The organism is Aquidulcibacter paucihalophilus, from assembly GCF_002105465.1.
In the GTDB taxonomy this organism is placed as follows: domain Bacteria; phylum Pseudomonadota; class Alphaproteobacteria; order Caulobacterales; family Aquidulcibacteraceae; genus Aquidulcibacter; species Aquidulcibacter paucihalophilus.
This window is the reverse complement of the sequence record NZ_NCSQ01000051.1, coordinates 1-49,950: the sequence shown is the minus strand read 5'-3', so window position 1 is coordinate 49,950 and position 49,950 is coordinate 1. Positions and strand designations below refer to the sequence as shown.

Sequence of the window (49,950 nt, the reverse complement as noted above, 5' to 3'; positions counted from 1 at the left end):
CTAACTGATTTGGGAATCCACTTTGTCCACACGGCCTAGTAACCATATTGGTAGCAAGGGCTAAGCACGTTAGAATTGTGCCTGCACAATTGGTGAGATGGCTACTTGAGGTGGGGTGCGTAATGAGCAAACGTTGGATTAAAGTAGCTGGTGCAGCGTTAGTATTGGGACTGGTTTCGGCCTGTGGCGGTGGCGGCGGTTCATCTGACTCGGGCGGAGGTGGCAGTGTTGTTGTGCCCCCTAGGCCGACAGCGGCAGAGACCTCGCGCTTCTTAATCCAATCGACGTTTGGTCCAACAGAAGCTGAAATTGAGGCAACTCGGAACACAACTTTCGCCGCATGGATCACAGCGCAGCAAGCACTCCCTGTTGGTCCGCTCGCCCTTGACTACCTCAACACGCGGCGGGATCAATTGCGGAACCCACCTGCTCCGGCTATGCCAAATCCATCGGCCGATGTGAGCTCAACGCATTTTTATGAGTATTTTTGGCGCGAAGCGGTTACTGCGCCAGATCAGCTGCGGCAGCGAACAAAGTTCGCACTGTCACAGATCTTTGTGATCTCATTTGCAGATCCGCAGATGAACGTCCGGGGTCTTGGTTCATACTATGATATGCTCGGCCGAAATGCCTTCGGTAACTTCCGCCAACTTCTGGAAGATGTGACGCTTCACCCTATGATGGGTGTTTATCTGACCCATATCGCAAACCAGAAAGAGGACCCTGCTACAGGCCGTTCGCCGGACGAAAACTTCGCACGCGAAGTCATGCAGTTAATGTCCATCGGCTTGTTTGAACTCAATAATGATGGAACCCAAAAGCTCGATAGTTCGGGTAATCCGATTCCGACTTATACGGCCGCGGATATTTCAAATCTCGCGAAGGTTTTCACTGGCTTTAGTTGGTATGCCGCAACGCCGACCAACTCGACCTTTGCGGGCGGTGGACGCAACGATGCATCCTTTGTGACCCCTATGATCGCCTATCCGAATTTCCATTCAACCTCGGAAAAGCGCTTTCTGGGCACGGTGATCCCGGCTTCGGCGACGTCAGACCCAGCTGGTGATCTGAAGATCGCTTTGGACACCATTTTCAACCATCCTAACGTTGGCCCCTTCATTGGGAAACAAATGATCCAGCGTTTGGTGACCTCTAATCCAAGTCCAGCTTATGTAAACCGGGTGGCAAACGTCTTCAATAACAACGGTTCTGGGGTGCGTGGCGATATGGCTGCCGTAGTCCGTGCGGTTTTGTTGGATAGCGAGGCGCGCAATATGTCAGCCGGGGTGGACGCAAACTTTGGCAAGCTTCGCGAACCGATCATTCGAATGACTGGTCTGATGCGCGCTTTGAACGCGACCTCCACAAATGGACTGTGGCCTGTTGGTTCGACCAGCGCATCCACGTCACTCGGTCAATCGCCAATGGCATCGCCATCGGTCTTCAACTTCTTCCGGCCTGGCTATACGCCGCCAAACACGAAGACCGGTTCGCTGGGGTTAGTGGCCCCTGAAATGCAGATTGTCGATGAAGTCACTGTAGCTGGTTATATGAATACCATGCAGACTACCGTTAATACTGGCATCGGCACCAGTAGTGACGTCAAGCTCTCCTATACCAAAGAAATGGCTGTTGCCGCCGATCCTGCCGCCTTGGTAGATCGCGTCGATTACCTTTTGACCTATGGCAACATGACCTCAGCGCGTCGTCAGCAGATCATCGATGCCGTGACCGCAATTACTATTCCGTCAGGCGGCACAACCACCCAAGCGCAAATTGATGCAGCTTTGCTGAACCGATCAAAACTTGCGGTATATCTGACCGTCGTTTCTCCAGATTATATCTTGCAGCGCTAAGGGGGCGGCCATGAAAGATCTACGTCATACACGTCGCCAATTTATGGCAACAACCGGTGCAGTTGGCATTGCAGCGCCTGTGGCAACTGCCTTTGGCATGCAACTTGCCGCGTTTAATTCGGCCGCCAGTCAAACCGCGGGTGGCTACAAGGCCCTAGTTTGTATCTTCCAATTGGGTGGCAACGACTCTAACAATACAGTCCTTGCATCTGATACAGATTCTTGGAGCCGATACTGGGCGGCGCGAAACACTGGCTCGGACCCAATTGCGCTAATGCCTGTGGGCACAGCAGCAGCGACGGTCGGCTCAACTTCGCCAGTGACCGGCCGTACGGTAGGAGCCGGTACGCCAGAGGCATGGGGTGGCATCTTGCCATTCACCCCCAAAACCCCTCAGGCTATTCCAGCCGGTACGAATGCAACAACTCGCACCTTTGGCTTCCACCCGATGCTTGCCCCCCTTTTGCCTATCTACTCAGCAGGACGATTGGCGGTCATCGCAAATGTCGGTTCACTTGTGGAGCCGGTTACCAAAGCTCAATACCAAGCTCGAACTAAAAAGCTCCCTGCAAACCTATTCTCGCATAATGATCAGCAAGCCGTTTGGCAGGCCGGCCTTACTGAAGGAGTTCGTACCGGATGGGGTGGTCAGTTTGGCGACTTGATGGCTTCCAGCAATGGTGCCAACAGCTTGTACACGGCGATGTCTACTGCCGGGAATACAGTCTTCCTTTCAGGGCGGACGGTCGTGCAGTATCAAGTTTCAACCGGTGCAACACCCGCGGTTGTTGTGAATGCGGTCGGCGGTACGACACTATTTGGCTCAAACCAAGGTCCTGCAAAGATGCGGGAGATCATCCGTGATACCGGTTTTGTCGCGAACATGGGATCTGATCATGCCACGATTGTTGGCCGCTCGCTTGATGCCTCGGTCACGCTGAATTCAGCTGCTACTGGACCCTTGGTTGCAGCGATTCCGACGCCACCGATTTATCGCAATCCAATCACCAACAATGTCGAAACCAATTCTTTGTCGGTCCAATTACAGACTGTAGCTCGTATGATTGCTGCAGCACCTGCCCTTGGCCTTCGCAGACAAGTCTTTTTTGTGGCCGTTGGCGGTCACGATAGTCACGACTTCCAAAACACGGCTCAGCCAAATAATCTGAGCAAACTGGCGAATGCTATGGCAACTTTTGATGCGACTTTAGCCAATATTGGTGGCGTTGATATGCGCAGCTCAGTAACGACGTTCACGGGATCAGATTTCTCGCGGACTTTCAATACAAATGGCGATGGTACTGATCACGCTTGGGGCGGGCACCATTTGGTGATGGGTGGTGCGGTGAATGGTGGCGACATGTATGGCCAGTTCCCAACCGTTGGGAGCGACTTGGGTACTTTCCGGAATCCCGACCAAGCTGGCAATGCCCACATTCCTACCACATCAGTTGATCAATACGCCGCAACTTTGGGAACATGGTTTGGTGTTTCGAATACAGACTTGGCTGTCATTTTCCCGAATCTAAAGAATTTCTCCAGGCCAAATCTCGGATTTATGACCTGATCTTGGGGCGCCGAAATCCTTCTAAGGGGCCGCTTCTTGATGTCGAGAGGCGGCCTTTTAGTTGGTCTTCTCCTGACGCAATTGTGTCCAACGGCTTTCGCCGCCATTTAGCATCGCTTTGAGATAGGCGGCGTTTTCCGAAGCTACCGCTGGCGGCAAATCACGGGTCGCCAAGCGCTCACTTTCCTCAAAGCGGCCTTGTAGTCCTACGACCAAGGCTAGGTTTTGTCGGGCTTGTGGGGGGGCTAGTGGACTATGATTAGCCCGCCTCAGCATCTCTTCTGCGCTTTTCAGGTCGCCGGTCATTGCAATCGACAAGCCATAATTGCTGAGGATCGTAGCGTCTTCTGGCGACAACTTAAGGCCTGCCTCATAGGCTGTGGCCGCAAGGTCAGGTCGTTCTAAACGGTCATAGACGACACCCAATGCAGATTGCAGGCTCGCATCCTTTGGACTTAGGGAGATGGCTTTTTGTAAAGCCTGGAGCGCGGGCTCGTTCTCACCGCCCGCAACAAGGCCAAGGGCCAAGGCGCTCCATAACTGTGGGCTCTCGCCTTTGACTTGCAGACCCATAGCTGCCAATTGCACGGCGCGCTCCGCAGAACCAATCTTCCGTAGCGCAACCGAACCCTCTAGTGCAGCTTCTGCATCAGCTGGATTTTTTTGAAGTTCGCCCATCCAAAAGCTTGCTTGATTTATCAGGTCGAGGCTGCGTGCTGCCTGCCTTTCTTTGGCGGACGCTGGTTTTGCCGCGGCAATTTCCTGTGCAGTTGTTGCCTTTACTGCAGCGGTACCAGTTACAGCATTCTTGATGCCTGGGCTTACCGGTGCTCCATTAGCCGTCGGCGTCTTTGCACTGGCTTCAGATTTTTTGCCGAACAAGGGGAAGGCTTGAGCAGGCGAAATGCCAAGAAAAATCAATCCAAAACTTGCCCCGATCAGGGCCGCGGGTAGGCGATGAGCGCAAATGTGGAACGACATGGTGAAAGCCTCACGAATCACTGGAGCTAAGCATTGGTCAATCTTTGTTAACAAACCCTCAAGTGACCCAATTGGCCATCGGAACTAAGCGCTTTTCAGGAATTGAAGATCAGCCTAAAGAAGCGCCATGCATCCAAATATTGCCTCTCAAGACGCCCCCTTCATCCCCATTTATACTATCTCGTCTTCAGAGTGGCCGACTTATCTCGAAGGCAAGTCTAGCTCGCAGGCTGCTCTTGCAGCATGCCATGAGTTTCGGGCGCAAGCGGGGCGAGTGCTTCTTGTTCCGGCTCCGGATGGCTCTTTGGAGCGGGTGCTCTTTGGGCTTGGTGCGAGCCTCGATGCAGGGGTCTTTGGGGCTTTGGCTAGTAAACTGCCTGCAGGTGACTATCGGATAGTCTCGCCGATTCCAAAAGATCAAGGCCACGCGATTTTGGTCGCTTTTTTGTTGGGGACTTATGTCTTTGATCGCTATAAGCGCAAGGATCATAGGCCAGCCCGCCTGATCCCGCCGGCGGGGGCTGATATTGACGCCGCGAGCCTGACCGTCAGTGCGGTCAAACTGGGGCGCGACCTTGTCAATACGCCGCCAAACGATATGGGGCCTGACGCTTTGGAGGCTGTGGCGATCTCATTGGGCGAAAGCCATGGGGCAGAGATTGAAGTGATCCGAGGCGAGGCACTGATCGCGCAGAATTATCCCCTTATACACACGGTGGGGCGAGGGGCAGCCCAAGAGCCGCGCCTAGTGATTCTGCGGATAGGCAGGAAAGATGCTTATCCTCTCGCCCTAGTCGGAAAAGGGGTGACGTTTGATACCGGCGGGTTAAATCTGAAGCCCTCTTCCGGCATGGCACTAATGAAGAAAGATATGGGCGGCGCTGCTTGTGTTTTGGCTCTCTTTTCTTCGCTGGCAAGTTCCCGTCTTGATATACGTTTATCGGTCTATATCCCGATAGTTGAGAACTCAATGGATGGTAGATCGTTTCGGCCCAGCGACGTGATTCGTGCCCGAAATGGCTTAAGTGTTGAGATTGACAATACGGATGCTGAAGGCCGACTTATCTTGGCAGACGCTGTGACGCGTGCAAGCGAAGATGGCAATGCGATGATTTTGGATATGGCGACCCTTACTGGTGCCGCGCGTGTGGCCTTGGGGCCAGAATTGCCGCCGTTCTTCACGGAGGATGACGAGTTAGCCGCATCGCTGAACGAAGCAGCGGCACTTACAGGCGATCATTTGTGGCGCATGCCCTTGTGGCGGCCCTATGAAGACGATTTAGATAGCTCAATTGCCGATCTGAAGAATTCGGGTGGGCCTTTTGCAGGGGCGATCAATGGTGCGTTGTTCATCTCAAAATTCGTCGCCGTGAACGAGCACAAACCTATCTGGGCACATTTCGACGTCTATTGTTGGAACCCCAAGGAAAAGCCAGGTCGGCCGCAAGGCGGCGAAGTTCATGCAGTGCGAACGATTGAAGCGATGTTACGGAAAAGATTCGGTTAAATTCAGAATTTCAGTTTCGTCGTTAGTCTGACAAGCAATTGAGTTCAAGGGGACTCTTTCCACAAAATGCAAATCGATTCACCTAAAGGCGTCGATAGCACAGTTGCGTTCAGACACGGCCTTAGGGGTAGAAGTTGGATCAGTTTCCTCGACTCAATAAGCAAGCGCTTGGCTTGTGGTTGGACGTCACCTGCCGATCGGTACAATCTGATGGGCCTGATCTGACCGCCCGTCAGACGGCCCTCATGCTGACGGTCTATCTTGAGCCGGGGCCCCATACCGTTCGTGCTCTAGCCCAGGGGCTTAACGTGGGGAAACCGGCGATTGTGCGGGCGATCGATACGCTACAGGAGGCAGGCTATGTTGAGCGCCGACCAGATCCGGATGACCGGCGCAATGTCTTTGTGGTTGGAACGAGAGCAGGCGCAGAGCGTTTGTCGACATATGCAGCCGCCATCGCCCGTGGTATCGCTGAAATCACCCAAGTTAGCCGGACAGGATCGGCAGATCACATTAGCCATCAAAACGCCCAGCCAAAAATGGCATGATGAGCAACGTTTATGCTTGACCCCAATCTGAATCCCTATCGAAGTGACCTGGCAGCCTCGAAACTCAAAGGTATTGTCGAATCTGCTCGCTATGTTGACCCGATTCCACATCAAGTGAGTGCCGGTGTCGCGCCATTGCGCAAAGTTCCAGAGCCAGATGGCGAACAATTGAGCCAAGCACTTCATGGTGATGTCGTTGATGTCTACGAAGAACGAGGGGGTTTTGGATGGGGCCAAATGCGGAGCGATGGCTATGTTGGCTGGTTTGATATGGCTGCTCTGTCCGCGCCAGTTTTGGTAACGTCCCATAAGGTTAATGTGTTGCGTACCTATGCCTTTTCAGCGCCGACTGCTCGGGCAGCTCCACATTTCCTTTTGAGCCTCGGCGCACAGGTGACCATCAAAGCTGAGCATGAAAATGGCTTTGTTGCAGTTGAGCGCGCGGGCTGGATATATCAGGCTCACTTAGCGCCACTGTCGCAGGTTGCCACAGATCCCGTGGCGATTGCAGAGCAGTTCCTTCATGCGCCGTATCAATGGGGTGGCGTTGAGAGCTTGGGCCTTGATTGCTCAGGTCTGATTCAGACTGCTTTCAGGGCAGCAGGCATCGCGTTGCCGCGTGATTCCTACATGCAGCGCGAAGTTGGCAAAGCGGTCCGTTTTGATGAAAGCCTAACGGGCCTTCAGCGGGGCGATATTGTTTGCTGGAAGGGGCATGTCGCCTTGATGACAGACGAGACCCACATACTGCATGCTAATGGCTATCATATGGCAGTAACGCATGAGCCCTTGGCAGCGGCGGTTGACCGGATCGGCGAAAGCTATGGTTCAATTCTAACCATCCGTCGTTTGGGCAATTAGGCACAAAAAAGGCCAGCGCTAAGCTGGCCTTTCTGGTTCGATGCCGGCTATCGCCTTAGAGGTGATAGGCGCGTTCTCCATGCTCAGCGATGTCGAGGCCTTCCTCTTGATCATCCACAGAGGCTTTAAGGCCGATCGTGTATTTGATGATGAAGAAGACGATTGCCGAAGCAACTCCCGACCAAGCAACCGTGACCAGTACGCCTTTCAACTGATTCATAACTTGCTGGCCCATATCATATGGCAGCGCAGGGCACACAGCGAGGATTTTGCCGGCCTCATCGAAACATTTGGTGTAGTCGACAATGCCTGCGCCACCCAAGGCTGGGGAAACCACAATACCTGTTCCGATTGCACCAATAATGCCGCCAATGCCGTGAATGCCGAAAGCGTCCAAGCTATCATCATACTTTAGCGCCGACTTCACGACCGAGCAGAAGAAGATACAGGCTGGCGAGACTACTAGGCCAAGGATCAGTGCACCCATGGGGCCAGCAAAACCAGCAGCTGGGGTTACAGCCACAAGGCCTGCAACGATCCCCGACGCTAAGCCAAGCATGGATGGGCGTTTGCGTGTCACCCATTCATAGATAACCCAACTGAAGCCGGCGGCTGCGGTGGCAATAAAAGTATTAGCCATTGCCAAGACGGCATAATAGTTGGACTCGAGGTTCGAGCCTGCGTTGAAGCCAAACCAGCCAACCCAGAGAAGGCCCGCCCCGATAAAGGTCATGACCAGAGAGTGAGGTGGCATCGGCTCATTCCGATAGCCTGCACGGGCACCCAGAATGATACAACCAACCAAAGCTGCGATCCCAGCATTGATGTGCACGACAGTACCACCAGCAAAATCGAGGGCTCCAAAGCTCCAGATCAATCCTGATGTATAGCTGTCACCTTGCGCTGAAGCAGCTGCCAGGCCGTCTGGACCGGGCCACCACCAAACCATGTGTGCCATTGGATAATACGAAAGAAGAGGCCAAAGAACGGCGAAAACCACAACAGCTGCGAATTTCATCCGCTCAGCTACACCACCCAAAACAAGAGCCGCAGTAATGGCCGCGAAAGTCATTTGGAAAACAACGAACACCAATTCAGGGATATATACACCCGTAGAGAAGGTGGCGACGAGAACTGGGTTGCCATCCGCGTCGAGGCCAGCGCCATTGAGGAATAAGCGGTCAAACCCTCCGACGAAGCTGTCGATTTCACCGCCCGATGTGAATGCGAGACTATAGCCCCAAAGCATCCAGGTAATCATGCCAATTACCATTACGGTGGACACCTGCATCAGCATAGACAGCATGTTTTTGGCGCGAACTAAGCCGCCATAAAACAGGGCCAAACCCGGAATAATCATCAGTAGAACAAGCAGCGTTGAGACCATCATCCACGTGATGTCGGCCTTGTCGACAACCTTTTCTGGCAAAGTTGCTACGAGTTTGGCCGCAGCAGGGGCCGCTTCGGCGGCCGGTGCTGCAGCAGCGGCGACTGCATTGGCTGCGTCTTGCGCGTGGGCTGGTGAAACTAAGCCACTTCCCATTACAAAAATCAGTGCTGCTAGGGCTGCAAGCCCAGCTCTTACCAGCGCTTCGAAGCCAAGCTCCGGTCGTGTGCGTGTTGCGATACGTGTCACGTTCGTCGTGCTCCCCACAAGGTTTGCGATCTTGAGCTCAGAATTAGCCCAGTCTCCATCCAAGCCGCAGCGTTAGAAATCGGGCACTTCTGGGCAAGTGTCGGCCTGCCGCTTCCGCGCAATCGAACAGATTAGCTCAAAATTTGAGCATAGAACTGGAGACGTGCTCGCAAACAGGGCAGAGTGCGCTGTGCAGAAATTAGGCGAACATGCAAGTAAGGACACTCTCAGGCGCTACTCTGACCGCTTGTCCCAAATTCAGGCACGAGGGTGGGCATTTGAAAACACGGCAATCATATGGCTCGGGTCGACCTCCATGTAGCGTTGGGTTGTCGACAAGGAAGCGTGGCCCAAAAGTTCCTGAATGGCGCGCAAATCACCACCCGATTGCAGCAAGTGAGTCGCAAAAGCATGGCGTAAAGCATGTGGCGTAGCAGAATCGGGTAACCCGAGCTGCCTGCGTAACTTTGCCATGCTCGCTTGGACAAGCCGAGCGCGAAGCGGACCACCTCGCGCACCCAAGAATAATGGTCCTTCTGATAGGATTGGATACGGGCATAATCTCACGTAAGCAGCGACCGCGTCGCGCGCGACCGGTAGTGTAGGCACAAGTCTCGTCTTCTGACCCTTGCCCACAATGCGTAGTGTTGAAGATAGGGGCAACTCCCCTCCACGCAGCCCAATGGCTTCTGATATGCGAAGGCCGCAGCCGTAGAGTAGGGTCAATACCGCCGTATCCCGAGCGCCAATCCAAGCTGCGTCGACGTTTTCAGCCAAATCGATCAACTCGAAGGCCGCGTCACTGCTTACTGGACGTGGGGGTGAGGGTTTGATCTTCGGGCCCCGTACAGAGCTTATGCTTGTATTAGCCATGCCCAATCGCCTGTCCAGAAAGGAAAAATAGGACCGGATCCCTGCAAGAGCCCGAGCCACTGACCGGTCACCAAGAGGGGTATTGGCCTGTCGTCGTCGCGCCAAATAAGCTCGCAAGTCCGAGGCCAATAATTCTGACAGGCTAGCCAAATTTAAACCTTCGCCGCGATGCTGTGCCAAAAAGGTGAAGAAGGCATCGACGTCGCGTTGATAGGCTTCAAGCGTATTTCCTGCGAGCCGGCGTTCGTGTTTCAGCCAGTGCAACCACGCAAGGCGAGCTTGACTTAGGGCCTCGCCCTCATCAGGAAATTCTTCGGCTCGACGAGGGCCTTCGCTCACAGCAATCCGTCAGCTGCGAAGCGCGTTAGAACGCGCTCCAGCACACGGGCAAAGAAGGTAACGAGCTCGCCGCCATGGTCAGGCCTGAATGCATCGGGGTCACGGCTGGCAATAGCCAAGATTGCCAAACGGCGCGTCGGTCCAAATTCCAATCGAGCCAGCGCCTCCGAGTTTACCAACTCGCTGCGATCCCCGTAAAGCCAAGTACGTGACCGCTCGACCGGACCTAGGATTGTCGGTTGATGGGTTGGTACCAAGCGTTCAATTGCGGAGCCCACTTTATCAAGAGCTTGGCTGGCGGCGTTGGAGTCGGAGACAGCCAAAACACAGACGTCGGCCGCAAGAGCGAACGCCACGTGGCCCGAAAGACGCTCATTCAGATCTTCGGGATCTTGGCTATCCAGTACTGCCAAAATAGCCTCTTGAACACGGATTTGGGCTTCATAATTTGCACGTGCGGTTTCAACAATGGCGGCGAACCGTGAGCGGGCTGCTCGGGTCTCCCGTAACATGCGCTCGCGAGCCAAATCGGCAATTGCAATCACATTTCCGGTGCTCGGCTCAGCCGCGATGCGGTTCAATAACTCTGTGTCTTCGCGCACAAAGCTTGGATTTTGCATCAAGAAATCGCGGATCAGATCCAAATCGAGTTCTGGTTCGGCAATGAGAGCGGCGTCTTGGTAGGCCATAAGTGGGCAGGATCCGGGACAGGGTTACGTATGCGAAGAGTTTGACGTGAACAAGGTGAACACGCGGTTACGGAAATCGCACAATTGCACATATTTCTGCACATTGTGCAGTAACCTTGGTCCTAAACCAAGCTTTCCTTGTCCGATCGACTATAGGCCTTTTGACTCCAGCCAGTCGCAAATGTCTGCGGTCACGACCGCAGTTTTGGGCTCATCGATAATCCAGTGGGCTGCCCCATCATATTCACGGTAATCCCCGCCAATCCGGGCGTATTTTTGGGCCACTTTGCGCACAGCTTGAATCACTGTTGCGCGATCCTGAACTGCACCAATGGTTAGGATCGGGCATTCGATCGCGTGCTCGTTGATGACGGCCACCCGATGTGGGTCTGTCGTCGGCTTCCCTAAGTGCTGATAAACAAGGCCGGAGTCGTATAGCGCAGATGCATAGATCTCATCATGACGCTCTGGTGCGACCATATTGAGTACACCCCAGCGAAAGCCAGTTTTCCAGACTTTATAGGATAGCTTTGGATCGCCCCTTAGGACCACATTAGCAAAGGTGAATAAGACGCGCAGATCCTGAACTTGACAGTCGACTGGTTGTGCTGGTGTGATCAAAATCGCAGCTTTTCCAATGCCTTGTTCTGCCATTTTCTGAACAATCAGGCCACCCATTGAGTGGCCCATTAAGATCGGTTCTTCGCCCGTCGCGCGTTCAATGGCCATTGCTTCGGCTTTTGCAGCCTCAACATAATCATGCAAGCCAAGTGTGGAGAGCTGACCCGTAGGATTTTCTTTGACCCGGAATTGGGGGTAAAGCGTGGGGGCATAAGGTGTCCAGCCTTTAGCCCGCAGGAGGGGAGACATAGCGGACCAAGCGTCACCTCCGCATCCAACCCCGTGAATCATCAGAATTGGCTTTTCCACCTGCAATCTCCGACCGTTTCGACCAAAAGGTCATGCCACAAAAAGCTAGGCGGCAGCAAGGTGGCCAAAGTCCTGCACTATCCGATTGTAAACCTCTCGCTTAAACGGCACGACGAGATCTGGAAGCGCTTCCAAGCGCTCCCAACGCCACGCATCAAACTCAACTTGTTTGTGCGCGTTCAGTTTTACATCGCGGTCAGAGCCCAAAAAACGAAGCGCATACCAAATTTGCGCCTGCCCTTTGTTGCGGCGAAACTTCCCGCGTTGCATTTCTGGTGGGAAGTCATAGGTCAGCCACTCGGTTGTATGGCCGATAATCGACACAAGATTCGGACCAATGCCAGTTTCTTCGCCCAGTTCCCGAAGCGCTGCAGTTTCAACATCCTCGTTGCGGTCAATTCCGCCTTGTGGGGCTTGCCATGCATGTTGGCCGTTAAAGCCACGCCGCTTGCCGACCCATACCAACCCCCGCATGTCAAACAACAAAATGCCGACATTCGGCCGATAGCCTTCTGGTGGAGCAGGGATCGTTTCTATACTCATGATGTAACCGCGGATGCTGGCGCTAGGATAAGCCCCCGTCGGGCTGCATCTTTCGCCCACCGCGCAATTTGGTCAATGGTTACACTATAGGCAACCCCAAAGCCGAGGGCCGCCCCCCTTTGAGTCGCCATGGCCTCAAGGGCACCGAGTTGTGCTGCGATGTCATCGCTTGAGGGTCTTTGGTCGATGAGTCGATCGGCTTGTGCATTACGGAGCCCTGCAGAACTGGCCGCCGCATCGAGTTGTGAAGCAGAACCATCTGCTATGAAGGCCACGCCGCGTGAACGTAACTGCCGCATAAGGGCGCTACTCGATTCATTTGACGTCGCAAACTTACCACCGAGGTAATTAGTGATGCCAAAATAGCCACTGGCGCGCGACAACAAAAATTCAAGTCGTCTCTGGTTCTCATCAGCGGAGGCTGTGGTCAGCAAGGTATGCGGGCCTGGATCGTTTTCTGGATAGTCGAAAGGCTCCATCGGAATTTCAATTAAGACTTCGTGGCCATTCGCACGCGCTTTATTGATCCAACCCTGCAAGTTTTCCGCATATGGCACAAACGATAGAGTCACTTCTGCTGGCAATTCATCAATGGCGCGCTGAGTAATCCTCGCATTGAGCCCGAGGCCACCAACAACTAAAGCAACCTTTGGCCTACCTGTGTCAGAAAAGGGTTTGCGATACACATCAAAGACAGTTCGATTACCGGTCCCAATGATTGGTAACAGGCCACCAGGTCCCTGTTGGTGGACGCCAGCAGCCGGGGCTTGCGTCAAGGGAGCACCTACTTGTCCGCGATAGACTTGAACGCCTCCTTCGGTGCTTGGGGTACCAAATGAAGGAGCCAATATCCGAGCAGTGCCGGATACAGTCGGTATTTGTGCAGCCGAGGCCGCAGTTGCAGCTCCCGTCACCGTCGGGTTTTTGGCTTCTGCAGCCAGGCGCATGGCTTCTGCCTCGCTGATAGCTTGATCTGCCGCACTGGGCGATTTCGGCGGCGGCGTTCCGGGCAACCAAGGCGACATGGCACCATCCGGCAGGCGCCAAGGTAACCAACCCATCACCATGCCTTGAGTCGCAAGGTCAATTTTTGGTTCCATGCTTGCCGTCGCAGGCTTTGCTGTCGCTGGATCATAGCGCGGCACTTCGAGGATGGCGCTGGGCCCGGCATCTTCTTCATTACCCAAAACTTGGATTGCAGCTGCACTCAAGCCCAGCGCCAAAAACAGGGCTGCAAGGCTCAAGCCGGTGTGCTTGAGACCAATGGCCAAAGGTTTAGCATTTAAAGTCTGTGTAGCTGCCATGATGCAGAGAGATCCAGTTCGGCCTGATTCACTGACCTGCATCGGTTAACGATTCAGAAACATCGGCGTGCGGCCGCTGAATATCTTGTTTGTTTCGCAGCTTATCTCGAATTAGACTTAGCTGGACCAGCGTGCAAAAATCGCAGTCGGTAGCAGCCGACTAGACCCACGCTCCGGGATTGCCATTTCACCAGCTTCGCGTTGACCTGCTCGATCACCAAGCGCTGCCGCCAATCCATTATCAAGGGCCAAAAAGCTCAGGCGAACCGCATAAACGGTTGCTACCAGAAAAAGGGAATCGTCTTCGAGCAACTCAACGCAAGCTGACAAGAGGCGGTCTAACCCCTCTTCCAATTTCCAGATTTCGCCGGTCGGTCCACGGCCATGCTTTGGCGGGTCTAGTATGATCCCGTGGTATTTGTTGCCGCGGCGGATCTCACGCTCGACAAACTTCAGCGCATCGTCAACGATCCAACGAATTGGCCGATCATCAAGGCCGGCAAGGGCTTGGTTTTCACGTGCAAATCCGACTGCCTTTTTGGAGGCATCCACATGAGTAACGTTTGCTCCTGCCTTCGCGCAAACAAGACTCGCTATCCCAGTATACCCGAATAAATTCAGTACTTTCGGAGAGGGGGCTTTGGAGCTTTGCGTGACACGTGCTTCAATAAGGTCGCGGCACCAACGCCAATGCACAGATTGTTCTGGAAACAGGCCTAGATGACGAAATGGGGTGCACCGAGCGTGGAACCTTATGCCTCCCCAAGAAATGGGCCAAGTCTCAGGGACACGCCGGACAAAGCGCCAACGCCCCATTTCCTCAGTCTCTTGACCAGAAAAGGCTGCGTCATAGACCCACTCTCTTTCGCTGAGGCGCCGCGGCCACAGAGCCTGACTATCTGGACGGATAAATGTATATGGACCGAATCGCTCGAGTTTTTGGCCATCGCCAGAATCGATTAGGGCATAGTCAGACCAATCATCCGCCGTTAAGATCGGCGCTAGGCGAGTTGGTGTGTATTTCACTTGGCTTGTCGGTTTCTGAGCCATCTAATCGCGGGCTCCTTTAAAGCCTTTTTGTCGCCAGATTTCGTAAGTTGTCACCGCCGTTGCAATTGCAAGATTAAGGCTGTCTGCGCGCCCTGCCATAGGAAGGCGCACCAAAGCATCACAAGCGGTTGCCCAAGAATCTGGAATGCCAGATTGTTCATTTCCCATCAAAAGAACTGTCTTAATGCCAAAGTCTGTTTCGGTGTGGCGGGTTGAGCCTTTAAGAGTGGTCCCCGTCATTTTGAAGCCCTGCACTTTACGCCACGCATCAAATTCCACAAAGTTTGCCCTAGTTACGGGTGCGGAGAAGATCGAGCCCATGCTGGCGCGGACCGCCTCAATCGAAAACGGATCACAGCTCTCTTCCAGCAGCACAATTCCGCCACCACCAACTGAGTCTAAGGTCCGCAGAATTGTCCCAAGGTTGCCGGGATCACGGATCCTTTCCAACGCGATAATCAATGGGCTGGCAGCCAAATCTGTCAGCGCTGTATAGCGTTGACGGAATAGGCCTAAAACGGACTGGGCATTGTCGCGCTTTGCCACGGCTTCAAGCACGCGATCAGAAACACGTGCTACTCTAGCGCCGACCCGAAGGGCCTGTTGAGCAAGGGATTGTACGGCCGGCCGCGACTCTGCAGCAGCGGAGAACAAGAGCGCTTCCAGGTCCCAACCCAAGTCAAGTCCTTCTCCAACGTGGCGCGCGCCTTCAGCCAGAAACAAGCCAGACTCTGTTCTCGCCTTCTTGCGGTCAAGCGACTTGGCCAATTTGACCAGATTGTTCTGCGGGCTTGTCACGTCTTGGATCATGTCTTCCTCATAGCGTGAGATTGCCCCAATGGGAGAGTGAAGTCCGAAAAATGCTGTGTTTTTTGCACGCCAGACGCGAGTGCACTTGCTTTCCAGCGCCGTTGAATTGAAGATGACACCTCTATTATTCAATCATGAAGCCACGCGAGTGCTTTTCTTTCACTTGACTTGTAGCTTCAAAAACTGAAACGGCAAACAAAGCATGCTTAATCCAAAGAATTGCTGGCCAGTCTTTGTGCTTGGTGCCTTAGGTTTGGCAATTCTCACTTGGGTGGGCCATCAACGGATGGTGGTTTTGCAAGAAGAAACACGTTCGATGGCTCAGGAAAGCTTGGATAAGTCTGGTTTTACTTTTGCGCGAGCAGAAACATCCGAAGAGCGTCTGATGATTAGCGGTTACGCGGTAGATAAGGCGACCGCCGATGCCGCCTGTCAGACCGTGGTGGAAGCTGTAAAGGATCGCGTTTCTCTGCCTGGTGTTTTTGCTAAAATTGACTGTCGTGGCGTCAGCTATCCCGGCTCAGCAGTGATACGTTCACCCTTGCCGACCATCCCTGAAGTAGCCGTAGCGGCTTCCGGAAAGCCTATCGGGCCTAATTCTCCGCAAGCACAAGTTACTTGTCAAAGTCGTCTAGCCGAAGCCGGCAAAAGTGGCGTCATTCGCTTTGAGAAGGGCAGTAGCCCCTTGCTTGCTGGTCAAGAAGTCCTTGACCGCGTTGCCGTCGTTGTAAAAGAGTGTTCGAGCTTTAAAATTGAAATCGGTGGCCATACCGACACGGGGGGCGCGGCCGATCTCAATCAGAGTTTGTCTGAGCAGCGCGCAAATACGGTCCGCGACTTTTTGATATCAAGGGGTGTAGCTGCTGACCAAGTCATTGCCAAGGGATACGGCGAAAGCCAGCCCTTGGTGAATGACTTCCCGAATGGCAATGGCGATACTCCCGGTCAGCCAGATAGCCCATTACGGGAACAAAACCGTCGAATCGAATTCAAAATCATTGGGTCGAGCTAAAGACCCATTCACCCTTCTCACGGAAGGCAAGGACCAAAGCCATGTTTCTGTTAAGTCAAATGCTTCTGATCGTGCTGGTCTCGGCAGCGATTGGCGCTTTTCTGGCCCGCGTGCTCAATCTCTGCAATTGCAACACGGAGGAATTACAAGAAGAGCTTCGTATTGTCCGCGACGAGCGCGATGAGTTGAAGCGACAGGTTACCGCTGGAGCGGGCTCGATACTCGCGGACGCAATAGGGACGCGCAAAGCGGCAGCGCTCGAAGCTGAGTTGGCTGAACTCCGATCTCGCGCCGATGAATTAGCCGCTCAAAACGCGAAGCTGCGCGAAGGGGACGGCGTGGGTGAGGATGTCGCTGCGTTGAAATGGCGCAACAAATATCTTGAGGCCCGCGTCTTGTTTTTTGAGGGTAGAGATGCCGGTGGCAGCGTTGAAACGCCGCCGATGCCAGAGCAGATGACTTCGACAAAACGCGTTCAGGAACCGAAAGCCATTCCCGTGGCCTTAACCGCCGCCGCTATTGAGCCAGCAAAGCGCGGAAGAAAGAAAGTTGAGCCGATAGTTGAGGCCATTGCGGAGCCCGTGGTGGCTCAAGAGCCTGTGGTGTCAGCGTCTGCGCCTGTCAAAAAGCAAAAGGTGAAAGTTGTCGCGCCGCTCCCACCACCCCCACCACCAGAGCCAATAAGTAATTCGAACTTTGTTCCATCGCCATTGGCCGCTTTGACACCCGTGGCTTTGGAGGAGGCAGTAAGCTTGGCAGGACCCGGCAAAGCTCCCCCGCGATCGCGTCGTCGCGCCAATCCAGATGACCTCTTGTTGATTGATGGGGTGGGGCCAAAGAACAAGGCATGGCTTAATGACCAAGGTATTTATTACTTCTATCAGATCGCCACGATGAATATCGATCAATTGGCTTGGTTGTCCAAGAACCTGCCAACGTTTGGTGCGCGGGTGTATCGTGAAAACTGGGTCGCCCAATCTGTCAGATTGGCTCGTGGAGAACCCTTACGCTAAAGGTTACCCCCTTAAACAAGTAGTTCTCTGACATCGCTTAATCGACCTGTGAGGGCAGCGGCCGCTGCCATTGCAGGAGAGACGAGATGAGTGCGCCCATCTCGGCCTTGGCGGCCTTCAAAATTGCGGTTCGAAGTCGATGCACAGCGTTCAAAAGGCGCAAGTCTGTCTGGGTTCATGCCCAAACACATCGAACAACCCGGCTCTCGCCACTCAAAGCCAGCCGCCAAAAAAACTTCGTCCAAGCCTTCTTCTTCGGCTTGATGTCGTACGAGCCCGGATCCTGGCACGATCATGGCGCGAACACCTTCTGCCACTCGTTTACCGCGAACGAGGTCAGCCACCACTCGTAAATCTTCGATTCGAGAATTGGTGCAAGATCCAATAAAGACACGCTGCACAGCTAGCTCAGTCATTTTCTGCCCTGCTTCAATACCCATATAGGCCAAGGACCGCCGCGCGGTTTCCCGCTCGATTGGATCACTAAATTGCTCAGGGTCTGGGGCCACTCCATCGATCGCCACTACCTGCTCCGGGCTTGTGCCCCAAGTCACGAGGGGAGCGATACTTTCGGCCCGGATCTCAATTACGCGATCAAAAACCGCATCTTCATCACTGCTAAGCGTTCTCCAGAAGGATACAGCTTGATCCCAAGCGCCGCCCTTAGGTGCAGATGGACGGCCCTTCAAGTAGGTGAAGGTAACTTCGTCGGGTGCGACGAGGCCAGCTCGTGCACCTGCCTCAATCGCCATATTGCAAAGCGTCATCCGCCCCTCTGCGGATAAGCCGCGGATTGCTGAGCCGCGATACTCGATTACATGACCGGTCCCGCCCGCGGTTCCGATTTTGGCGCAAATGGCCAACGCGATGTCCTTTGCGCCAACACCCGGTGCAAGTGTTCCCTCAACCACAACCGCCATGTTCTTCATTTTGCGGGCGCGCAAGGTTTGCGTCGCCAGCACATGTTCAACTTCGCTGGTGCCAATGCCATGAGCGAGCGCACCAAATGCACCATGTGTCGAAGTATGACTGTCCCCGCAGACTATTGTCATCCCGGGTTGAGTGCGGCCTTGTTCGGGTCCAACGACATGGACAATGCCATTGCGGATTTCGCCCATTGGGAAGAACTCGATCCCATGCTCGGCAACATTGCGGCTTAGGGTTTGTAATTGCAGACGTGCCTCTGGATCAGCAACAGCATCCACCCCTGCAGCTTGGTTTTCTGTGGGCGTATTGTGATCGGCGACGGCTAAAGTCAGGTCAGGGCGCCGCACAATACGGCCTGCGGCCTTCAATCCTGCAAAAGCTTGTGGGGTCGTGACCTCGTGGATAAGATGTAGATCGATGTATAGAAGCGAAACACCGTCCTCGGCCGTGCCGACAACGTGATTATCCCAAATTTTGTCATAAAGTGTCTTTCCCATACTTTGCCGCTTAGCGCACTTTCCCATTTCTCCCAAGTCGCTTAAGCCAGTCGGATGACACGTCTTTCAGTTGCCACTTGGAACATCAATTCGGTTCGCCTGCGCGCAGGGCTGGTACAGCGCTTCGTTGAAGAATATCGCCCGGATGTCTTGTGCTTGCAGGAAATCAAGTGCCGCAATGGCGAGTTTCCGTCTGCCGCCTTCACAGAGATGGGCCTCCCGCACCTACATATACGCGGGCAGAAGGGCTGGCATGGTGTTGCGATTGCTTCGCGACTGCCCCTAGAAGCGGCCGAACAGCCTGCCTTTTGCCGCCACGAAGAGGCACGTGTCGCTTCCGTGAAAGTTGCGGGTGTCACGATCCATAATCTGTATGTTCCTGCAGGTGGCGATGAGCCTGATACCGAGATGAATCCGAAATTTGATCATAAGCTATCGTTTCTGGATCGGATGGAGGCCCATTATGCTGCGCGCAAGAGCTCTGATCCATTAGTGGTGGTTGGCGACTTGAATGTCGCACCCGGTGAACATGATGTCTGGGGCCATAAGCAGTTGCTGAATGTTGTCAGCCATACGCCAGTTGAGACTGAAGCTATCGGACGGATCCTCACGCGCGGTGGGCTTGTGGATTTGGCGCGGGTTGTCCATCCGCCGACTGAGAAAGTGTTTTCATGGTGGAGTTATCGATCCCCGGATTGGACCAAGAATGATCGTGGTCGCCGATTGGATCATATTTGGGCCAATACCGACTTTGCATCGCGCTTTATTCGAGAAAGTTTTGCCATTCACAAAAATGCACGGGCATGGGAAAAGCCCAGTGACCACGTCCCCGTCGTGGCTGCATTCGAGGTTTAGCAAAAATGGCGAAGCGACAAGGCTCGGGCATGTTTGTGCCGCTCATAATTATCGGTGCCACCATTTTTGGGTTGGGAGCCTATCAGGCCACAAAGCCAAAATCTATAGACATAAATCCCACCTTCCAAGCCATTGATAATCCTCGAACCATGCAAGCCCCTCCGCCGCCTCAGGCTAGCAAAGACGCTGCACAGTTGGCAGCTGAAGAGAGTGCCACTGAAGGTAAAGCAGAACCAGCCCAAGACTTCGAAAGGACGTTAAGGCTAAAAGACGCCCCTTGGCTGAAAGCTATCATGGGTGGCGTCTTGGGCGAGTTTCGCGGCACTGTAGTGAAGGCACTTCAAAAGGAGCAGGCCATTGGCAACCTCAATTGCAGCCCGGTTTTGACGAAGGCTTCCGAAGCGAAGTTAAGTGCTTTGGAGGAGGTGAGTTGTACTGACAGGGAAGGTGCTGTTTTCACGGGCCAGTTCGATCCCGACGGCGAAGGCACGCTGGAGATTAAGTCACAAGATAAAGAGGTCATCACGATCGAAAAGTCTGGTGGCAAGTTTAGCATCACCGTCAATGAGCCCTAAAGCGCGATCGCCAACATTCTAACCAGGACAACACCAATGAAGAAGTTTACGAAATTGGCTGCCCATGCAGCGCCCCTTCCAGTGGCCAATATCGATACCGATCAGATCATTCCAAAGCAGTTTTTGTCGACCGTGGAGCGCACAGGGCTATCGCGTGGTTTATTCTTTGACATGCGATTTCTGTCTGACGGATCTCCAAACCCCGACTTTGTTTTGAACCAGCCAGCCTATTCCGGGGCCAAGATTCTGATTACAGGGCCTAATTTCGGCTGCGGCTCCTCGCGGGAACACGCACCATGGGCGCTTTTGGATTACGGGATCGAATGTGTAATCTCCACCTCTTTTGCCGATATCTTTTTCAATAACTGCTTTAAGAACGGCGTTCTTCCTTTGGTTTTGGAAGCCGCGCAAGTCGATGCATTGATGAACCAAGCCAATGGTCAAAACGCGCGATTTGAAATTGACCTCGCCGCCCAGACCTTAACTGCGCCAGATGGGAGTGTTTACCATTTTGAGATCGATCCAGGTCGAAAAAAGTCTTTGCTAGAGGGGTTGGACGAAATCGGACAGAGTCTGATGCAGCACAATCAAATCTCGGAGTATGAACATAAAAGAAAGTTAATGACACCTTGGTTGGGCTGAAGTCCCTAAAAAAATTAGATTAAATGCTTTTCAAATTGATTCATATCTGCTTAACTTCTGTTACCAGTTCGTTAATGGTATCAGCGAGAGGCAGATTTCGTGCTCGATCAATTCTTCGATCCAGGCTTTTTGAGCGCCTTGGCCGCGGCTATTGGGCCGTTGGCGGTGTTCGTTGCCCCGACTGAAGAGATTGAGGCCATGATCTTCGACTCCTATGCGAGTGAAGAAGCCCTGAAATCAGAAGAAATCGGCGTCGGTGCGGCCGAACCCACCGTGCCAGCGGGCTACCGCGAAGCCGCTTAAGCGATCCCTCTGCATTCGCCCGTGACAGGCACGCATTTCGTGGCTATGGGCGGTGCATGACAAACAAACTCCTTCTATTGCCCGGTGATGGTATTGGCCCCGAAGTAATGACTGAGGTTGAGCGTGTGCTCGATCGATTAATGTCTCGGCATGGTCTCAAGCTTGATGTTGAAACAGCTCTGTTTGGAGGGGCGAGCCTCGATGAAGAGGGCGTTCCAATTACCGATGCGGTGGTGGCAACGGCTAAGTCTGCCCAAGCGGTCCTGATGGGGGCCGTCGGTGGACCAAAATGGGCGTCCGTCGCCCGCGATTTGCGCCCTGAGATGGGCTTGCTGCGCCTTCGAAAGGAGATGGATGTTTATGCCAATCTTCGTCCTGCCTTGTGTTTTGCGGCCTTGGCCGATGCGTCTGGCTTGAAGCGACATTTGGTCGAGGGTCTGGATATTGTCTTTGTTCGTGAACTGACCGGCGGGGTCTATTTCGGCACACCGCGTGGGATCGAGACTTTGGCGGATGGCAGTAAGCGTGGCTTTGACAATCAGGTCTATACCAGCGCCGAAATTCGCCGCGTCGCCCGCGTTGCCTTTGAGCTTGCACGCAAGCGTTCCAACAAAGTGACAAGCCTTGAGAAGTCAAATGTGATGGAATCTGGCCTGTTATGGCGTCAGGAAGTTACGGCCTTACATGCGAGTGACTATAGCGATGTCCAGCTTGAACACATGTATGCCGATAATGCGGCCATGCAATTGGTGCGCGCCCCGCAACAATTTGATGTTCTGCTGACAGACAATCTGTTTGGCGATGTGCTGTCTGACTTGGCAGCTGCTTGCACGGGCTCCATCGGCCTTTTGCCATCGGCGGCGCTTGGGGATGCTGGAAAACCCGGTCTTTACGAGCCAATCCATGGCTCGGCACCCGATATTGCGGGCAAAGGTCTCGCGAACCCGGTCGCCGCGATCCTTTCCTTGGAAATGGCGCTGCGCTGGTCTTTAGGCGAAGTGGGCCTCGCGGACCAATTATACCGTGCTGTTGAGGCTGCTCTGAATAATGGGGCACGCACGGCTGATCTGGGCGGAAGTTTATCGAGCACCGACATGGGCACCGCAATCCTCGCGGCGCTATAATTCAAGCAGCGGTCGGCCCCGACCTTCCACTGGCTAACCAAAACGAGCTCGCTTTTCACGCGGTGCCGGCCCCATACATTTGACTAAAACAAGCCACTAAGGCCGAAAAAATGATGTTTTATGGCATAAGATGCCCGCAACTGTTGCTGATTGGCCACTAAGGCTAGTCAACGAGATAATTTTTCACAGAACACACCTTCCCAGAATTTGATATACTCTTTACACAAATGTCATCATCCGTGATCCGGTCGTATGCATGTGCGGCGGGGACCACACTCCAAAGAGGAAGACCATATGACACAGCGCTTACTTTTGACTGGTTCTGCCGCCCTGATGGCCCTCGCAATTGCGATGCCCGGTACTTCCTTCGCCCAAGCTGCATCGGACACGGAAGCAGATCGTTCCAAAGTTGAAACCATCATTGTGACGGCTCGTAAGACGCAAGAATCGTTGATCTCGACACCTGTTGCTGTGACTGCTGTCGGCGCTTCGGACGTCTCGCGCCTGAACATTCAGGCAATTGACGACCTCGCACGCTTCACCCCAGGCCTGTCCTTCTCAAAAGCCTTCGGGCGCGCAACCGATCGCCCAGTGGTTCGCGGTGCAGCATCTATCTTGGCAGGTACCCAGCCTGGCGTAGAAGCAGGTACCGCCTACTTCGTCGATGGCGTGTACTACCAAGGTGACATTTCTTCCATCGATTTGGCCGACGTAGCCCGCGTGGAAGTGATCAAGGGGCCGCAATCGGCACTTTATGGTCGTAACACCTATTCGGGTGCCATCAACTTCATCACTAACAGCCCAGGCACTTCTTTGAAGGCTGGCGCAACCTTGTCGATTGGCACGCATAATGAGCAGACTGCGAACTTGCGTTTGGCAGGTCCGATCACGTCTTGGTTGTCGGGTGGTCTAGCTGCGCGCTATTACACTTATGACGGCGAGTGGGGGAATTCGGCTGCACGTGATGATAATCCACTCGGCTCAGAACAAACCAAGTCGGTTAGCGGCGTTTTGGAGGCCCGCCCTGTCCAAGGCCTCACGCTGCGCGCTCGCGTTGTCCATGCTGAGGACGAAGATGGTCCACGCGCGTTCGGTTTCCAAGCGTCGAGCAAGAATAACTGCTATCCCGGCTATCGTTCGAACGCCTATCGCGGGGCCGCGGCCACCACTGACAACAATCCAAACCAATGGTTCTGCGGCGTCATCAAGGACACGGGCGTTTACTTCCAAAACACCGGTGGCGGTGGTACGCGCCCTGCAGCCCCCTTCTTGGGCGTTGAGCGCGACCTGACCTTTGGCTCATTGATCGCTGATGTCGATCTGCCAAACGACTATACCGTCAATGTCAGCTATGGCTTCCGCGATGAAACGCTGAAGACAGGCTCGGACTCTGACTTCTTGAACGGTGCGTCCTTCCCCCAAACGCTTGGTGCTAATGGGATCATGGCTTCCAACTCTCTATTCGGCAGCTCTGGTTCGACTGAGTCCAAGGACATGTCATTGGAAGTGAAGCTCTCTTCGCCGCAAGACAAGCGCGTCCGCTGGATGTTGGGTCTGTATGGATACAGCCTTGATCAGACTGGATTTTCGATCGACTTTGCGGTCGACGCCGGTGCGGCGGCTACCCCTGTCAATGGCGTCATCATGACGCAAAAGAACCTGACTAACTCCACCTCGAACGGCGCTATCTTCGGCCGCTTGGGCTTTGACATTACAGAAACCCTTTCATTGGACCTTGAAGCCCGTCAGCAAGCTGAAACGCGGTCAACTCAGAATTTTTGTGCTGCCGTAAGAACGAGCCCAATTGTAGCCCCAACCTGCACGGGCTTTGTGAGTGGTGCAAACGTCGCGGGCGTGCCAGTTGGCGGTTTGACCTATGACGACACCCGTACATTTGATTCCTTCACACCGCGTGCTACCCTGACGTGGAAGCCCAATGAAGATCAAACCATCTATGCCATCTATGCTGAGGGTACAAAGCCAGGAGGCTTGAACGGTACTTTGGGCATTGCGAATGGTTTCCCCCAGTTCGAGCCTGAAACTTCGACTAACTACGAGATCGGCTATAAGGCTCGCTTGTTTGATGGTCGTGGGACCTTGGCGCTGTCAGCCTATGATACGAAAGCTGACAAGATGCAGCTCACCACTGCGGTATCGGGTTCGTCAGGCGTGTTGACTTCAATCGTTACCAACCAAGGCAATGCTGAGATTAAGGGCTTTGAAGCGGATTTCCGCTTCCGTGTGACTGATAACTTGGGCTTCAGCGTGAATTATTCTCACATTAGCACGGAATTCACTGAAGGCTGTGATGAGTTCCAATATACGCTGACTTCTGGCGGCTATCAAATTGGCACGACCTGCACCACGACCCGTCGTGTTGCTGGTTCGCCAAACCCACCGGCCTTGCCAAACGGTTCTGTCGTGCCGCTTCCAGGCGCAAATGGCTCGATCGTGGGCGCTAAGATTCCCTTGGTGCCTGCTGACCAAGCCAGCTTCAACATCGACTATTCCCGTCAATTGGGTGCGAATCTGGAATTGTTTGCTTCGGCCGACCTTTCTTATGAAGGAACCAAATATATCCAAGTCCATGGCGGCGCAGAAACCGGTGAAACTACCTTGGTTGGTGGCCGCGTCGGCCTCAGTGGTGAGCGTTGGAAATTGTCGCTCTGGGGCAAGAATTTGACCGACGAAGACTCGATCCCCATCGCTACGCGTTGGTTTGATGTGTTCCAAGGTTCAGCCGCTGCCGCTGGCCTGTCAGGCGCTGCGGCATCGGGTATCGACACTGGCAGCCCACGCGCCTTCTTCTTTATGCCACGCCGCGGTCGCAGCGTTGGCTTGGAACTGAAGGTCAATTACTGATCTCAGGCATGACCTAGCAGCATTTAAGCCCGGCGCTTCCCGCGTCGGGCTTTTTTGTTATCATTTCCAATTTTCTGAGACTTTATACCCCGAAGGAGGCACCCATGATCGCGAAACTATTCCCTTCGATGACCAGCTTGGCCTTGTGTGGACTGGCTTTATGCGCGGCTCCATCCGCGATGGCGCAAGAGCGCGCACCGACTGCCCAAGACGTTTTGGCGAAGGACCTGCGCGTTTTGCTAGAGTATTTCCCGGGTCGCTATGACAATGACCTGCAGGTCTATTTTGACGGCGAACTCAAGACGCCGGAGATGGAACGCAACGGGCGCATTCACTCAATCTTTGCCCCAGTTAACCTGCCTACCTTCGGGCCGAATATGTTTTATGTCGAGCAATATTCCGACAATGATCCCAACAAAATCTATCGCCAGCGGCTTTATCGTTTCTCCATCGATGCCGCAGAAAAAGCAATTAAGCTAGAGATTTTTGCGCCTTCAGCCGACCAAGCCCAGGCAATAAAGGGAGCGTACCAGGACCCTGCTAAGCTTTCCGTCCTCAGCCCGACAAATATGATTCTTTATCCGGGCTGCGAGGTTTATTGGCGTCGGCAAGAGCAACAATTCGTCGGAACGATGAAGCCCGGTGCTTGTCGGGTTAACTCGCAGCGCACGGGCAAGACGCTCATAATCACAGATCACTTGGTCCTAAGTAATCGCAGCATCACCATTCTCGACCAAGCAGTCGATGAGGCTGGGGCCCATGTCTATGGCAATAAAGCCAATATCCCGCATAAGCTCAATAGAGCGCGTCCTTTTACGTGCTGGACTTCGGTGCTGCGCGGCGCAAAGCACGGCGACACCGGCGTTGGGCCGGAAAGTTGGACGTTTGACCGCGGCTGGATCCACGATCAGGGTGGCGAGCTGGCGGTGAAGACAGATGAGGTCCCCGTGCGTGAATTCTACTTGCGCCTTCGTTTGGCGGAATGGCCTTATGGCACCAACAGGCCGTCCCTAACCCTTTACGTGCACGAAAAGGGAAACCCGCGCGCTGTCTCCTATTCTTGGGCCGATGAGGGTGCCAATCGCGTCGGCATTAATCTGCGATGGCTCCAGGCTAGCTGCACCTTGGCAGGCCCAGAACGCCAGTTCAATTAGTGAATATACCAAAGAGTAATTTTATATATATATACTGCGCTGAAGAATTCTATTCAAATTTCTGTGATAAATATAACATAGTTGTTATGTAAGATACAAGTTAATAAATATGCAATGAACAAAAGTCTAAGTCTTGTTTCAAAATAAAAAATAGTGACTTTGGAGCTGCATATGTCAATGAAGAAAATCGCCATGGCTACCTGCGCAGGCATTACACTTACGACCATCGTGTGTTCTGCTTTCGCGTTGTCGCAATCTTGGGAGAAGCGGCAAGCCGGACAGGCGCTGGTTTCGTCGGTATTAGTCAGTGACAAATTGTATGATGCGACGACGAAGTTGTCGCTTGAGCGATCTTTGACACAAGTTGGTTTGAACCTTCCAACAGCGATGCCCGCTGAACTCGCTGGGCTACTGTCGCAACAGCGCGCCACGGTTGATAAAAGCTTTGGGGAATTGAAGGCATTGGTGGGTGAAACCCCACATCTCGACAAACCTGATCAGTTTACGAAGTCGCTCACCACCTATCTCGACAGCATCAAGACTCTGCGCGGCAGTGCCGACCCGGCTTTGGGGGTGGACGCAGCCTCCCGGGATGCAGCTCTGGTCCAAACAATCCCCGCTAGCATTAAAGCTAATGTCGAGGCCATTCGGTCCTTAGACTCCGGCCTATTGCCGGCTGATGCCGTTGCCCCCAGTACCGTCGTCAATCTTCAGTCCATTCAGCGCTTAGCTTGGGAGTTACGCGAATTTGGTGGACGCGAACGCACCATTCTAGCCATTGCCACGGCGACCCAAGCGCCAATTTCAGCTGAGCAAATGGGCCAAGCCAGCGTGTATGCCACTCGCGCCCAAGCGGCCATGACCGAGATCAAGATGCGCGCAAGTCATCCGCAAACACCTGAAGCGGTGAAAAATGCGGTGGCCAAGATTGAAGCGGACTATTTTGGCACCTACGCCCAAACACGTTCCAAATTGTTCGCTAATGCGGCAACCGGCGATTATGGCATGGACCTAAGCAGTTTCTTTGCAGAGTCTTCGGGTGCACTTGCCACGGCTGAGGAATTGGTAACGCTTGCGGGCCGCGACCTTGATAGCGAGTCCAGCAAGATCTCCGATCTAGCCAACAGCATGCTGATGTTCACCATGTTCCAAGCGGTTGTATCCCTGTTGTTGGTCGGTTTCTTAACCTGGTTCATCAACCGCCGAATAGCCGCACGGGTGGTGGCAATCTCCAGCGAAATGCGTGCCTTGGCTGATGGCAAGCTTGATGGCGATATCGACCGTTTTGCCTCAAAGGACGAAATTGGCGAGATGGTTGCAGCCCTAAAGGTTTTCCAGACCAATGCGCGCGAAGTCAAAGCCTTGTCGGATAGCCAAAAGCAGCAACGCGAGCAGGCTGAGGCCGAAAAGCACGCCATGATGAATGGCCTCGCTGACAGCCTGGAACGTTCGGTTGGGCAGGTGGTCGAAGTTGTCGCGGCTTCCGCCACTGAGCTTACCGCAACTTCTGAAGCCTTAGCCCGTACGGCGCGTGAAACCAGCGCGCACTCTGACTCTGTGGCCCATAGCGCGGCCGCTTCCTCAGCTAATGTTCAGAGGGTGGCTTCTGCCTCCGAGGAACTGAGTGCCTCGATCCGGGAGATCGCCCAGCAAGTCACGTCAGCCGCCAATATTGCCCGTCAAGCTGAGCAAAAGGCCACGGCCACCAATGATACCGTCCTTGCCCTTTCCCGTGCCGCAGAGAAAATTGGCCAAGTGGTATCACTGATCTCAGACATCGCCTCGCAAACCAATTTGTTGGCTTTGAATGCGACGATTGAGGCCGCCCGTGCCGGGTCTGCTGGCAAAGGGTTTGCCGTGGTGGCTTCTGAAGTCAAAAGCCTTGCTGAACAGACTTCCAAAGCGACCGATGAAATCTCTGTTCAGATCAATGAAGTTCAGGCGGCGACCGATCAAGCCGTTGCTGCCATCTCCGGCATCAGCACCACGATTGGCGAAATCAACCAAATTTCGGCTTCTATCAGCGCGGCGGTAGAAGAGCAGATGGCGGTGGTCAATGAGATAACACGCAACACGATCGACGTTGCCAATGGCACGGCTGAAGTGTCGCAGTCGATTGGCCTCGTCCAAGCTGGATCTGCCGAAACGGGTGCCGCCTCTGAGCAATCCTTGTCGGCCGCGCGCGAGCTGGGGCTACAGGCAACAAGACTGCGTGACGAAGTTGATAGCTTCTTGGTTCGGGTGCGGGCGGCCTAAAGCCCTAAAGGGCGGGCATGTCCTAGTTCCAGCATGCCCGCCCCATCGCGCATTCACCGCTTGACCGCCGCGCATTTCCCATCACACTGCTGACTAATAACAGAGATACTTAGGTGGTGAGGATGCAGCTAGAAGCATTGAGCGGAGTGGGTGCGGTTGTGAGTGGGGTCGATCTGCGCCACTTGGAGGATATGCAAGAGACCCTGTTGAAGCAGGCCTTTGCTGACCATGGCGTTTTATTCTTCCGTGATCAAAGCCTGACACCTGAAGACCATATTGCTTTTGCGTGTCGCTTTGGTCCCATCAATATCAATCGCTTTTTTAAGGCCACAGAAACTCATCCGGAAATTGCTGAGGTTCGCAAGGAAAAGGAACAAACCACCAATATCGGTGGGGCTTGGCACACCGATCACTCTTATGACCAAGAACCTGCTTTGGGCTCTGTTCTGGTTGCACGTAACTTGCCACAAACCGGCGGAGACACATTGTTTGCCTCCATGTATGCGGCCTATGATGGTCTGTCAGACGGTTTGAAAGAAACATTGTCGCGGCTGCGAGCCGTTCATTCCAGTCGCCACGTGTTTGGGGCGCAAGGCGCTTATCGTGGTGATGGCGAACAACGGATCGGCAATGCGGAAGCAGCCACCCAAGATGCCATCCACCCCGTTGTGATTACCCACCCTCTGAGTGGTCGCAAGGCGCTTTACGTGAACCCGGCCTTCACGTTGCATTTTGAAGGTTGGACCCAAGAAGAGAGCTGGCCGCTGTTAAGCTATCTCTACAATCATGCAACGAGTGACGCCTTCACAACTCGCTTTGTTTGGCAGCCGGGCTCGGTGGCCTTTTGGGACAATCGGGCCACGTGGCATTACGCCCTCAATGATTACCACGGCGACTTTCGTCTTATGCACCGCATAACCATCGAGGGCTGTCCGCTGGTTTAGGCTTTGCCGACACACCAAAGTGCGAAGGCGTGGCTGTCGGCCACTTCTTTAAGGCGGTCAAAGCGGCCGGAGGCCCCGCCATGGCCCGCCGTCATATTGACATTGAGCATAAAGGGCCCTGCCTCTGGGCTCAGTTCCCGCAGTTTTGCTACCCATTTGGTTGGCTCCCAATAGGTGACTTGGCTGTCGGACAGCGCAGTCTGGGCGAACAGTGGTGGATAGGCCTTGGTACCAACTTGGTCATAAGGGCTATAGGCCATCATATAGTCGAATGCCGCTTTCGACTTGATCGGGTCGCCCCACTCGGTCCACTCAGGTGGCGTGAGAGGCAACTCCGCGTCAGAGATCGTGTTGATCACGTCGACAAAGGCGACACCACCAATAACCCCGGCGAACAGTTCTGGCCGCTGGTTCATCACGGCACCAACCAAGAGGCCACCTGCGGAACGGCCTTCAATGACGATCTGCTTTGGTGCTGCAAACTTCTGCTCAACCAAGGCTTCTGCCGCACGGGCAAAATCCGAGAAAGTATTCTGCTTTTTCATCAGCTTGCCATCGAGATACCATTGATAGCCACGATCTTGGCCGCCACGGATATGCGCGATGCAATAGACCATGCCCCGATCCACCAGAGGTAGGCGTGCCGTCGAGAAGCTAGCTGGCATGGAAATGCCATAAGATCCATATCCATAGAGCAAGGCAGGTGCCGTGCCGTCGATCGGTGTCTTCTTATGATAGAGGATCGTCAGCGGCACACGCGCACCGTCGCTCGCAACCGCCACTGTCCGCCGCACGACATAATTATTCTTGTCATGGCCCGACGGAATTTCTTGCGTCTTGCGTAGGGTCCGGGACTTGGAATTCAGGTCGTAATCCCAAGTCTCGGTCGGGGTTGAGGGCGAATTATAGGTAAAGCGCAACGTAGTTGTGTTCCACTCAAACCCACGCAAGACCGATAGATCATAGGCCTCTTCTGGGAAGTCGATCTGATGCTCTTTGCCGCTCACCATGTCCCGAACCGTCAGGCGGGGCAGGGCGTCGACCGATTCCTCGCGGACCATGTGGCCCGCATAAAGTTGCACGGTCTCGATAAAGCGACCTGCCTCGTGTGGAATGAAGTCAGTCCAGTTGGAAGCGTTGGTCTTGCTGACGGGTGTCTTCGAAATCTTAAAGTCAATCGCACCGCCAGAATTGTTGCGGATATAGAAATGACCACCATGATGATCTGGCAGATATTCGACGCCCTTCCGATAGGGCGTGAACCGCTTTGGCTTGGCCGTTGGTGTCGTCAAAGGCAGTATCAAGACGTCGGAGCTTTCGCTCTGTGACCGATAAATGATCAGATAATCGCCTGAGGCGGTTTTGCCAATACCGGTCTGGAAGGACGCATCTTTTTCTTCAAAGATCATCACGTCAGTCTTTGGGTCTTCACCTACGACGTGGCGCATGATTTTAGCGACGCGGAAATTGTCGTCCAACAGGCAATAGAAGCAGGTTCGGCCATCCTTGGCCCAGACAAGACCTGCTGAGGCACCTTCAATCTTGTACGGCAGATCAGAGCCATTGGCCGTAGCGCGGAACCGTAAAGTGACCTTGTTGCCGCCTTCATAATCGACAAAATAAGCCAACAGATCTTGAGTGGGGCTTTGCTCCCAATCCTGCAAGCGCCAAAACTTTTCGCCCTTGGACTCCTTGTCGCCATCGATCAGAATTTGTTCGGCACCCGTTGCCTCGCCTGTCGCTGCGTCCACAGCCTTTCGGTAGACGATTGGATATTGGCCGCCTGTTCGGAAGCGAGTGGCGTAAGCCCAGGCACCGTCACGGGCCGGCACGCTCGAATCATCCTGCTTGATTTTGCCTTTTAGCTCTTCAAACAAATCCGCGCGCAACTTCGCAGTTGGATCCAGTAGTACGCTCTTGGTGTAGGCGTTCTCCGCTTCAATATGGGTGCGGATTTCGTCGCTCAGCTTCGATGGCTCATCAATGACCGCTTGCCAATTGGCGTCGCGCAGCCAGTGATAATTGTCCGTGCGTGTCTGGCCATGTTGTGTGATTTCATGGGCAATTTTCTTGGCGATTGGTCCCAAAGGCGCGCCACGGCGGGGCGCAGAGGATTGGGCGAAGGCGGGCAAAGCGGTTGAAGCGGTCATAGCAGCACCTGCAAGCAGAACAGATCGGCGGTCAAATAATTGTTGCATGTTGATCTCCCAAACACCTGGAGGCTTATCTTTACGTCGGATCGGCATGGGCGATCCCCACATGGCCGTCAAGTTGCATTTCGTTCATCTTAGGGCGGATAATGACATTCTTGCTGTTTGGGGTATAGCAGTCCCATGTCCCAACCCACTTTGCGTCAACTATCCTTCTTAACGGCGATTGCCGAACATGGCTCCTTCGTAGCAGCTGCCGAACAAGCGCTCGTTACCCAACCTTCGCTGTCGGCGGCAATCAAGGAACTGGAGGCTATTTTGGGTGCGAGGTTGATCGAAAGAGGCCGCAACGGGGCAACACTGACACCTGCCGGCGAGATTGCCGCCGCTAAAGCCCGCGCTATCCTCTCAGCAGTCGATGAATTGGGCGAGGCGGTCCAAGGCGCAGCAGAACCTTTGACAGGACCTTTCCGCTTAGGCGTTATTCCAACCATTGCACCCTTCTTCCTGCCCAAGGTCCTTCCGCGCGCAAAGGCAGCTTTCCCTAAATTGAAACTTTATTTGCGCGAGGATTTGACAGGTCGATTGATAGAGGGACTACGCGCCCATACGTTGGATGCTGCCTTGATTGCTCTGCCCTATGAAGCCCAGGGGATTGATACGTTGCCCTTGTTTGACGATGAGTTCCTGTTTGTGGGCCCAGCAGACCATCCGCTTTCCAAGAAGGCGGAATTGTCAGCCGCAGATTTAGCCGGAGAATCGGTGCTTTTGCTCGAAGACGGGCATTGCTTACGCGACCATGCGATTGGCGTGTGTGGCATGACGCGCCCTGGCCAAGAAGAAGTAAGGGCGACATCCCTGTTCACCCTTGTTCAAATGGCAGCCGGGGGCATGGGTATTTCGCTTTTGCCGAAGATGGCCGCGGACGCCGGCATTGCCGCAGAGGGTTTGGTCGTCCGGCCCTTCAACCCGCCCGTAATTGGCCGCCAAGTTGGCCTCGCCTGGCGGCGCAGCTCTGGCCGCCTGATTGAAATCAAGGCGCTGTCCGCCATCCTGAAATCGGCATGACAGACGCGTCGTTGCGCCTTGCCACCACGCTGGGCTTACTCGCTTTGTTTGCGATTCTTGAGTGGATGCGGCCCGCCCGTCCGTCGCACCTCGGCGTCGCGCGTATCGTCCGCCACGGGGCTTTATCGCTTTTAGGGTCCTTGGTTTCACGCCTCGTGCTGGCTGGTGGCTTGGCATCGGTTGGAAGCTTTGTGCAGTTGTTCGATTTTGGCTTGGTCAATTGGCTGGACTTGAGCGGACTTTGGGTTTGGGTCGGATGCTTTCTGATCTTGGACTTCGCGGTGTGGGGGCAACACGTCTTAAGCCACAAGATACCCTTCTTTTGGCGGCTTCACCGCCTACATCATTGTGACGTCGTGATGGATGTAACCACGGCTCTTCGATTTCACCCCTTTGAAATCGTCGCATCCCTAATTTTCAAGGGCAGTGTCGTCGCGCTCTTGGGCGCACCGCCGGCTTTGGTGTTTGCCTTTGAGTTGGTACTGGGTGCCGGGGCGTTGTTCACCCACGCCAATATTGCGCTGCCCAAACCTTTGGACACAGCTCTGCGCTGGGTCTTCGTGACGCCAGCCATGCACTTGATCCACCACAATCCCAACCCAGTGGCGACCAACAGCAATTATGGTTTCAGCTTCGCCATTTGGGACCGGCTGTTTGGCACCTATCGGGCCGATGCGCCTGAGTTACCATCCGGCGTGGCCATTGGCCTTGAGAGATGGCGTAGTCCACAAGATCAGACGCTCAAAGCCATGGTACTCAACCCATTTGCTTAGCGCTCGCTTGCATACCCATGGCCTGTGTTGCACGGTGGGAAAAAATAAGGGGGAAATCAGATGGGCCACGAAGTTCCAGCATCAATCAGTCAGGCAGAAGTCGCTGCCGTGCGCGTTCAGGTACAGGCGATGGCGGATCAGCTGCGCGAGCCGCCTAACGTCGCCAAGTTGCGCCTTGATTACGATGCCATGGGACAGCTCTATCCTGTGGCTGAGGGCGTAAGTGTAACTGAGGTTAGCCTCAATGGCGTGCCGGCAGAGAAACACACGGGATCCGACACGTCTGGAACTGCGACTTTATTATACCTTCACGGCGGTGGCTATGTGATTGGATCGCCCAAAAGCCACAGCCATATGGTTGCACAATTTGTGGCGACCTCGGGCATGATTGCTTACTCAGTTGACTATCGCTTGGCACCCGAGCACCCATTTCCCGCCGCGATTGACGATGCTGTTGCGGCTTATCGCGCCTTGCTGGACCAAGGGATCCCTGCTTCGAAAATCATTATATCCGGGGACTCGGCTGGCGGCGGCTTGACCATGGCGACAGCGTTAAAACTAAAGGCCGAAGGACTGCCCCAACCCGCAGGCCTCTTTGTCATTTCCCCTTGGGCCAATCTCCTGCAAGAAGGCGCGAGTTATGCCGCAAAAGCTGAGGCCGACTTCATTGTCGATAAGGCGAGCCTGGACCGTTGGGCGGCGGCCTATTTGAACGGCACGTCTGCGCAAGATTCTTTGGCCTCGCCCGTATTGGCGGATTTGTCCGGCCTTGCGCCCATTCTGATCCATGTCGGCTCTGAGGAAGTTTTGTTGGCCGACTCCCTGCGTCTTGCGGAAGCCGCCGGGCTGGCTCTGGTCGATGTGACGCTCAAGATCGTGCCACACATGCCCCATGTGTTTCATTACATGTGGCCACAAGTGACCGCCGCCCGCATCGCCATTAACGAAGCAGCTGCTTGGATGCAGGCGCGTACCGCTTAGAGGCTATTGGGCGACAAACCTAATCGCTTGACCACCACCGGGTGCTAAGCGGATGTCGAGCACTTGTTTGTCTGTTACGGTCTTTTCTTCGAACACGATGTTGAGTGGGTTTTTGTCCCAATCGGCATTGGGCCCGTCGCGATAGATTTGCGCCTTATAGGTTCGCCCGGCATCGAGAAAGCTGAGCGGCACTTTAAGGCGTCGTGCGTTCTCGTCGGTGATCGCACCCAGATACCAATTGTCGCTCGCACGATCCTTGCGGGCGATGGTGACAAAGTCACCCACCTCGCCATTCAAGGCCCGTGTTTCCGACCAATCGACGGGTACGTCTTTGATGAACTGGAAGGGTATGGGATTGGCAAGATAATGCTCTGGCAGGTCAGCCGCCATCTGGATGGGGCTATAAAGCGTGACATAAAGCGCGAGCTGCTTGGCAATTGTTGTCCGCGCCCGATGGCCTTCTTGGGTTGGGTTGATGGCAAAAATACCGGGTGTAAAGTCCATCGGTCCAGCCAGCATGCGGGTGAATACCAGATTGACTTCATGCTCTGGCGGATTTTCGGGATTGCCCCACGCATTGTATTCTTGGCCGCGGGCCCCTTCGCGCGAGACCCAGTTGGGATAAGTTCTGCGCAGGCCAGTATCCTTGATCGGCTCGTGTGCGTTGATCGCGATTTTGTGGCGGGCAGCGGTTTCAACGACCCGCAAGTGGTGGCGCACGGCTTCTTGTCCATCGTGCCATTCAAACACGATCTGTCCATCGGCCCCGCGATAGCGTGCGCCACCCGCATCGGCGACATAGCCCGTCTTGACGCTATCCACGCCTAAGTTTTCGTAAAGCGCAAAGGCGGCTTCCATCTGGGGCTCATAATTGGCGATATTTGCAGCGGTCTCATGATGCCCGACCAAATGAACGCCTTTAGACCGCGCATAGTCTGTAACCGCCTTCAGGTCGAAATCCGGATAGGCAGTGGTGAAGTCAAAGCCAGTCTCGCCGCCAAACCAATCGCCATCCCAGCCCTTGTTCCAGCCTTCGATCAGGACGCCGCGAAAGCCGTGCTCTGCGGCAAAGTCGATATAGCGCTTGGCATTCTCGGTGGTCGCGCCATGCTTGGGACCGCTGCCCCAAGTCGACTTATTGATATGCATCTCCCACCAGATGCCGATATACTTAAAGGGCTTAACCCATGACACATCACCTAAGGCGTTGGGTTCATTCAAATTGAGGATCAGATGGCTCATCACGAGCCCTGCCGCATCATCGCTGATCTGAATTGTCCGCCAAGGGGTTGAGAAGGGGGCCGAGCGCACCACCTTTGCCCCGCGTGAGCTGGGCGAGAGCGTCGAGATAAACTTTGTGCCGCCAGCATGGCGCAGCCACATGGATGAATAATCCACCAGTGCGGCCTCGTGGAAAGACAGATGCAGGCCGCTCTTGGTCCGCACGGTCATTGGCGTATGGGCTTGGCCCACTTCGCGGATCGGTGTGCGGTTATAGAGATATTCATAGCGGTTCCATTCGCCCGCCGGTTGCCACCAAGCGGTGCCATCTTCAGCGAGATTAAACTCCGTCATTTCTTCGCTGATCGCGATTTGCTTTAGATTTGGCTGGTCTGGGAAATGATAACGAAAACCGACGCCATCATCATAAACCCGGAAGGTGACGGAGAATTGCCGCGGTGCGCCTCTGCCATCTTGAAATGTGACGGTCATTTCGTTGTAGCGGTTCAAGATCGATTTGGCTTCGCCCCAAGGCAACTCCCATGTCTCTTCAAATGAACGCGTACTGTGGCTGATCGCGGAAAGGGAGCGGTCAAATTTCGGAGCATTGGTAAAGAGGAAGCCCATTTTAGAACGGGTGATGACCGGCTTACCCGCATAGCTGATCTGATAGGTGGCCTCGCCATAAGAACTTCCAACTTCTACCACTGTTTTGCCGTTCGGAGAGGTGGCTCTAAACGACGGATCTGCCCGCACGGGGCTTGCCCAGATCAGGCATAAACAGGCGATCAGAAAACGCAGCATGAAAATTCCCCCCGGAGACAGGTTTCCGCCTATGCCTTGTCGCACATTGGTTCTGTCTGGCAAGCGGGTCTGTCTCGTGTTAGCTGACAGACCAGCCGCGTCGGGCGCAAGCGGCCTGCAATGTATTTTGCAAGAGGCAAGCAATGGTCATTGGTCCCACGCCGCCCGGAACAGGCGTGATGGCACCAGCGACTTCAACAGCCTGATCATAGGCAACATCGCCGACAAGGCGTGTGGCACCGGGGCCTTTAATTGGATTTTCGACGCGGTTGATCCCCACATCAATTACCGCCGCGCCGGACTTAATCCAATCGCCTTTGATCATTTCAGGGCGACCAACGGCTGGCACCAAGATGTCGGCTGAGCGACAAACGGAGGCGAGATCACGCGTGCGAGAGTGGGCCAGCGTCACGGTGCAGTCCTCGGCCAAAAACAAAAGGCCAGCTGGCTTGCCAACCAGAATGGATCGGCCGACCACCACCACATGGGCACCCTGCAAGTCGCCCAAGGTGCGCTTGGCCAATATGACACAGCCAGTTGGTGTGCAGGGACGCAGACCCGGACGGCCCAGAACCAATCGCCCGGCTGAGACTTCTGTTAAGCCATCGACGTCCTTGGCGGGATCGATACAGGCGATAACGGCATCGCTATCAAGCCCTGCAGGTAAAGGTAATTGTACGAGGATGCCATCGACGTCGGGATCAACCGACAGGGCTTTCACTTCTCTCTCTAGTTCGGCTTGGCTAACACTGGCGGGAAGTTTGATCTCGCGCGAGACCATACCTGCCGCTTGAGTCCGTCGGCCCTTATTGCGCACATAGACTTGGCTCGCGGGGTCTTCGCCGACTAGTACCACGCACAAACAAGGCGGCGCGCCATAAGTCTGGACAAGGCTCTGGACATCGCGCGCAACCTCTTGATCGACCGCCTCTGCAATGGCTTTGCCGTCAATAATCCGCGCGCTCATAGGAAGTCCTCGCCTCAGGGTCAGTAAGGCTTTTCTCTATCCTGTGTGGCCCTGCTGAAACAAGATCAGGGCGCTGTGTTCTGATCAGAAAGGAATGAGGGGAACAGCGAAGTTCTGCAGAAACTGGATACCAATGATCAGGGCAACCGGCGACAAATCCACACCACCCAGATTTGGGATCACTTTGCGGATTGGGTTGAGCGCAGGCGTCGTGAGGCGCTCACACGTGTCATAGATCGTCGCAACAAAGCGGTTTCGCAGATTGATGATGTCAAAGGCAACAAGCCAGCTCATCACGGCACCCGCGATCACGACCCACAGGTAGAGACCCAAAACTGTACCAAAAAGCCATTCAACTGGACCTGGTGGACCCATGACATTTCTCCTCGCGTGGTCGATCTAGCGCCACTTGCCGCCCTCAAGTGGGCGAAAGCACGCCTCTATTCAAGGGGTTTGCTGTTGATCCTTTTCAAATCGTAGTGAGAGAGCGGCCTCAAGGCCACTCAATTGCGTCCACAGGCGGCGCTCCGACTGGGGCGCACAGCCCAGTCGTCGAGCGCGGTCGGAAATCGTTGTTGGTGGCGCGGCGTTAAAGCTGGACATTGCCGATCGTAATTTCCCTTGTCGGTCGGTTTGGAAGTAGAATAGGGGGGTGACCTCCCCCGCATCACACGTAACCCGGAATAGGGCGAAGGCCTTATCGGCATGTAAATGCGGCCGCACAGTGCCCCCGCCTGCGTCAATAATGAGCAAGAGTGTTTGTTCGTTCGTCGCGTTTCCGGCAGCCAAATCGATGGGCGGGTTCAATTGACTCAGCGTGTTCTCGGCTAAGGAGTTGGGCGCGATGGTCCAAGGCTGATTTAGAATTCTCTTGAGTGCCGCTTCAAAGTGGCTTTGACATACCGCAAGCGATTGAGTGCCTGCGGGGGAAGTACTTCCTGCCGTGCTTGCGACGAGCATCAAGAGGCCGATTGTTTGTGCGTCACTTAATGTGACAGATTGAGTTGCTGGGGCTGTGTTCCAATTTGGTTTAACAGGACCAGCTTCCCGCGCGGCGTTCCATGACGCAGCCACGCTATCCCAGCAGCTTGCTTGGACCAATTGTGGAGCCGTGGCAGAGGCGGCAGCCGGCCCGGGAGTCGTGGTGAGCCTGCCGCGCAATTCCGTCGTCTGCGTTGTTGGAGCCGTTGGCTTTGGTGGTGTGCCAGTCGATGGCTTGATCTGCGCCGTCTGGCTATTTTCTGCCAGGGCTTGAAGCGCCATTTCATTATCAGGTTGCAGCGCAAGAGCGCGCTTGAAATAGAGATCGGCTTCCCTGTGATTGGGCGAACCAAACATGCCCATTTTAAACATAATGCCTAGATTGACGCAGGCCATGGCATTGCTGGCCTGACAGGCCTTTTTCATGACATTCTGGCCCTTTTTGGCGTCAGCCGTTATTCCTATGCCTTGCACCAGCATAAGCCCTAAGCCTTGGCAGGCATTGGCATTGCCAAGATCACACCCCTTTTGAAACAAGGCGACGCTTTGTTCAGGAGTGCCCATTTTTGTCTGACCTTGGACGATCATTTCCCCGGCCACAGAGCACGCGATTGCGGTTCCTTCCTGACAGGCGCGATCTGAGGAGGTAAACGCCGCTTCGCTTTCGCCGCGTTGCAAGGCCAATTGAGCCGCTACCCAATAGGTATTGCCGTCGGTCGTGGTGCTGCCAAGGTCGCCCGTCCCCGTCGTTGCTCTTTGAGCTTTTACTTCGCTAAACTGCGCAGCAACTATCAGGACAAGTATAATTGCAATGAAAGGCTGATTCATGAATTTCGCCAGACCTTTCCCAGTTCCAAGTACCACTTTCGACTATAGCGTGTACCCTGCCCGTAGGAATAGTTCTTATCCATAGGCATTGCGGCACTTCTTGCACTTACTAGCCGGATAGCGTTTGAGTTTGCTAGATATTTGCCAAAATGCCTAAAAAGCGCCCGACGACTAGAACAGGCCCTGCATCATGACATGAGGGCGAAATTTTTCAACATCAGACCAAGCAGCTATTACTCCCAAGATTTGCAGAATTTAAAAATTATACTCGAAATTAATTTAATATAAATCATGATAATCTGAAATAAATATTTCATTTATCAATTTTAATGCCATAGTCTAAAATTTTATCAAATAGAAAATCCAATTTTTATTATGTTTGTGGGACACTGACCTCTCAACCGGGGGATGGTTCAGTGAAGTTACGCTCTGTCAGCTTACTCATACTTGGTCAAATGACTTGGCTTACGGCGGCCTGCTCCACCGTCTCTACGCATCGCCCTGTAGACAACTGGTCCAATCCAGCGATCCAAGCGGATTTGAAACGCACACCACCCCGCGCACCAGCCGATTCTGAGGCAAGCCCAGTGGACGAGCGTCTATCCACGAGCCGTCTTGCCGCACGTGACAATGCAAAACCGTCGCAGCGCGCTTATTGGTCAGAGCCTGCGGCAGCCGAGCTGCCGGTCAAGCGTACACCCGCTCCGGCTATGATCATGGGCGTTCGCGAAACCGCGCCTGAAGGTCTGCGTGAGTTCTGTCGCCGCCAGCCTAGGCAATGCAATATCAATGTCGTTACGCGCGCTCGACCCGAACGGCACGAAGACGGCTTTATGCTGACCGGGCTTGGCCCTGATTTGAGCGACGTGGCGCCCAGTCGGACTATGATCGCCCCATCTGCAGTGCCAATCCGTGCCTTCGATGCAACGCGCGAGGACTTGGCCCAAATCAATCAAATCAATCGCCAGATCAATCGGGCGATGATAGGCGTGACTGATCAAGTGGCTTTTGGCCGCACCGAATTTTGGACGATGCCGCTGTCGGCCCCAGAATTCAACTCACTTCGGACGCGTCCTTTGGCCGACTGCGAGGATTTTGCCCTTGAGAAGCGCCGCGCCCTGATCGCTGCAGGTATCCCCGAGTCGGCCCTCTATCTGGCAGTCGCTGTCTCGCCGCGCACCAGTTTGCATGCTGTTCTCGTCGTAGCGACGGTCCAAGGCGACCTTGTCTTGGACAATTTGAATGACTGGGTCGTCGGGTATCAGGAAACTGGCTATACATGGGTCAAACGTCAGTCGACAACATCTTTGCTGGATTGGGCTGATGCTGTTCAATCTGGAGGGCCTAATGCGCGCATGTTCACAAATCTTGAAACGCGGGTCCCCACATTGCGTCGCGAAAGCGAAGCTCAGTCCCCAACCATTGCCTTAGCATCGGCATGGGAACCCTCTGCTGATGGTACGGATTTGTCAGAACCCGTCGTGCTATCTATTCGCGCCACGGGTGGTCGGTCCCGTTAGTCAATGCGCGCCCTAAAGGGCGGGCTGAGCTTTTGACACCGCAGACTCTGCTTCGCATGTCGGAGAAAAGCGGCTAAGATATTCGCTATGTGCATTCAGTCTGCTTTCTCGGGTCCAATAGGTGTTTTGGCGTAGATGTCTTTTTGGAAATGGTCAAAGGCAGAGAAGACGCGCACCCAATTTATGCCCGCGGGAAAAGTCGCCTATGCGGTCGGCGACATTCACGGTAGCCTTGGCCTCTTGCAGGCGATGCTGGAATCTATCGCCAATAAAAGTGCTCAACTAGATCAAGGTCGTCCCACGATCATTTTCCTCGGGGACTATGTCGATAAGGGTGATGATCCCAGTGGCGTGATCGATGCCTTGATTGAAGCCAAGTCAAACGACCGGTTTAACTGGGTGTTCTTGAAGGGTAATCATGAGGACGCCCTACTAACCTTTCTCAAGCATCCCGAATTTGGTCCGCAATGGCTGCAATTCGGCGGGGCACCAACCATGCTCTCTTATGGCGTCACGCCGCCGACCGCGCGCTCAGAGCCTGAGGTTTGGGAGGCTGCCGCCCAACAATTATTGGGCTCTATTCCCAGTTCCCATATGGACTTTTATCAAAAGCTCGGTCTCGCCTATCGGATGGGTGGCTATTTCTTTGTCCACGCGGGCATTCGGCCAGGCAAAGCCATCGAAGCGCAACGCGATGAAGATCTTTTATGGATCCGGAGCGAGTTTCTCGAAGACCGACGCGCATTGCCGGTGATCGTCGTACATGGTCATTCCCCAGATATGGAACCCTATTCAGACCATCGCCGCATCGGCGTGGACACCGGGGCCTATGCAACTGGCCGCCTCACCTGTGTCCGTCTAGAGGCAGATCGGGTCGACTGGTTGCATGTGACGCGGGCAGACTTGAAGCCTGGCTAAAGATCTAGGAATTTTTGGCAAGGTGATGAGCCTTCGACTGGGTATATTTGCATTATTGGATTACTAGGATTTTGGTGTCACAGCGTAATTAGCCCTAGAAATAGTTTAGCAGAAGGGACGTCAGTCTTGCGAGTTTTAGTTGTCGGCGGGGCCGGATATATCGGAAGCCATGCCTGCAAGGCCTTAAGCAAAGCTGGGCATGAGCCAATCGTCGTTGACAATCTAATCTACGGCCATCGCGAGGCTGTTAAGTGGGGGCCCCTAGAAATAGGGGACATGTTGGATGCACCGTGGCTGGCTGAGGTTTTTTCGCGTCACAAACCTGATGTTGTGATGCACTTTGCCGCCTTCGCTTATGTAGGGGAGTCGGTTTCTGATCCCGCAAAATATTATCATAACAATATAACGGGGACGCAGGTTCTACTTGAGGCGATGCGGCAGGCGGACGTTAAAAACATCATATTCTCATCAACTTGTGCGACTTATGGTGAAGTAACCCATTTGCCAATTGAGGAAGAGACCGGTCAATCTCCGATTAACCCCTATGGCTTCACCAAGCTCGTAGTAGAGCACATGTTGGCGGACTATCAGCGGGCGTATGGCCTTGGGTGGGTGGCTTTGCGCTATTTCAACGCGGCAGGCGCAGACCCCGATGGCGAGATCGGCGAAAGTCACGATCCAGAAACCCATGCAATCCCCTTGGCCATAGCCGCTGCCTTACGTATTGGCGCTGAGTTTAAGGTGTTTGGGGCAGACTATGAGACACCCGACGGTTCTGCTTTGCGCGACTACATCCATGTGACAGACTTAGCGGACGCGCACGTTAGGGCCATGGATTATCTTAAGCGCGGGGGCACGCCGACGGCATTTAACTTAGGGACAGGTCAGCCAACTTCCGTCTTTGACCTGATTGCAGCCGTTAGTCGGGTTACCGGTTCAAATCTCCCGCACGACATCTTGCCACGTCGGCCGGGCGACCCGCCCGCACTCTATGCCGCCGCAGATAAAGCAAAGAATTTGCTTGGCTGGGAGCCGCGTTATTCGGATATTGATACGATCGTGCGCACCGCCGTCACCTGGCATCGTCAATCCGCCTATTGAAGCCAGTGGGCTCATACGCATCATATCGTTGAAGTGGCCGCGTCAGGCGGCGTCTCGGTTGTCTGGCAAAGCCTGCTGAGGCGATAAGGGCCGTCCATTGCAGCATCCCAATGCCCGTAACGGTAAAGACAGTCGCTTCCCCGATGGCGCACAGGATGAACAATAAAGCCATCGACTGGCCGACCGGACCAGATGAGGCCACACTCGCCAAGATAACAAAAAACAAGAATAGCCAGATTGGCGCACCCAGAATCCCCGTTTCTTCGACAATCGCTACAAAACTATTGCCCTTGTCGGTCAGGATTACGAACCGACTTTCAGTTTTTAGGACGCGCAAGTTTTCATAAGCGACGACGGGGTCAATCAATCGTGGGTCGGAAGGTATGCCAAAACCCAAACCAGTGCCCAAGTGATCCTCAATATTGCTAAAGCTTCTTTCCAGCGGAAAGCTGCGCGAACTCGCATAGCCTTCAAGGCTAAAGACTTGCTTGGTGGCTCCAGGGGGTGGAGTGGATGGGGGCGCGCTACTTGCAAACCATAGGGAGCCGAAAAGGACAGCGACATAGATAAAAGCGAGCCCATATTGCGCAATTTTCTTATCTCGTCGTTGCTTGTTTGGCGGTCGCTTCGCTGCTGGCCCAAAGGCACGTTCAAGACCTAGCCGCAATCCTTCAAACACCGCAATCACGGTCAGTGCTGCCAGTCCGGTTCGGCTCCAAGCAAGCCAAATCAGCCAACTAGCGGCACCAATCCCTAACACCCGCAGCCACACGGGAAGTCGTCTTAAACGAACCAGCAAAACGATTAATGGCGCTAAACAAAGGCCGAGGATTTGGGGCTGCCACACGACTCCGTTGAGATCAGAATAGGTGTAGGTATACGCGCGCCCCATCATCAAGGTGACGATTGTTGCCAACATGAATGCCGCAAGAATACCAGCCAAAGCATACGGGGCTTCATGTGCATGTGTTGCTCGGCGAAATAGGTTGTCGAGCCACGCCAAAAGGATGAAGACAGGAACCAAAAATTGCAGCAATGCACTTAGTGTGGTTGCCGTATCTTGGGTCGTTGAAAGCGTCAGTATGCCGCCAATAGCGCCGCAAAGAAACAAGAGGCTCAAATGCCGTCCTGCAGTCCAATGCTTTCGGGCAAAAAGTACCAGCGCGTGGACCAAGGCAGACAAAACTAGCGCTGTTTCAATAAGAGGTTGATCGACGTGATTGCCAAACAGATTCAAACTTGCCTGCGGCAGGAGTGCAGCCATACCCAAGGTCGCGATAATCGCGGTTGAGTGCCTAAAGAAGACGGCGCAAGAGGCAATAACCACAAGCGCACTGATCCATGGGCTTAAATGCAGCGCAACCCAGCCCGCAAGTCCCAGCACAACGCTGCGCCAGAATATGCCTGGGCGCGTCTTCGCTTTCAGAGCGACAGCGAAAGGTGGTTGCTCACGTATGGTCATTTGCCGCGTCGATCGCCTCTCCTAAAGCCCATCTAGGGCTCGGCTCTTTGGCGGATCGCGGCGGACTGGCACGTTCGGCGTAACGTTGGTTGCTGATTGAGAATTCTGATTGGCGCTAGGTTGTGGAGCAGCAGGCAGCTTTGGTTTAGCGATTAGTGCAGAGATGTCCGGATCTGGCATTAAGCCATCCTTGCCAGGCTCTGGCAGGGTGAACGGCACAGTTGAATCAACGTTCTCCAGCCCGTCAGCAGCAGCCTGGCTCGCTGCGAGTGCTTCGGCACGGGACCAGTTCCGCGACGCTTGAGATCCGTCCATTGCGTCGCGGCTTATGGAGGCTTGTGCGGTATTGGTGCCGTTCAAGGGGGTAAAGCCAGGTGTGAGGGGAGCTGTTGGGCCCGTTGGGCTTGCCGATGCAACTTCAGCTTCGGCTTTGCCCAGTTCGGGTGCGGTCGCCGCTGCCTTTGATGGCCATGCTTCTTTGCTCGCATAGGCATTGGTGAAAGCCACTTGGGTTCCCCCTCTACCGCGCCACGTATAGAAGATGTGGGTCCCAATTTTGGTCATTTTCTTCAAGGAGGGAGCCCATTTGGGGGCAACCCAATCGGTGTGGTAGTGGGTCGCAAGACCGACTTCCGCTTGCACGTAGCCTGTTAGCGACGCATAGGCGACGCTTTGCGCTGCCCGCCACCGGCGGCCAGAAGGTGGACGTTGAAGCGCACCGTCGCAGGTGAAGGTAAATTGGCAACCCGTAGCGCGTTCTGACCCTTGGAAAACAACTCCACAGATTGAATGCGGCCATGCAGGATGGCGCATCCGATTTATGACGACTTGCGCAACAGCATGCTGGCCATTCAGGCTTTCTGACCCTGCCTCATAATAAACTGCTAAACTCATGCAATGAAGTGCGCGGGCGCGATCAATTGGATTAGCCGCGATCAAGATAAAGGGGCGAGCGGCCGGACCGATATCGGGGTCATAGGGCAAGTTTTCATTGAAACGTCGTGCCTCTTCCTTCGTAACATTGGCGTAGACCGAAGGATTGTTTACGGTCGCTTCCACGTTGAATTCAGAGAGGTTCCAGTCGGGCCGATCTGATCCAAAGGCGAGTTCCATTGGATCGGTGGGGATGGGCGGCGCTGCTGGTAAGGGCGGCAACTTATCAATGTTAGCTGGCAGGCCAGGCTCTGGTGCAACACTGTTCCAAATCAGAATACCTGCAGAGCCAAAAACCAAGGTCGCCAGTCCGGCAAGGGCAGCGATGGCCACTTTCCGATCTGAATTCTGCCTTGGTGGTCCAACATTTATCATAAAAGTTCCGTCCAAAAATGGGCCTTTGAAGAGCTAGGCTATCCAGCATAACCGATAACAACGCTAAACAAGCAAAATTGATGCCGCAGTTGTGGCAGATCTAAGGACGTATCCCTTTACTGCTTCAGTTCTAGCTGCGTTCCATCAGCTTTAGCCTGAATAGTGACTGAACAACAAATAGCCTGAACTTGACTGCAGGCGCTATTTGGTTTTCAGACCTATGCTCTTGTCACCCATATAGCGTTAGGGCACGTGCACCACAATTCTTTTGGGCTCTATGACCCCGGTTACAAATGAAATTGATCAAAGGCGCTGGCGTTGAAGCAGGAGCAGTCGAAAAATAGCGCAATTGAGCCCGCAGCCACCAAGGCTGCGATGCGACCAATGCCTAAGCGACCAAACGAGTTTGCTCAATTGTGGCAGGACGTTTTGAAGCCGTGGATTTGGCCATTGCTGACGGTTGTATTGTTCATTTGGGCCGTGTTTAGGCAGGGTGCTGAGACGCCTTTCGATACCGCCTTGTTTTCTGCCTTGAGCGCTGGTTTGCTATGTTTGGCCGTTTTGGACAATGAAAATCGCAAAGCTTTGTCCCGCTTAGTAGATTGGCGCTGGCCAGCACTTGGCCTCGTTGCCGTTTGGGCGGTCATGGCCTTGCAATTCTTACCCATCCCCTTCCTATCCGGAGGTAGCTGGATTTGGGCCAAGTCCAATATGGTAACGGTAGATCCCGATTTAACACTGCGCGCGATGGTCGGTCTCGGCTCTGCCGTGGCTTTCTTCATATTAGGGGCGATATTTGGGGCAGATCGAAACCGGCGTGAGCTTGTATTGGCTCTTTTGGCTCTTGGCCTCCTCCCGATCTTTTTTCAGTCTTTCGATACCTACATCACGAAGGTTAGTTTGTTCGAATATCAGGCGCAAAAGACTGGGCCTCGAATGGAGGGTACTTTCCTCAACGCCAATACCTTTGCCATTCTGATGACAATGATTTTCGCTGGCGGCTTGGGTGTCTTCCTTTCTGAAACGCGCCATTTCAAGGGCCGAGATCGCGCATGGGTCCAATTGGCAGCCATTGTCGTGACAGTTGGTGCCGCCATATGTGTCTATTTTTCGATGTCCCGCGCAGCCTGGCTTTTGGCGTTTGGCATTGTATTCGCTTTGGCCTTGCTTTTGCGACCCTCACTACGTTTGCAGACAACAGTGTTTGGAACTTTGGTCTTTTTAACGATGCTCATCGTTTGGAATTCGGCGGAGCAGTTGGGCCTCCCAATACGCCCGCTGAATTTCCAGGATGGTATCGATGGCCGCTTGGCGGACTGGCGTCCAGGTCTTGACCTAACCCTACAGAGGCCGTGGCTGGGTTGGGGGGCGGGGACATTTGCCCGTGTTATCGAGCCGGTTCGCGAGGCACCGATCGCCGCGTCCTCGCTGATCGTGATCACGCCGCAAAACTCATTACTCCTAATCTCATCTGAGACTGGTTTAATCGGGCTGATTGCTTGGAGTTTTTTGGCGGCTGGGATTGTAAAGTTTGCCGCCAATGGCCTCAGAATTCGTTCGGCTTCAGTTCCGATTGCAACTGCACTGATCCTTGCAGCCATTGCGACTTTCTTACAAAGCTTGTTTGACTTTCCGATGTCGATCCCTGTGATTTCTGCTCTTTGGGCGTTTTTGCTGGGTTATGCGGGCGGTTTAGGAAGTAAGTCGCGCCGGAGAAGCGCCGCTCGGTCAAAGGCACGCATGGCGGTTACACGCTAAGGCAGCGTGCATTTGCCCTTTTCGCGCTCTAAACGCAGAGCTGTTGCGAGCTGCGGTGCGGTCCCGCCAGATCCCGCAATTTCAAGGGTCTTTGCTCGACCCCATCGCAGACACAAATCCTCCGCATCCGTCAGTGCCATCAGGCGCGCCTGTGGAGTCAGTCTTTCCCAGCCCGCCGCCGCAATCGTCATGCGCCAAACCTGCATGGTGGTATCGTGTGGTGCCAAGATGTACCAATCAATGTAATAGCGATTGAATTCGCTAGGCGATTGAGGTTCTCGCAGTGCTAGATAGGCCTGGCGCATCCGGATCGACGGGCGAGCAGGTGCCAGATCTTGAGCCTTACGCAACAACTGAAATACCGCCTTGCTGTCGCTAAGACCATTGGCGCGTAAGCGGCGCTCGGCTTCCAATTCCCACATACGGGCATCGCGTGGCGGAGCAAGGTCTGATTTTATCTGAGCCATCCAAACAGGGGTCTCGGGTGAATCTGATAGCCCGCTATAAAGATCCAATGTGGCAGCAGCTCGCTCAGCGCGCCAGGACTGGTGGGCAAGGAAGAATCCGGCCGCCGTGAGGATCAAGCCACAGAGACTAATACTACCCATTAAGATTTTATCTGTCTGGGACATGCCCTTACTCCAATGAGTGCGCAAGACGAAACTGGGTCATGGCATTCCCCGCGACTGGCCTGAGATATAGGTCTCTGTAGTGGAAACTTTGCAAACGCCAAAGTCATTTTGGTCGCGCTGAATGCTGATTGAGGGTGATAAACCCAATAAAAACAATTTCCGATCCATGTATCCGATCTGCCACAATTTTAATCAAAATGTTGAAAATGCGGGCTGGCGCTTGACGGCTTCAATTTGTCTTTGGTGCTGTGTCTCATTCATTTCACATCGATCTCAGTCAAAAACCATATGTCAATCCGTTGCTTATAGTCCAAGTAAACCTGCTTCTTGCGAGAGATCTTTGTAGAGGCCGATGCACTATGCATCTAATCAATATTTCTTCGCCACTTGCGTTCAATGGCATGCGGCGTCATTGAAGACCTGCTAGGGACAAGCATTTAGATTTGTGAGTTTATTAATGTCACGTCGTAGAGATGGATTATTGCCGAGAGCCGTTGGGCGTCGTCTCTCACATCCGCACGTCATCCAGAAGCCCGATTCCTCAAAGTCGAAATCGCGTGTGTTGGGTATGAAGAGGTATGAGAGGATGAGGGGACGGATGTTGAGTGTGGAGAGGATGGAAGGGCTATATGCTGAGGGAGACGTGTTGGGGACGCGTGTGAACGGCTATGGTGGTAAGCGTTGGTTTGACGTTGGAGTTAGTGGGTTTTTATTGTTGTTTTTGTTGCCGTTTTTGATGTGTGTATGGGTGGCGGTGAAGGTAACGAGTAAGGGGCCTGGTTTGTATTGGTCGCGTCGGGTGGGGCTTGGCGGCGGGTTATTTATGATGCCGAAGTTTCGCACGATGCAGGTAGAGGCACCATCGATGCCGCGCGAGGCGTTTGATGCGATGTGTGGATATTTGACGCCAATTGGTCAGTTTTTGCGTAAGCTGAGTATTGATGAGTTGCCCCAGCTATGGTCGGTGGTTGTGGGGGATATGAGTTTGGTGGGTCCGCGTCCGTTATTGGGCAATGACCCGACGACGAAGATCCGTCGGACGTTGTTTCCGGAGTGTTTTAGCGTGCGTCCTGGGATTACGGGACTGGCGCAGGTGAATGGTCGCAACAGTGTGAAGCCGAAGGCGAAGGCGCGATATGATGCGTTTTATGCGGTGCATTGTCATGCGGGGATGGATTTTCACATTTTGTTGCGGACGGCGGGAGCGGTTTTGGACCTACGTCGGATATTGTAATTAACTGCTCGCGGGTTGGAGCCCGCGAGAGACAAAAATCCTCGCGGGTTGGAGCCCGCGAGAAAATAAAGATCAAGCGGGTTGGAGCCCGCGAGAAGATAAAGATCCTTGCGGGTTGGAGCCCGCGAGAAAATAAAGATCAAGCGGGTTGGAGCCCGCGAGAAAATAAAGATCAAGCGGGTTGGAGCCCGCGAGGGAATAAGAATCAAGCGGGTTGGAGCCCGCGAGGAAGTCAAGAAAACAAATAAGGAAGAGCAATGCTTGTATCTGGTGAGGGTATGAAGAGAGTTTTGGGCGGTTTGTTGCTGGCGTTATGCGTGGTGATGAGCGGTCTTGGGCTGAATGCGTCGCTTGGCCTGATGCGGGCGGAGGCGCAGAGCCAATTTGTGCCGCAGGTGAGTGGTGGCCAGATGACAAGTCCGGCTGGAAGTCAAGCGAGTGACGAGAGTAGCGCACAAGGTGGTGTGGGCACGGGTCTGGATTATGTGTTGGCCCCCAATGACCGGGTCAGGCTGATAGTGTTTGGGGAAGCCGATTTATCGGGTGAGTTTGTGATTGATTCTGCCGGGATGGCATCGTTGCCCTT

At 54.1% G+C, this 49,950-nt stretch carries 43 protein-coding genes; 25 read left to right on the top strand and 18 right to left on the bottom strand.

Annotation, left to right across the window (positions count from 1 at the left end; all coding sequences use genetic code 11):
• Positions 1-122 precede the first annotated feature (122 nt).
• Positions 123-1,856, top strand: coding sequence for a DUF1800 domain-containing protein (locus tag B7364_RS04465; RefSeq protein ID WP_085338730.1), 1,734 nt, complete (start codon positions 123-125; stop codon positions 1,854-1,856).
• Positions 1,857-1,866: 10 nt separating this feature from the next.
• Positions 1,867-3,423: a DUF1501 domain-containing protein gene (locus tag B7364_RS04460; RefSeq protein WP_085338729.1), complete on the top strand. Its 1,557-nt coding sequence runs from the start codon at positions 1,867-1,869 to the stop codon at positions 3,421-3,423.
• Positions 3,424-3,480: 57 nt separating this feature from the next.
• Here B7364_RS04460 and B7364_RS04455 read toward each other — a convergent pair whose 3' ends face one another.
• Entirely contained in the window at positions 3,481-4,404 is a 924-nt protein-coding gene (locus B7364_RS04455; protein ID WP_157893485.1) for a tetratricopeptide repeat protein, read from the bottom strand.
• A gap of 127 nt (positions 4,405-4,531) precedes the next feature.
• Between B7364_RS04455 and B7364_RS04450 the strand changes: the two genes are divergently transcribed.
• The 3 genes from B7364_RS04450 (at position 4,532) to B7364_RS04440 (ending at position 7,320) form a co-directional block, all read left to right on the top strand.
• A complete protein-coding gene (locus B7364_RS04450; protein WP_085338727.1) occupies positions 4,532-5,911 on the top strand; it encodes a leucyl aminopeptidase family protein in 1,380 nt (459 codons plus the stop codon).
• A 134-nt stretch (positions 5,912-6,045) separates the two neighbouring features.
• A complete protein-coding gene (locus B7364_RS04445) occupies positions 6,046-6,459 on the top strand; it encodes a MarR family winged helix-turn-helix transcriptional regulator (RefSeq protein WP_085338726.1) in 414 nt (137 codons plus the stop codon).
• Between the two features lie 12 nt (positions 6,460-6,471).
• The gene (locus B7364_RS04440; protein WP_085338725.1) at positions 6,472-7,320 is read left to right on the top strand and encodes a C40 family peptidase; all 849 of its coding nucleotides are present in this window, start codon (positions 6,472-6,474) and stop codon (positions 7,318-7,320) included.
• Between the two features lie 55 nt (positions 7,321-7,375).
• Here the strand turns inward: B7364_RS04440 and B7364_RS04435 are convergent, their stop codons facing one another.
• The 8 genes from B7364_RS04435 to B7364_RS04400 all read right to left on the bottom strand — a co-directional run bounded on the left by B7364_RS04435 (position 7,376) and on the right by B7364_RS04400 (position 15,494).
• The gene (locus tag B7364_RS04435; protein ID WP_269798760.1) at positions 7,376-8,956 is read right to left on the bottom strand and encodes an ammonium transporter; all 1,581 of its coding nucleotides are present in this window, start codon (positions 8,954-8,956) and stop codon (positions 7,376-7,378) included.
• 258 nt (positions 8,957-9,214) lie between these two features.
• Complete coding sequence (locus B7364_RS04430) at positions 9,215-10,168, bottom strand: tyrosine recombinase XerC (protein ID WP_085338724.1); 954 nt, start codon at positions 10,166-10,168, stop codon at positions 9,215-9,217.
• Positions 10,165-10,857, bottom strand: coding sequence for a DUF484 family protein (locus B7364_RS04425; RefSeq protein ID WP_085338723.1), 693 nt, complete (start codon positions 10,855-10,857; stop codon positions 10,165-10,167). Before B7364_RS04425 ends, B7364_RS04430 begins: the two co-directional genes overlap by 4 nt.
• 150 nt (positions 10,858-11,007) lie before the next feature.
• Positions 11,008-11,787 carry an alpha/beta hydrolase gene (locus B7364_RS04420; protein ID WP_198534031.1) on the bottom strand — a complete coding sequence of 260 codons (780 nt, stop codon included), beginning with the start codon at positions 11,785-11,787 and terminating at the stop codon, positions 11,008-11,010.
• Positions 11,788-11,832: 45 nt separating this feature from the next.
• Complete coding sequence (locus B7364_RS04415) at positions 11,833-12,330, bottom strand: RNA pyrophosphohydrolase (protein ID WP_085338722.1); 498 nt, start codon at positions 12,328-12,330, stop codon at positions 11,833-11,835.
• Positions 12,327-13,634, bottom strand: coding sequence for a divergent polysaccharide deacetylase family protein (locus tag B7364_RS04410; protein ID WP_157893484.1), 1,308 nt, complete (start codon positions 13,632-13,634; stop codon positions 12,327-12,329). Before B7364_RS04410 ends, B7364_RS04415 begins: the two co-directional genes overlap by 4 nt.
• Before the next feature lie 117 nt (positions 13,635-13,751).
• The gene (locus B7364_RS04405; RefSeq protein WP_332835070.1) at positions 13,752-14,450 is read right to left on the bottom strand and encodes a class I SAM-dependent methyltransferase; all 699 of its coding nucleotides are present in this window, start codon (positions 14,448-14,450) and stop codon (positions 13,752-13,754) included.
• A 234-nt stretch (positions 14,451-14,684) separates the two neighbouring features.
• A complete protein-coding gene (locus tag B7364_RS04400) occupies positions 14,685-15,494 on the bottom strand; it encodes a TrmH family RNA methyltransferase (RefSeq protein WP_198534030.1) in 810 nt (269 codons plus the stop codon).
• A 202-nt stretch (positions 15,495-15,696) separates the two neighbouring features.
• Here B7364_RS04400 and B7364_RS04395 point away from each other — a divergent pair, with 202 nt between their 5' ends.
• Both B7364_RS04395 and B7364_RS04390 read left to right on the top strand, forming a co-directional pair.
• Positions 15,697-16,506 (top strand): OmpA family protein, encoded by an 810-nt coding sequence (locus tag B7364_RS04395; protein WP_085338720.1) that lies wholly within the window; start codon positions 15,697-15,699, stop codon positions 16,504-16,506.
• Between the two features lie 41 nt (positions 16,507-16,547).
• Positions 16,548-17,519, top strand: coding sequence for a hypothetical protein (locus tag B7364_RS04390; protein WP_085338719.1), 972 nt, complete (start codon positions 16,548-16,550; stop codon positions 17,517-17,519).
• A gap of 11 nt (positions 17,520-17,530) precedes the next feature.
• Here the strand turns inward: B7364_RS04390 and leuC are convergent, their stop codons facing one another.
• On the bottom strand, positions 17,531-18,943 hold the full coding sequence (gene leuC, locus B7364_RS04385; protein ID WP_085338718.1) for a 3-isopropylmalate dehydratase large subunit: 1,413 nt from the start codon (positions 18,941-18,943) through the stop codon (positions 17,531-17,533).
• 54 nt (positions 18,944-18,997) lie between these two features.
• Between leuC and xth the strand changes: the two genes are divergently transcribed.
• From xth to B7364_RS04340, 9 genes are all read left to right on the top strand, one after another.
• Entirely contained in the window at positions 18,998-19,798 is an 801-nt protein-coding gene (gene xth, locus B7364_RS04380; protein WP_085338717.1) for an exodeoxyribonuclease III, read from the top strand.
• A 29-nt stretch (positions 19,799-19,827) separates the two neighbouring features.
• The gene (locus B7364_RS04375; RefSeq protein WP_157893483.1) at positions 19,828-20,373 is read left to right on the top strand and encodes a hypothetical protein; all 546 of its coding nucleotides are present in this window, start codon (positions 19,828-19,830) and stop codon (positions 20,371-20,373) included.
• Positions 20,374-20,409: 36 nt separating this feature from the next.
• The gene (gene leuD / locus B7364_RS04370; protein WP_085338715.1) at positions 20,410-21,015 is read left to right on the top strand and encodes a 3-isopropylmalate dehydratase small subunit; all 606 of its coding nucleotides are present in this window, start codon (positions 20,410-20,412) and stop codon (positions 21,013-21,015) included.
• Positions 21,016-21,114: 99 nt separating this feature from the next.
• Positions 21,115-21,318 (top strand): hypothetical protein, encoded by a 204-nt coding sequence (locus B7364_RS04365; protein ID WP_085338714.1) that lies wholly within the window; start codon positions 21,115-21,117, stop codon positions 21,316-21,318.
• Positions 21,319-21,374: 56 nt separating this feature from the next.
• Positions 21,375-22,442 (top strand): 3-isopropylmalate dehydrogenase, encoded by a 1,068-nt coding sequence (leuB, locus tag B7364_RS04360; RefSeq protein WP_085338713.1) that lies wholly within the window; start codon positions 21,375-21,377, stop codon positions 22,440-22,442.
• Between the two features lie 294 nt (positions 22,443-22,736).
• Positions 22,737-25,304 carry a TonB-dependent receptor gene (locus B7364_RS04355; RefSeq protein ID WP_198534029.1) on the top strand — a complete coding sequence of 856 codons (2,568 nt, stop codon included), beginning with the start codon at positions 22,737-22,739 and terminating at the stop codon, positions 25,302-25,304.
• Between the two features lie 104 nt (positions 25,305-25,408).
• A complete protein-coding gene (locus B7364_RS04350; protein ID WP_085338711.1) occupies positions 25,409-26,458 on the top strand; it encodes a chromophore lyase CpcT/CpeT in 1,050 nt (349 codons plus the stop codon).
• 171 nt (positions 26,459-26,629) lie between these two features.
• Positions 26,630-28,714, top strand: a complete 2,085-nt coding sequence (locus tag B7364_RS04345; protein WP_085338710.1) for a methyl-accepting chemotaxis protein — start codon at positions 26,630-26,632, stop codon at positions 28,712-28,714.
• Positions 28,715-28,836: 122 nt separating this feature from the next.
• Positions 28,837-29,658 (top strand): TauD/TfdA dioxygenase family protein, encoded by an 822-nt coding sequence (locus tag B7364_RS04340; protein WP_085338709.1) that lies wholly within the window; start codon positions 28,837-28,839, stop codon positions 29,656-29,658.
• On the opposite strand, the gene B7364_RS04335 is transcribed toward B7364_RS04340, so the two are convergent.
• Positions 29,655-31,856, bottom strand: a complete 2,202-nt coding sequence (locus tag B7364_RS04335) for a S9 family peptidase (RefSeq protein ID WP_198534028.1) — start codon at positions 31,854-31,856, stop codon at positions 29,655-29,657. The genes B7364_RS04340 and B7364_RS04335 overlap by 4 nt on opposite strands.
• A gap of 135 nt (positions 31,857-31,991) precedes the next feature.
• Here B7364_RS04335 and B7364_RS04330 point away from each other — a divergent pair, with 135 nt between their 5' ends.
• The 3 genes from B7364_RS04330 to B7364_RS04320 are packed head-to-tail and all read left to right on the top strand — an operon-like array spanning position 31,992 to position 34,630.
• Positions 31,992-32,876 (top strand): hydrogen peroxide-inducible genes activator, encoded by an 885-nt coding sequence (locus tag B7364_RS04330; protein WP_085338708.1) that lies wholly within the window; start codon positions 31,992-31,994, stop codon positions 32,874-32,876.
• Positions 32,873-33,649: a sterol desaturase family protein gene (locus B7364_RS04325; RefSeq protein WP_085338707.1), complete on the top strand. Its 777-nt coding sequence runs from the start codon at positions 32,873-32,875 to the stop codon at positions 33,647-33,649. The genes B7364_RS04330 and B7364_RS04325 overlap by 4 nt, the downstream gene beginning before the upstream one ends.
• 60 nt (positions 33,650-33,709) lie before the next feature.
• Entirely contained in the window at positions 33,710-34,630 is a 921-nt protein-coding gene (locus B7364_RS04320; RefSeq protein WP_085338706.1) for an alpha/beta hydrolase, read from the top strand.
• 3 nt (positions 34,631-34,633) lie between these two features.
• Here B7364_RS04320 and B7364_RS04315 read toward each other — a convergent pair whose 3' ends face one another.
• The 4 genes from B7364_RS04315 to B7364_RS04300 all read right to left on the bottom strand — a co-directional run bounded on the left by B7364_RS04315 (position 34,634) and on the right by B7364_RS04300 (position 39,431).
• The gene (locus B7364_RS04315; RefSeq protein ID WP_085338705.1) at positions 34,634-36,655 is read right to left on the bottom strand and encodes a glycoside hydrolase family 97 protein; all 2,022 of its coding nucleotides are present in this window, start codon (positions 36,653-36,655) and stop codon (positions 34,634-34,636) included.
• A gap of 79 nt (positions 36,656-36,734) precedes the next feature.
• Positions 36,735-37,622, bottom strand: coding sequence for a bifunctional methylenetetrahydrofolate dehydrogenase/methenyltetrahydrofolate cyclohydrolase FolD (gene folD / locus B7364_RS04310; RefSeq protein ID WP_085338704.1), 888 nt, complete (start codon positions 37,620-37,622; stop codon positions 36,735-36,737).
• An 84-nt stretch (positions 37,623-37,706) separates the two neighbouring features.
• On the bottom strand, positions 37,707-37,997 hold the full coding sequence (locus B7364_RS04305) for a YggT family protein (RefSeq protein ID WP_085338703.1): 291 nt from the start codon (positions 37,995-37,997) through the stop codon (positions 37,707-37,709).
• 69 nt (positions 37,998-38,066) lie between these two features.
• Positions 38,067-39,431 carry a tetratricopeptide repeat protein gene (locus tag B7364_RS04300; protein ID WP_085338702.1) on the bottom strand — a complete coding sequence of 455 codons (1,365 nt, stop codon included), beginning with the start codon at positions 39,429-39,431 and terminating at the stop codon, positions 38,067-38,069.
• A gap of 416 nt (positions 39,432-39,847) precedes the next feature.
• On the opposite strand from B7364_RS04300, the gene B7364_RS04295 reads away from it, so the two are divergent.
• The 3 genes from B7364_RS04295 (at position 39,848) to galE (ending at position 42,970) form a co-directional block, all read left to right on the top strand.
• The gene (locus B7364_RS04295) at positions 39,848-40,951 is read left to right on the top strand and encodes a transglutaminase-like cysteine peptidase (protein WP_157893482.1); all 1,104 of its coding nucleotides are present in this window, start codon (positions 39,848-39,850) and stop codon (positions 40,949-40,951) included.
• A 135-nt stretch (positions 40,952-41,086) separates the two neighbouring features.
• On the top strand, positions 41,087-41,869 hold the full coding sequence (locus tag B7364_RS04290; RefSeq protein WP_232780806.1) for a metallophosphoesterase family protein: 783 nt from the start codon (positions 41,087-41,089) through the stop codon (positions 41,867-41,869).
• Positions 41,870-41,995: 126 nt separating this feature from the next.
• Complete coding sequence (gene galE, locus B7364_RS04285; RefSeq protein WP_085338700.1) at positions 41,996-42,970, top strand: UDP-glucose 4-epimerase GalE; 975 nt, start codon at positions 41,996-41,998, stop codon at positions 42,968-42,970.
• Here the strand turns inward: galE and B7364_RS04280 are convergent.
• On the bottom strand, positions 42,942-44,432 hold the full coding sequence (locus B7364_RS04280; protein ID WP_085338699.1) for a hypothetical protein: 1,491 nt from the start codon (positions 44,430-44,432) through the stop codon (positions 42,942-42,944). The two genes, galE and B7364_RS04280, sit on opposite strands and share 29 nt — an antisense overlap.
• A gap of 21 nt (positions 44,433-44,453) precedes the next feature.
• Complete coding sequence (locus B7364_RS04275; protein WP_085338698.1) at positions 44,454-45,740, bottom strand: cell wall hydrolase; 1,287 nt, start codon at positions 45,738-45,740, stop codon at positions 44,454-44,456.
• A gap of 318 nt (positions 45,741-46,058) precedes the next feature.
• On the opposite strand from B7364_RS04275, the gene B7364_RS04270 reads away from it, so the two are divergent.
• Complete coding sequence (locus B7364_RS04270; protein WP_085338697.1) at positions 46,059-47,498, top strand: O-antigen ligase family protein; 1,440 nt, start codon at positions 46,059-46,061, stop codon at positions 47,496-47,498.
• Here B7364_RS04270 and B7364_RS04265 read toward each other — a convergent pair.
• Entirely contained in the window at positions 47,495-48,130 is a 636-nt protein-coding gene (locus tag B7364_RS04265; RefSeq protein WP_085338696.1) for a hypothetical protein, read from the bottom strand. The genes B7364_RS04270 and B7364_RS04265 overlap by 4 nt on opposite strands.
• A gap of 658 nt (positions 48,131-48,788) precedes the next feature.
• On the opposite strand from B7364_RS04265, the gene B7364_RS04260 reads away from it, so the two are divergent.
• Positions 48,789-49,364: a sugar transferase gene (locus B7364_RS04260; protein WP_269798759.1), complete on the top strand. Its 576-nt coding sequence runs from the start codon at positions 48,789-48,791 to the stop codon at positions 49,362-49,364.
• A gap of 278 nt (positions 49,365-49,642) precedes the next feature.
• On the top strand, positions 49,643-49,950 hold a 308-nt coding region (locus tag B7364_RS04255), incomplete at its 3' end, for a polysaccharide biosynthesis/export family protein (RefSeq protein WP_198534027.1).

What these genes read in the sequence shown, in the direction of transcription:
- B7364_RS04455 (WP_157893485.1), bottom strand. Translation starts at nt 4,404, where the DNA reads ATGTCGTTCCACATTTGCGCTCATCGCCTACCCGCGGCCCTGATCGGG.
- B7364_RS04410 (WP_157893484.1), bottom strand. Translation starts at nt 13,634, where the DNA reads ATGGCAGCTACACAGACTTTAAATGCTAAACCTTTGGCCATTGGTCTC.
- xth (WP_085338717.1), top strand. Translation starts at nt 18,998, where the DNA reads ATGACACGTCTTTCAGTTGCCACTTGGAACATCAATTCGGTTCGCCTG.
- B7364_RS04390 (WP_085338719.1), top strand. Translation starts at nt 16,548, where the DNA reads ATGTTTCTGTTAAGTCAAATGCTTCTGATCGTGCTGGTCTCGGCAGCG.
- B7364_RS04290 (WP_232780806.1), top strand. Translation starts at nt 41,087, where the DNA reads ATGTCTTTTTGGAAATGGTCAAAGGCAGAGAAGACGCGCACCCAATTT.
- B7364_RS04340 (WP_085338709.1), top strand. Translation starts at nt 28,837, where the DNA reads ATGCAGCTAGAAGCATTGAGCGGAGTGGGTGCGGTTGTGAGTGGGGTC.
- B7364_RS04300 (WP_085338702.1), bottom strand. Translation starts at nt 39,431, where the DNA reads ATGAATCAGCCTTTCATTGCAATTATACTTGTCCTGATAGTTGCTGCG.
- B7364_RS04330 (WP_085338708.1), top strand. Translation starts at nt 31,992, where the DNA reads ATGTCCCAACCCACTTTGCGTCAACTATCCTTCTTAACGGCGATTGCC.
- folD (WP_085338704.1), bottom strand. Translation starts at nt 37,622, where the DNA reads ATGAGCGCGCGGATTATTGACGGCAAAGCCATTGCAGAGGCGGTCGAT.
- B7364_RS04425 (WP_085338723.1), bottom strand. Translation starts at nt 10,857, where the DNA reads ATGGCCTACCAAGACGCCGCTCTCATTGCCGAACCAGAACTCGATTTG.
- B7364_RS04345 (WP_085338710.1), top strand. Translation starts at nt 26,630, where the DNA reads ATGTCAATGAAGAAAATCGCCATGGCTACCTGCGCAGGCATTACACTT.
- B7364_RS04440 (WP_085338725.1), top strand. Translation starts at nt 6,472, where the DNA reads ATGCTTGACCCCAATCTGAATCCCTATCGAAGTGACCTGGCAGCCTCG.
- B7364_RS04395 (WP_085338720.1), top strand. Translation starts at nt 15,697, where the DNA reads ATGCTTAATCCAAAGAATTGCTGGCCAGTCTTTGTGCTTGGTGCCTTA.
- B7364_RS04305 (WP_085338703.1), bottom strand. Translation starts at nt 37,997, where the DNA reads ATGGGTCCACCAGGTCCAGTTGAATGGCTTTTTGGTACAGTTTTGGGT.
- B7364_RS04415 (WP_085338722.1), bottom strand. Translation starts at nt 12,330, where the DNA reads ATGAGTATAGAAACGATCCCTGCTCCACCAGAAGGCTATCGGCCGAAT.
- B7364_RS04355 (WP_198534029.1), top strand. Translation starts at nt 22,737, where the DNA reads ATGACACAGCGCTTACTTTTGACTGGTTCTGCCGCCCTGATGGCCCTC.
- B7364_RS04280 (WP_085338699.1), bottom strand. Translation starts at nt 44,432, where the DNA reads ATGACCATACGTGAGCAACCACCTTTCGCTGTCGCTCTGAAAGCGAAG.
- B7364_RS04405 (WP_332835070.1), bottom strand. Translation starts at nt 14,450, where the DNA reads ATGGGGCGTTGGCGCTTTGTCCGGCGTGTCCCTGAGACTTGGCCCATT.
- B7364_RS04450 (WP_085338727.1), top strand. Translation starts at nt 4,532, where the DNA reads ATGCATCCAAATATTGCCTCTCAAGACGCCCCCTTCATCCCCATTTAT.
- B7364_RS04460 (WP_085338729.1), top strand. Translation starts at nt 1,867, where the DNA reads ATGAAAGATCTACGTCATACACGTCGCCAATTTATGGCAACAACCGGT.
- B7364_RS04265 (WP_085338696.1), bottom strand. Translation starts at nt 48,130, where the DNA reads ATGTCCCAGACAGATAAAATCTTAATGGGTAGTATTAGTCTCTGTGGC.
- B7364_RS04320 (WP_085338706.1), top strand. Translation starts at nt 33,710, where the DNA reads ATGGGCCACGAAGTTCCAGCATCAATCAGTCAGGCAGAAGTCGCTGCC.
- B7364_RS04335 (WP_198534028.1), bottom strand. Translation starts at nt 31,856, where the DNA reads ATGCAACAATTATTTGACCGCCGATCTGTTCTGCTTGCAGGTGCTGCT.
- leuD (WP_085338715.1), top strand. Translation starts at nt 20,410, where the DNA reads ATGAAGAAGTTTACGAAATTGGCTGCCCATGCAGCGCCCCTTCCAGTG.
- B7364_RS04275 (WP_085338698.1), bottom strand. Translation starts at nt 45,740, where the DNA reads ATGATAAATGTTGGACCACCAAGGCAGAATTCAGATCGGAAAGTGGCC.
- B7364_RS04315 (WP_085338705.1), bottom strand. Translation starts at nt 36,655, where the DNA reads ATGCTGCGTTTTCTGATCGCCTGTTTATGCCTGATCTGGGCAAGCCCC.
- B7364_RS04465 (WP_085338730.1), top strand. Translation starts at nt 123, where the DNA reads ATGAGCAAACGTTGGATTAAAGTAGCTGGTGCAGCGTTAGTATTGGGA.
- leuC (WP_085338718.1), bottom strand. Translation starts at nt 18,943, where the DNA reads ATGGGAAAGACACTTTATGACAAAATTTGGGATAATCACGTTGTCGGC.
- leuB (WP_085338713.1), top strand. Translation starts at nt 21,375, where the DNA reads ATGACAAACAAACTCCTTCTATTGCCCGGTGATGGTATTGGCCCCGAA.
- B7364_RS04400 (WP_198534030.1), bottom strand. Translation starts at nt 15,494, where the DNA reads ATGATCCAAGACGTGACAAGCCCGCAGAACAATCTGGTCAAATTGGCC.
- B7364_RS04350 (WP_085338711.1), top strand. Translation starts at nt 25,409, where the DNA reads ATGATCGCGAAACTATTCCCTTCGATGACCAGCTTGGCCTTGTGTGGA.
- B7364_RS04325 (WP_085338707.1), top strand. Translation starts at nt 32,873, where the DNA reads ATGACAGACGCGTCGTTGCGCCTTGCCACCACGCTGGGCTTACTCGCT.
- B7364_RS04375 (WP_157893483.1), top strand. Translation starts at nt 19,828, where the DNA reads ATGTTTGTGCCGCTCATAATTATCGGTGCCACCATTTTTGGGTTGGGA.